This is a genomic window from Agrobacterium cavarae (assembly GCF_004310285.1).
Classification (GTDB): domain Bacteria; phylum Pseudomonadota; class Alphaproteobacteria; order Rhizobiales; family Rhizobiaceae; genus Agrobacterium; species Agrobacterium cavarae.
This window is the reverse complement of the sequence record NZ_SISF01000027.1, coordinates 115,343-173,013: the sequence shown is the minus strand read 5'-3', so window position 1 is coordinate 173,013 and position 57,671 is coordinate 115,343. Positions and strand designations below refer to the sequence as shown.

At 58.0% G+C, this 57,671-nt stretch carries 52 protein-coding genes (2 of these 52 running past the window's edge); 24 read left to right on the top strand and 28 right to left on the bottom strand.

What is annotated here, in order from left to right; all coding sequences use genetic code 11:
- The 6 genes from EYC79_RS08455 to EYC79_RS08430 all read left to right on the top strand — a co-directional run.
- On the top strand, nucleotides 1–626 hold the 3' portion of the coding sequence (locus EYC79_RS08455) for an ABC transporter permease (protein WP_162746159.1). The gene continues 403 nt to the left of window position 1, outside the view; only the last 626 of its 1,029 coding nucleotides appear in the window; the start codon falls outside the window, past its left edge; it ends in the stop codon at nucleotides 624–626.
- Between the two features lie 6 nt (nucleotides 627–632).
- Nucleotides 633–1,577, top strand: a complete 945-nt coding sequence (gene nikC, locus EYC79_RS08450) for a nickel transporter permease (RefSeq protein ID WP_130977673.1) — start codon at nucleotides 633–635, stop codon at nucleotides 1,575–1,577.
- On the top strand, nucleotides 1,570–2,436 hold the full coding sequence (locus tag EYC79_RS08445; RefSeq protein ID WP_130977672.1) for an ABC transporter ATP-binding protein: 867 nt from the start codon (nucleotides 1,570–1,572) through the stop codon (nucleotides 2,434–2,436). Before nikC ends, EYC79_RS08445 begins: the two co-directional genes overlap by 8 nt.
- A complete protein-coding gene (locus EYC79_RS08440; RefSeq protein ID WP_113326493.1) occupies nucleotides 2,433–3,218 on the top strand; it encodes an ABC transporter ATP-binding protein in 786 nt (261 codons plus the stop codon). The genes EYC79_RS08445 and EYC79_RS08440 overlap by 4 nt, the downstream gene beginning before the upstream one ends.
- Nucleotides 3,215–4,225 carry a serine hydrolase domain-containing protein gene (locus tag EYC79_RS08435; protein WP_245495226.1) on the top strand — a complete coding sequence of 337 codons (1,011 nt, stop codon included), beginning with the start codon at nucleotides 3,215–3,217 and terminating at the stop codon, nucleotides 4,223–4,225. Before EYC79_RS08440 ends, EYC79_RS08435 begins: the two co-directional genes overlap by 4 nt.
- Nucleotides 4,226–4,315: 90 nt before the next feature.
- Nucleotides 4,316–5,680 (top strand): MmgE/PrpD family protein, encoded by a 1,365-nt coding sequence (locus EYC79_RS08430; RefSeq protein ID WP_418122275.1) that lies wholly within the window; start codon nucleotides 4,316–4,318, stop codon nucleotides 5,678–5,680.
- A gap of 3 nt (nucleotides 5,681–5,683) precedes the next feature.
- Here EYC79_RS08430 and EYC79_RS08425 read toward each other — a convergent pair whose 3' ends face one another.
- A complete protein-coding gene (locus tag EYC79_RS08425) occupies nucleotides 5,684–6,616 on the bottom strand; it encodes a LysR family transcriptional regulator (protein ID WP_130977670.1) in 933 nt (310 codons plus the stop codon).
- Between the two features lie 581 nt (nucleotides 6,617–7,197).
- Here EYC79_RS08425 and EYC79_RS08420 point away from each other — a divergent pair.
- Nucleotides 7,198–8,706 (top strand): ATPase domain-containing protein, encoded by a 1,509-nt coding sequence (locus EYC79_RS08420; RefSeq protein WP_112359891.1) that lies wholly within the window; start codon nucleotides 7,198–7,200, stop codon nucleotides 8,704–8,706.
- A complete protein-coding gene (locus EYC79_RS08415; RefSeq protein ID WP_418122239.1) occupies nucleotides 8,648–10,783 on the top strand; it encodes an ATP-binding protein in 2,136 nt (711 codons plus the stop codon). Before EYC79_RS08420 ends, EYC79_RS08415 begins: the two co-directional genes overlap by 59 nt.
- 279 nt (nucleotides 10,784–11,062) lie before the next feature.
- Here the strand turns inward: EYC79_RS08415 and EYC79_RS08410 are convergent, their stop codons facing one another.
- From EYC79_RS08410 to EYC79_RS08375, 8 genes are all read right to left on the bottom strand, one after another.
- On the bottom strand, nucleotides 11,063–11,734 hold the full coding sequence (locus EYC79_RS08410; protein WP_130977669.1) for an RraA family protein: 672 nt from the start codon (nucleotides 11,732–11,734) through the stop codon (nucleotides 11,063–11,065).
- A 26-nt stretch (nucleotides 11,735–11,760) separates the two neighbouring features.
- Nucleotides 11,761–12,717: a hydroxyacid dehydrogenase gene (locus EYC79_RS08405; protein ID WP_205654337.1), complete on the bottom strand. Its 957-nt coding sequence runs from the start codon at nucleotides 12,715–12,717 to the stop codon at nucleotides 11,761–11,763.
- A gap of 188 nt (nucleotides 12,718–12,905) precedes the next feature.
- Nucleotides 12,906–13,796: an ABC transporter permease gene (locus EYC79_RS08400; RefSeq protein WP_130977668.1), complete on the bottom strand. Its 891-nt coding sequence runs from the start codon at nucleotides 13,794–13,796 to the stop codon at nucleotides 12,906–12,908.
- Complete coding sequence (locus tag EYC79_RS08395) at nucleotides 13,789–14,610, bottom strand: ABC transporter ATP-binding protein (protein WP_130977667.1); 822 nt, start codon at nucleotides 14,608–14,610, stop codon at nucleotides 13,789–13,791. Before EYC79_RS08395 ends, EYC79_RS08400 begins: the two co-directional genes overlap by 8 nt.
- Nucleotides 14,610–15,623, bottom strand: coding sequence for an ABC transporter substrate-binding protein (locus EYC79_RS08390; RefSeq protein WP_165456983.1), 1,014 nt, complete (start codon nucleotides 15,621–15,623; stop codon nucleotides 14,610–14,612). Before EYC79_RS08390 ends, EYC79_RS08395 begins: the two co-directional genes overlap by 1 nt.
- Before the next feature lie 147 nt (nucleotides 15,624–15,770).
- Entirely contained in the window at nucleotides 15,771–16,511 is a 741-nt protein-coding gene (locus EYC79_RS08385; protein ID WP_245495225.1) for an IclR family transcriptional regulator, read from the bottom strand.
- Nucleotides 16,512–16,520: 9 nt separating this feature from the next.
- On the bottom strand, nucleotides 16,521–17,441 hold the full coding sequence (locus EYC79_RS08380) for an SMP-30/gluconolactonase/LRE family protein (RefSeq protein WP_130977665.1): 921 nt from the start codon (nucleotides 17,439–17,441) through the stop codon (nucleotides 16,521–16,523).
- Nucleotides 17,438–18,487, bottom strand: a complete 1,050-nt coding sequence (locus EYC79_RS08375) for an amidohydrolase family protein (protein ID WP_130977664.1) — start codon at nucleotides 18,485–18,487, stop codon at nucleotides 17,438–17,440. The genes EYC79_RS08380 and EYC79_RS08375 overlap by 4 nt, the downstream gene beginning before the upstream one ends.
- 126 nt (nucleotides 18,488–18,613) lie before the next feature.
- Here EYC79_RS08375 and EYC79_RS08370 point away from each other — a divergent pair, with 126 nt between their 5' ends.
- The 5 genes from EYC79_RS08370 to EYC79_RS08350 all read left to right on the top strand — a co-directional run bounded on the left by EYC79_RS08370 (nucleotide 18,614) and on the right by EYC79_RS08350 (nucleotide 24,092).
- Nucleotides 18,614–19,624: an ABC transporter substrate-binding protein gene (locus tag EYC79_RS08370; RefSeq protein ID WP_165456982.1), complete on the top strand. Its 1,011-nt coding sequence runs from the start codon at nucleotides 18,614–18,616 to the stop codon at nucleotides 19,622–19,624.
- Between the two features lie 223 nt (nucleotides 19,625–19,847).
- Nucleotides 19,848–20,810 (top strand): Bug family tripartite tricarboxylate transporter substrate binding protein, encoded by a 963-nt coding sequence (locus tag EYC79_RS08365; protein WP_062423821.1) that lies wholly within the window; start codon nucleotides 19,848–19,850, stop codon nucleotides 20,808–20,810.
- Complete coding sequence (locus EYC79_RS08360) at nucleotides 20,807–21,268, top strand: tripartite tricarboxylate transporter TctB family protein (RefSeq protein WP_130977662.1); 462 nt, start codon at nucleotides 20,807–20,809, stop codon at nucleotides 21,266–21,268. The genes EYC79_RS08365 and EYC79_RS08360 overlap by 4 nt, the downstream gene beginning before the upstream one ends.
- A 30-nt stretch (nucleotides 21,269–21,298) precedes the next feature.
- Nucleotides 21,299–22,807: a tripartite tricarboxylate transporter permease gene (locus EYC79_RS08355; protein WP_062423819.1), complete on the top strand. Its 1,509-nt coding sequence runs from the start codon at nucleotides 21,299–21,301 to the stop codon at nucleotides 22,805–22,807.
- A gap of 82 nt (nucleotides 22,808–22,889) precedes the next feature.
- Nucleotides 22,890–24,092 (top strand): alpha-hydroxy acid oxidase, encoded by a 1,203-nt coding sequence (locus tag EYC79_RS08350; protein WP_130977661.1) that lies wholly within the window; start codon nucleotides 22,890–22,892, stop codon nucleotides 24,090–24,092.
- Between the two features lie 101 nt (nucleotides 24,093–24,193).
- On the opposite strand, the gene iolB is transcribed toward EYC79_RS08350, so the two are convergent.
- The 10 genes from iolB to EYC79_RS08300 form a co-directional block, all read right to left on the bottom strand.
- Nucleotides 24,194–24,994: a 5-deoxy-glucuronate isomerase gene (gene iolB / locus EYC79_RS08345; protein ID WP_130977660.1), complete on the bottom strand. Its 801-nt coding sequence runs from the start codon at nucleotides 24,992–24,994 to the stop codon at nucleotides 24,194–24,196.
- Nucleotides 24,995–25,016: 22 nt separating this feature from the next.
- Entirely contained in the window at nucleotides 25,017–26,858 is a 1,842-nt protein-coding gene (iolD, locus tag EYC79_RS08340; RefSeq protein ID WP_130977659.1) for a 3D-(3,5/4)-trihydroxycyclohexane-1,2-dione acylhydrolase (decyclizing), read from the bottom strand.
- Between the two features lie 15 nt (nucleotides 26,859–26,873).
- The gene (locus EYC79_RS08335; protein ID WP_130977658.1) at nucleotides 26,874–28,802 is read right to left on the bottom strand and encodes a bifunctional 5-dehydro-2-deoxygluconokinase/5-dehydro-2-deoxyphosphogluconate aldolase; all 1,929 of its coding nucleotides are present in this window, start codon (nucleotides 28,800–28,802) and stop codon (nucleotides 26,874–26,876) included.
- Nucleotides 28,803–28,932: 130 nt separating this feature from the next.
- Entirely contained in the window at nucleotides 28,933–29,835 is a 903-nt protein-coding gene (locus tag EYC79_RS08330) for a sugar phosphate isomerase/epimerase family protein (protein WP_130977657.1), read from the bottom strand.
- Between the two features lie 95 nt (nucleotides 29,836–29,930).
- Nucleotides 29,931–30,851, bottom strand: coding sequence for a substrate-binding domain-containing protein (locus EYC79_RS08325; RefSeq protein WP_130977656.1), 921 nt, complete (start codon nucleotides 30,849–30,851; stop codon nucleotides 29,931–29,933).
- 12 nt (nucleotides 30,852–30,863) lie between these two features.
- Entirely contained in the window at nucleotides 30,864–31,883 is a 1,020-nt protein-coding gene (locus EYC79_RS08320) for an ABC transporter permease (protein WP_130977655.1), read from the bottom strand.
- Nucleotides 31,884–31,909: 26 nt separating this feature from the next.
- Complete coding sequence (locus EYC79_RS08315; protein WP_205654335.1) at nucleotides 31,910–33,448, bottom strand: sugar ABC transporter ATP-binding protein; 1,539 nt, start codon at nucleotides 33,446–33,448, stop codon at nucleotides 31,910–31,912.
- Between the two features lie 59 nt (nucleotides 33,449–33,507).
- Nucleotides 33,508–34,452 (bottom strand): sugar ABC transporter substrate-binding protein, encoded by a 945-nt coding sequence (locus EYC79_RS08310; protein WP_130977654.1) that lies wholly within the window; start codon nucleotides 34,450–34,452, stop codon nucleotides 33,508–33,510.
- Nucleotides 34,453–34,518: 66 nt separating this feature from the next.
- Entirely contained in the window at nucleotides 34,519–35,691 is a 1,173-nt protein-coding gene (locus EYC79_RS08305) for a Gfo/Idh/MocA family protein (protein ID WP_130977653.1), read from the bottom strand.
- 18 nt (nucleotides 35,692–35,709) lie between these two features.
- Nucleotides 35,710–36,633 carry a TIM barrel protein gene (locus EYC79_RS08300; RefSeq protein WP_130977652.1) on the bottom strand — a complete coding sequence of 308 codons (924 nt, stop codon included), beginning with the start codon at nucleotides 36,631–36,633 and terminating at the stop codon, nucleotides 35,710–35,712.
- Nucleotides 36,634–36,765: 132 nt separating this feature from the next.
- On the opposite strand from EYC79_RS08300, the gene EYC79_RS08295 reads away from it, so the two are divergent.
- Nucleotides 36,766–37,779 carry a LacI family DNA-binding transcriptional regulator gene (locus tag EYC79_RS08295; protein ID WP_130977651.1) on the top strand — a complete coding sequence of 338 codons (1,014 nt, stop codon included), beginning with the start codon at nucleotides 36,766–36,768 and terminating at the stop codon, nucleotides 37,777–37,779.
- Between the two features lie 166 nt (nucleotides 37,780–37,945).
- On the opposite strand, the gene EYC79_RS08290 is transcribed toward EYC79_RS08295, so the two are convergent.
- Entirely contained in the window at nucleotides 37,946–40,090 is a 2,145-nt protein-coding gene (locus EYC79_RS08290) for a methyl-accepting chemotaxis protein (RefSeq protein WP_130977650.1), read from the bottom strand.
- Between the two features lie 16 nt (nucleotides 40,091–40,106).
- Nucleotides 40,107–41,036, bottom strand: coding sequence for a substrate-binding domain-containing protein (locus EYC79_RS08285; RefSeq protein WP_130977649.1), 930 nt, complete (start codon nucleotides 41,034–41,036; stop codon nucleotides 40,107–40,109).
- Between the two features lie 448 nt (nucleotides 41,037–41,484).
- Here EYC79_RS08285 and EYC79_RS08280 point away from each other — a divergent pair, with 448 nt between their 5' ends.
- The 3 genes from EYC79_RS08280 (at nucleotide 41,485) to EYC79_RS08270 (ending at nucleotide 44,161) form a co-directional block, all read left to right on the top strand.
- Nucleotides 41,485–42,441 (top strand): aliphatic sulfonate ABC transporter substrate-binding protein, encoded by a 957-nt coding sequence (locus tag EYC79_RS08280; protein ID WP_130977648.1) that lies wholly within the window; start codon nucleotides 41,485–41,487, stop codon nucleotides 42,439–42,441.
- Nucleotides 42,442–42,559: 118 nt separating this feature from the next.
- Entirely contained in the window at nucleotides 42,560–43,339 is a 780-nt protein-coding gene (locus tag EYC79_RS08275; RefSeq protein ID WP_130977715.1) for an ABC transporter permease subunit, read from the top strand.
- Nucleotides 43,340–43,369: 30 nt separating this feature from the next.
- A complete protein-coding gene (locus tag EYC79_RS08270) occupies nucleotides 43,370–44,161 on the top strand; it encodes an ABC transporter ATP-binding protein (RefSeq protein WP_130977647.1) in 792 nt (263 codons plus the stop codon).
- A gap of 191 nt (nucleotides 44,162–44,352) precedes the next feature.
- Here the strand turns inward: EYC79_RS08270 and EYC79_RS08265 are convergent, their stop codons facing one another.
- The 7 genes from EYC79_RS08265 to EYC79_RS08235 form a co-directional block, all read right to left on the bottom strand.
- Nucleotides 44,353–44,946, bottom strand: coding sequence for an alpha/beta hydrolase (locus EYC79_RS08265; protein WP_130977646.1), 594 nt, complete (start codon nucleotides 44,944–44,946; stop codon nucleotides 44,353–44,355).
- Nucleotides 44,947–45,014: 68 nt separating this feature from the next.
- Entirely contained in the window at nucleotides 45,015–46,220 is a 1,206-nt protein-coding gene (gene ssuD / locus EYC79_RS08260; RefSeq protein WP_130977645.1) for an FMNH2-dependent alkanesulfonate monooxygenase, read from the bottom strand.
- Nucleotides 46,221–46,343: 123 nt separating this feature from the next.
- A complete protein-coding gene (locus EYC79_RS08255) occupies nucleotides 46,344–47,792 on the bottom strand; it encodes an FAD/NAD(P)-binding protein (protein ID WP_130977644.1) in 1,449 nt (482 codons plus the stop codon).
- Nucleotides 47,793–47,842: 50 nt separating this feature from the next.
- Nucleotides 47,843–48,034 carry a hypothetical protein gene (locus EYC79_RS08250; protein WP_130977643.1) on the bottom strand — a complete coding sequence of 64 codons (192 nt, stop codon included), beginning with the start codon at nucleotides 48,032–48,034 and terminating at the stop codon, nucleotides 47,843–47,845.
- Nucleotides 48,035–48,207: 173 nt separating this feature from the next.
- Nucleotides 48,208–48,975: an ABC transporter ATP-binding protein gene (locus EYC79_RS08245; RefSeq protein WP_130977642.1), complete on the bottom strand. Its 768-nt coding sequence runs from the start codon at nucleotides 48,973–48,975 to the stop codon at nucleotides 48,208–48,210.
- Between the two features lies 1 nt (nucleotide 48,976).
- Entirely contained in the window at nucleotides 48,977–49,762 is a 786-nt protein-coding gene (locus EYC79_RS08240) for an ABC transporter permease (protein ID WP_245495231.1), read from the bottom strand.
- Between the two features lie 62 nt (nucleotides 49,763–49,824).
- Nucleotides 49,825–50,790, bottom strand: coding sequence for an aliphatic sulfonate ABC transporter substrate-binding protein (locus EYC79_RS08235; protein WP_130977640.1), 966 nt, complete (start codon nucleotides 50,788–50,790; stop codon nucleotides 49,825–49,827).
- A gap of 445 nt (nucleotides 50,791–51,235) precedes the next feature.
- Between EYC79_RS08235 and EYC79_RS08230 the strand changes: the two genes are divergently transcribed.
- The 7 genes from EYC79_RS08230 to EYC79_RS08200 form a co-directional block, all read left to right on the top strand.
- Nucleotides 51,236–52,318: an LLM class flavin-dependent oxidoreductase gene (locus tag EYC79_RS08230; protein WP_130977639.1), complete on the top strand. Its 1,083-nt coding sequence runs from the start codon at nucleotides 51,236–51,238 to the stop codon at nucleotides 52,316–52,318.
- Nucleotides 52,319–52,575: 257 nt separating this feature from the next.
- A complete protein-coding gene (tauA, locus tag EYC79_RS08225; RefSeq protein WP_130977638.1) occupies nucleotides 52,576–53,589 on the top strand; it encodes a taurine ABC transporter substrate-binding protein in 1,014 nt (337 codons plus the stop codon).
- Between the two features lie 66 nt (nucleotides 53,590–53,655).
- A complete protein-coding gene (locus tag EYC79_RS08220) occupies nucleotides 53,656–54,459 on the top strand; it encodes a taurine ABC transporter ATP-binding protein (RefSeq protein WP_130977637.1) in 804 nt (267 codons plus the stop codon).
- The gene (locus tag EYC79_RS08215) at nucleotides 54,456–55,313 is read left to right on the top strand and encodes an ABC transporter permease subunit (protein ID WP_082546299.1); all 858 of its coding nucleotides are present in this window, start codon (nucleotides 54,456–54,458) and stop codon (nucleotides 55,311–55,313) included. The genes EYC79_RS08220 and EYC79_RS08215 overlap by 4 nt, the downstream gene beginning before the upstream one ends.
- A gap of 384 nt (nucleotides 55,314–55,697) precedes the next feature.
- Nucleotides 55,698–56,762: a ketopantoate reductase family protein gene (locus EYC79_RS08210; protein ID WP_130977636.1), complete on the top strand. Its 1,065-nt coding sequence runs from the start codon at nucleotides 55,698–55,700 to the stop codon at nucleotides 56,760–56,762.
- Between the two features lie 9 nt (nucleotides 56,763–56,771).
- The gene (locus EYC79_RS08205; protein ID WP_062423801.1) at nucleotides 56,772–57,356 is read left to right on the top strand and encodes a TetR/AcrR family transcriptional regulator; all 585 of its coding nucleotides are present in this window, start codon (nucleotides 56,772–56,774) and stop codon (nucleotides 57,354–57,356) included.
- On the top strand, nucleotides 57,353–57,671 hold the 5' portion of the coding sequence (locus tag EYC79_RS08200; protein ID WP_130977635.1) for a 2-hydroxychromene-2-carboxylate isomerase. It continues 284 nt past the right edge of the window; the window shows 319 of its 603 coding nt (coding positions 1–319); it begins with the start codon at nucleotides 57,353–57,355; its stop codon lies beyond the right edge, outside the window. Before EYC79_RS08205 ends, EYC79_RS08200 begins: the two co-directional genes overlap by 4 nt.

Sequence of the window (57,671 nt, the reverse complement as noted above, 5' to 3'; positions counted from 1 at the left end):
GGCTTGATAACGCTATCCGTTTCACCGGGCTGATCGGTTATTCGGCGCCAAACTTCTGGCTCGGCCTGATGGGGCTGGTGCTGTTTTACGCCACGCTCGGCTGGATCGGCGGGCCGGGACGCATCGATTTCATCTATGAATTCGATATCGAACCGATCACCGGCTTCTACCTGATCGACACGGCCATCGTCGGCAACTGGGAAGTCTTTCGCAACGTCTTTGGCCACATCATCCTCCCCGCCTCGATCCTCGGCTTCGGCGCGCTTGCCTATATCAGCCGCATGACACGCTCTTTCATGATCGAGCAGCTGTCACAGGAATATATCGTCACCGCTCGCGTAAAAGGCCTGTCCTGGGCGCGCACCGTATGGATCCACGCCTTCCGCAATGTCGCCGTGCAGGTCATGACTGTGGTGGCGCTCTCCTATGCCTTCCTTCTCGAAGGCGCTGTGCTAACCGAGACGGTGTTCGCGTGGCCCGGTTTCGGCCGTTACCTCACCAATGCCCTGCTCGTTGGTGACATGAATGCGGTTGTGGGCTGCTCGCTCCTGGTCGGCGTCATTTTCGTCACCCTCAACTTGATCTGCGATCTTCTCTATCGCGTCTTCGACCCCAGAACCCGCTGAGGCCACATGAGAGAAAAAGCCATCATCTCTCCGCCCCTTCCTGCCGCCAACGCCCGAAGCGGGCTTGGCGCGTGGCTGCGCGCGCCGGTGCCTACCTCGCCCTTCCATGCCCGCATGCAGCAATTCTGGCTGCAATGGCGACGCTTACGCGCCAACGGTTCAGCACTTTTCGGATTGTGCGTTATCGTTATACTGCTTTTGGCGGCACTTTTCGCGCCACTCCTCGCGACTCACGACATCTTCGAGCAAAACCTCGCGGCCCGTCTTCTCGCGCCGTCGACGGAGCATTGGCTGGGCACCGACGAACTCGGCCGGGACGTCTACAGCCGCCTTCTTTTCGGTGCGCGGATCACCCTTTACATAGCGCTTCTGACGACGGTCATCGTGGCGCCCATCGGCCTCATCGTCGGCACGACGGCGGGCTATCTCGGCGGCTGGGTCGATACTGTGCTGATGCGCATCGTCGACGTGTTCCTTGCCTTCCCGAACCTTATCCTGGCGCTGGCTTTCGTCGCGGCGCTCGGACCGGGCATCGAAAATGCGATCATCGCCATCTCGCTCGCCTCCTGGCCGCCGATCGCGCGGCTCTCGCGCGCCGAAACGCTGACTATTCGCAAGTCGGACTACATCGCCGCCATACGCCTGCAGGGCGCCTCGAACCTGCGCATCATCTTCGGCCACATCATGCCGATGTGTATTCCCTCCGTCGTGGTGCGCGTCACACTCAACATGGCCGCGATCATTCTCACCGCCGCCGGTCTCGGTTTTCTCGGTCTCGGCGCTCAGCCGCCCAGCCCGGAATGGGGCACGATGCTGTCTTCCGGCCGCGAGTTCGTCATGACCAGCTGGTGGATCGCCGCAATCCCCGGAATCGCTATCCTGCTCACCAGCCTCGCCTTCAACCTGCTGGGTGACGGCCTGCGCGACATACTGGATCCCCGACATGGATAAGCCGCTCATTGACGTCAAGGATCTGACAATCCGCTTCGAGACACCGCAGCGCACATTCGATGCCGTACGGGGCGTGTCATTCACCATCGGCCGGGAGAAAGTCGGCATCGTCGGAGAATCCGGTTCGGGCAAGTCGCAGACGGGCCGTGCACTCCTCAAACTGACGCCGAAAGTGGCAACGATCAGCGCGGGCCACATGCGCTTCAAAGATATCGACCTTCTCGCGGCAAGCGAAAAGGACATGCGAAAAATCCGCGGCAACCGCATCTCGATGATCCTTCAAGATCCGAAATACTCGTTGAACCCGCTGATGCGCATAGGCCAGCAGATCGTCGAGGCTTACCGCCTGCATCACAGATCGCCGAAGGCGGAGGCGCGGGTGAAGGCGCTCGCCATGCTGGAAGCGGTACAGATCCGTGATCCCGAGCGCGTCTTCAAACTGTTTCCGCACGAAGTTTCTGGGGGCATGGGGCAGCGCATCATGATCGCCATGATGCTGATCCCCGAGCCTGACCTGATCATTGCCGACGAACCAACCTCCGCCCTCGACGTGACGGTGCGCCGCCAGGTGCTGACCATTCTCGACGAACTGGTGACGCGGCGTGGCACAGGCCTGATGTTCATCAGCCACGATCTCAATCTTGTCGCCAGCTTCTGCGACCGTGTCCTGGTCATGTATGCAGGCCGGATCATGGAGGACTTGCCGGCTAGGGACCTGCGCAAGGCGCAGCATCCCTACACCCAGGCGCTGTTGCAGAGCCTGCCGCGTCTCGACGCCGAAACCGATGAACTGAAAGTGCCATTACGTGATCCGTCCTGGCTCGATGGTCCCGTCTATCGCAACGGAGTTCTGATATGAAACCGAGCCGACCCCTCATTGAGGCGATCGGCCTCTCCATCAGCTTCGGCCCGCAGTACGCCCGCAATCGCGTGGTGGACGACGTGTCGTTTCGCATCGGCAAGGGGGAAGCCTATGGCTTGATCGGGGAATCAGGTTGCGGAAAATCCACCATCCTGCGGGCGCTTTCTGGCCTAAACGTTGAGTACGACGGCGCACTGACGCTCAACGAGCGCGAACTCCCGAAGAAGCGCGACAAAGGTTTTTTCCGCCGGGCGCAGATGGTGTTTCAAGATCCCTTCGGCTCGCTCCATCCGCGCAAGATCGTCGAAAAGGTCCTCTCCGAGCCGTTGAAGATCCATGGCTTCGACCGGCAATCCGAACGCATTGCGGAGACGCTCGACGCCGTCGGCCTCGGTGCGTCCTTCCGCTACCGTTATCCGCATGAATTGTCGGGCGGCCAGCGCCAGCGCGTGGCGATCGCCCGGGCTCTGATCATCGAACCGGATATTCTGCTGCTTGACGAGCCCACCTCAGCGCTCGACGTCTCCGTCCAGGCCGAAATACTCAATCTTCTCAAACGCCTGAGGTCCGAGCGGAACCTGACCTATCTGATGGTCAGCCATGACCTCGCGGTCATCGCCCATATCTGCGAGCGGGCTGGCATGATGCACAAGGGGCGTATCATCGAGGAACTGACGGCTGGACAGATTCGCAAATCCGAAGCGAAGGAGGATTATACCCGGGAGTTCCTGCAAGCCAGCATCGAGGCCGTTGCGCGCGATGCCGAGGTGGTGGCGTGACCAAGGGCTCCTCTAACTCGCATCCGGTTCACGATCGGCAAGGGAAAGCCACTGCAACCGATGCCGCGTTTCGCGAGGAGCGGCTGAAAGCGGTACGCGCCTGCGTGGCATCGCAGGCAACCGATATGCTGCTCGTCGTCCGCCACGGCAAGGTGGTGCTGTCGATCGGTGACGCAGAAAAGAAGTTTCTCTGCCACTCCATGCGCAAGAGCTTCCTCGCGGCTTTGATCGGCTTTGAGGTCGAGGAAGGGAGGATCGACCTCTCGGCCACGCTGGAAAGTCTCAGTATCGACGACTACCAGGGGCTGAGCACCATCGAAAGGCAGGCGACCGTCTATGATCTCCTGACGGCCCGGTCGGGCATCTACCATCCGGCGGGCTACGAAACCCCGTGGATGCGGCGCATCAAGGAGAAGCGTCATTCGCACGCGCCCGGCACCTTCTGGTGCTACAACAACTGGGATTTCAATGCGCTCGGCACGATCTTCGAAAAGGTGACCGGTGAAACGGTGCATCACGCTTTTGCGCGCCACATCGCCGGGCCAATCGGCATGGAGGATTTTGCGCTTGAGGGCGAAACGCCGGATGGCTGGCACGAGAGCTTCGATATCAGCCATCACCGCGCCTATCCGTTCCGCATGTCGAGCCGGGATCTTGCCCGCTTCGGGCAACTCTTCCTGCAGCAGGGACTTTGGAACGGTGTGCCTATCTTGCCGGCGGGATGGGCGCAGGAATGCGTCATGCCCTATTCCGATGCGGGCACCCACGGCGGCTACGGTTACATGTGGTGGCTGGAACGGGACGGCGTGTTCCTGCCCGGCGCCGTAACCCCGAAGGGCAGTTACGCCGCCATGGGTGCTGGCGGGCACTACTGCATCGGCATCCCGGCGCTGGACATGGTTGTCGTCCACCGCGTTGATACAGAGATTGCCGGCCGCGAAGTCAACCGCTTCAAAATGGGAAGGCTGCTGCGCCTGCTGCTTGCCGCGCTCGATGACACGTCCTGATGGTTGATCTCATCAAACTCAGTTTTCTACGAACCGTGTCTGTCGGGACCGCCAGAAAGTGCATTGCCAAAAGCAGACAAGAGGCCTTTGATCATGACCGTCATCGAAACCATCGCCGCCTGGTGCGCCGCCCCACCCGCCCCCAGCAACACCGCTCGCCGCTTAGCGCGGGAAGCGATCACCGATACGATCGCCTGTTTTTATGCCGGCCGCAACGACAAGAGCACGGTTGCCGTGGCTCGCGCTTTAGGCTGGCAACCCACCGGAGAAGCTGCGCTCGTCACCGGTGGCCGGCAGTCTCCGTCCGTCGCCGCGTTGGTCAATGGCACAGCGGCTCACGCGCTGGACTATGACGACAATTTTCGCCCGGGGATGAGCCATGCATCGGCGGTCATCGTGCCGGCCCTGCTTGCGGTTGCCGATCGCGTCGGCGCGAGCGGGCGCGCATTGGTCGATGCCTATCTCGTGGGGCTGCAGGCGCAGGCCTTTGTCGGTAGCGGCGTCGCGGGTTCGCATTATACGGCAGGCTGGCACGGCACCTCCACCGTCGGCAGTATCGGCACGGCCGCAGGTGTGGCGAAACTGATCGGTCTCGATTCGGCGGGCATCGCCCGCGCATTGTCGCTCGGTGCCAGCATGGCGTCCGGCACCAAGGGCCAATTCGGCACGCCGGTAAAACCCTTCCACGCGGGCATGGCCGCACGCAACGCGGTAGAAGCCGCCCTACTGGCGGCCGAAGGCCTGCACGGGCGACTTGATATCTTAGAGGGCGAGCAAGGCTTTGTCGAAATGTTCGGCGGCGCACGGCCCGTAGGCTATGACGTTGCGGACATCGCGGCGACGCGCGAACATACGATCGAGACAGTCGGGGTCATGCCGAAGCTGCATCCCTGCTGCGGCTCTACCCACCTCATCGTCGATGCGGCGCTGGACCTCACGCGCGAAACGGACATCGATCCAGATGCAATTGTATCCGCGAACTGCCATGTCGGCATCGCCAACTATCGCAATCTTGCCTATCCCGAACCGAAGAACGAGATGCAGGCCCGGTTTTCCATGCAATATTGCCTCGCACTGGCGCTGCGAAATAAAACCCTGTCTCTGTCCGATTTCACCCCGGCCGCAGTCGACGTCTTCGCTGCCGATCCATTGCTCGCGAAGATTGGCATGACCCATTACAGCGCGGCCGAGGAGGCAGAAGCGAAAACCTATCAGCTGCCGCACAGGCTCAAGGTCACACTGGCTGATGGACGCGTACTGGAGACTGAGCGCCAGGCTGCGCGGGGCGGCTTGGCAAATCCATTCTCGCAGGAGGATCGCCAGGCGAAATTTGCCGATTGCCTCGACGGCGCGCCTGAAGCTGAGGCGATTTCCGCTGGCCTGAAGCGACTCGATGAAAAGGCGGATCTTCGCTTCCTCGAAGGCCTGTTCTCTCAGCCGGCGAAGGCTGCGTGAAGATCAAGCAGAAAGAGCGACGCGATCCGTGAGCGTGCCGACTTCTTCGGCGCGCTTCCAGAATCGACCGGCGCTTTTGCAGCGCAGGCGAAAGGAGCGATAAAGGCGGATTTCTACGATCATGTCGAAGCTGGGATCTGCCGCCCTAACCAGCTGCCCATTCTTCATCTCGGCCACCGCCAGGCTCTCGGGAATCCACGCGACGCCGTGTCCTGCAACTGCCATGGCCTTCAGTGCGGCAGACATTCCGTTCTCATAAACGGTGTTGAGCTGGAAGGACGCTCGGTCGAAAATCGCCTGGGGCAGCGCCTGGGCGAAGAAGGAACTGTCGCGATAACCGAGATAATTGACCGGCGCCCCATCAAGCGCGAGCTTGTGGAGGGGTTTGCCCTCACCATCCCCAGCGGAAACGGCAATCACCCGTTCGGCCCCGAGCGTCAGATAGGGGTAGTCGACAAGTTCACGGATCGCCGGAACACAATCGTGAGAATAGGTGAGAAGGAAATCGCATTCGTTGCGCAAGAGCTTGGAAACATTGGTGGCGAAAGACGAATAGGCTTCCGAGAAGCGCGTACGGAATGGCTCACCGGACGCTTCCACCCTTTCCATCCAAAGGGGAAAGAAAGTCAACACCAGAGTACTCATGGTAGCGAAGGACAGTATCTCGTCAGGTGCTGAGTGGCGCTGCAGCGTTTCCTCACGCAGCGCCGAAATAGCGTCTACCGCTTTCCTAGCGCGCGGCAGGAAGCTCTCGCCAGCAGGTGTCAGGTGCACCGGATAGGTGGAGCGATCGATAAGCGGAAGACCGGCCCATTGCTCCAGTTGCTGGATGCGCCGACTAAGTGCTGACTGTGTGATATTGCGGTCATTGGCAGCCTGCGTGAAACTCTTGTAATGGCAGAGGGACAGGAAATCCTCCAACCATTTCATTTCCATGGACGTATCTCCCAACCTGCTGACAGGGGAAGATGACATGCTGGGTCCGACCTCGCAAGCCGGAGATGCATCTGATGAATTCTCTGAAGTCACCTGACTCACCTATCAAGCCACCGACCGCGCACGTAGTCGCTGGCGTTCGAATACCGCTCGGTTTTAACCTGAGTTTCAATCTATTTCAGCACTGAGTGCTTTATCGTTCGGCAGGCCGACACGCTGTTGTGGCACACGGCGGCCGCACTAGGCCTCTGCCATTCCGGAACAAAAAAGGCGGCAGGACCAACGACAAGACCGCGCCCTATAGCATCGTGACCACCCCCGCAACCGATCATATGGAGGAGAACTGATCGACAATTTATCGAACATCAGTCCCAGAAAGCTCATCGCAGCAGGCGGCCTAGGACTTCTTGGTTCTGCCATCGGAACGGACCTATCTTTTGCCATCACCGCCGATGACATCAAGAAGCGCGATACAGCTGCGCGGGGCGGACACTGGTTGGCCGTCTGGGCCCTAGTCTCGCACCGATACCCTTGATTCTCTTAGAGTCGCACTCTACGTATTTAAAAAGTCGGGAGGAAATATGCGTCAGGTTTTAAGTCTAAAAGCAGAAACCGGCGTGAGAGGACTGGATGATGTTCTTTCCGGTGGCTTTACGCGCAGGCATGTTTTTTTGCTTGAGGGCTCTCCAGGGACAGGCAAAACCACGATTGCTTTGCAGTTTCTTATTGAAGGAGAAAAACGCGGGGAGCGCTGCCTCTACATCAGCCTGTCGGAAACGGACGAAGAATTGCGCGATTGCGCGAGATCGCATGGCATGGAGATTGGTAGCGGGATCGAGATATTTGAACTCGTTCCCCCGGAAAGCCTTCTCGATGCCGAACAACAGCAAAGCCTGCTCTACTCCTCGGATCTCGAGTTGGGGGAAACGACAAAGCTGATTTTCCAGGCCTTTGAGCGGATCAAACCCCAGCGCGTCGTGATTGATAGCCTTTCTGAAATTCGCCTTCTGGCGCAGAGTTCCCTGCGATACCGCAGACAGATCCTCGCATTGAAGCACTTCTTTGCGCGCTCCGATGCGACGGTGCTGTTGCTTGATGACATGACGTCGGAAAATTTTGACAAGACCGTCCATAGCGTGGTCCATGGTGTCATTCATCTCGAACAGTTGCTTCCGGATTACGGCTCCGAGCGCCGCCGATTGAGAGTGATTAAATATCGCGGCCAGGCGTTTCGCGGCGGCTATCATGATTTCGTCATCAAGACGGGTGGCGTTGCGGTCTTTCCGCGCCTTCGCGCGATCGAGCACAGAACCGAATTTGAACGTACCACCCTCTCGAGCGGTCTTGCCGAATTCGATGGCCTGCTCGGTGGAGGCGTGGAGCGTGGATCGAGCACTCTTCTCATCGGCCCTGCTGGAACGGGAAAGAGCCTGTTTGCCCTCCAGTTCGTCAACGCCGCAGTCGAGCGTGGCGAAAGGGCAGCGATCTTTATTTTCGATGAAGAACTTGGTCTCCTATACGCGCGCACCAGATCGATGGGTATCGACTTGGAGAAGTTGCAGGCAGAAGGACACATCCACATCGAGCAACTCGACGCCGCCGAACTATCACCGGGGGAATTTGCACAGCGTGTGCGCGACCGTGTCTCAACCTACGATGCCAAAACAGTCGTTATCGACAGCATAAATGGCTATCAGGCTTCAATGCCGGAAGAGAATGCTCTCATCTTGCACATGCATGAACTGCTACAATACCTCAACAGGCAGGGAGCCAACACGTTCCTGACGGTTGCCCAGCATGGGCTCGTCGGGGATATGAAATCGCCCGTCGATGTCACTTATCTTGCAGATAGCGTCATCCTTCTCAGATATTTCGAGGCGCTCGGAAAAGTGCGGCGCGCTGTATCGGTGATAAAGAAGCGCACGGGGCCTCACGAAGACACGATCCGTGAGTTCAAGATATCGGGTAACGGACTGACCCTCGGAGAACCGCTTTCCGGCTTCCAAGGGATTCTTCGCGGCGTTCCAAACTTTGTCGGCGATCAACACCCTCTTCTTCCTCTTAACGGGGAGGACAGCAAGAATTTCTAACAGCGACATAAGCGCACTTGTCTATGCTCCGATCGGCCGCGATGCACAAATTGCAGCGTCACTCCTGAGCGAAGCTGGTGTTTCTTCCACCCTGGTCGCCGATATTGCATCGTTTGTGGCCGGTCTGAAGGACAACGTCGCCTTCGCTGTGGTGACAGAGGAGGCTTTGCGTTCAGCGGACTTGAGGGGGATTTCCGCTTGGATCGCAGCACAGCCCAGTTGGTCTGACCTGCCCTTCATCATCCTCACAAACCGTGGCGGCGGACCTGAGCGGAACCCGACTGCGGCGAGGCTCTCTGAAGTGGTGGGAAATGTGAGTTTTGTCGAGCGACCTTTTCATGCAACGAGCTTCATAAGCGTTGCAAGGTCGGCCATGCGCGGTCGCCGCCGTCAATTCGATGCCCGGGTCCGAATGGAGGCGCTGGATGAAGGCGAGCGTCGCCTTCAAACGGCCCTCGCCGCGGGCCGCCTTGGCGCCTGGGAGCTCGATCTTGCAACCAATGAACTGACCACCTCGGCAACATTTCGATCCATTTTTGGCCGCGGTCCCGACGATGATTTTTCCTATACGGACCTTTTGGCATCGATCCACCCTGCAGATCTCGAGCGCATGCAGTTGGCCGTTCGTACAACGATCGAAACGGGCGCCGATTACTCGATAGAATACCGAACGGTCTGGACTGATGGGTCTACCCACTGGGTGGAGATTCGCGCCCAACTCTACAGCGACCGCACTGGCAGGGCCAGCAAGCTGGTTGGCGTATCTGCCGACATCACCTCACGGCTGGAAGAGGAAGAGCATCAACGGTTGTTGAATGAGGTTCTGGAAGAGCGCGTCGCTGCGCGAACGCGTGACCTGGAAAAAGCATATGCGACAGTCATGGAAGAGGTGAGCCAAAGAGAGCGCGCTGAGCAACAATTGCGCCAGTCCCAGAAAATGGAGGCGATCGGCCAACTTACCGGCGGCGTGGCCCATGATTTTAACAACCTCTTGATGGCCGTGCTTGGCAATCTTGAACTCCTGCGAAAATATGTTGGCGATGATGCGAAAGCGGTCCGGCTGATAGAGGGTGCGCAGCAGGGTGCTAAACGTGGCGCTTCCCTTACCCAGCGCCTTCTCGCTTTCGCCCGCAGGCAGGATCTGCGCATCGCTCCGGTCGATATGCGCGCGCTGGTTACCGGAATGGAAGACCTGCTGAAACGATCCGTTGGCTCCACAGTGGTCGTGAGAACTGACGTGCCGGATCATCTCCCGCTAGTTTCGGCGGACGCAAACCAGATTGAACTTGCGCTCCTCAATCTTGTTGTGAACGCCCGTGACGCCATGCCGGATGGCGGTGAAATCTCCATTGGCCTGAACCACGTCGATCAGTCCGTGCCGGACGGTGAGCTTGCGGCAGGCGATTACGTCGTCCTTTCTGTGGTTGACCAAGGTTACGGAATGGATCGTGAAACCTTGCGAAAGGCCGTAGAGCCGTTTTTCTCGACAAAGGAACTTGGAAAAGGAACAGGTCTTGGCCTTTCCATGATCCACGGCCTGGCGTCCCAGTTGAAAGGTGATCTCAAGCTGACAAGCGAGTTGGGTAGGGGCACGAAGGCGGAACTGTGGATCCCAGTCTCGACATCCGAAATCACAAACGACTCAGCACCGATTGAGGTGTCAGTAGCACCAACCGCGAGCGCTTCAGGACCGAAACGGATCCTGCTGGTGGATGACGATCCTCTCATAGCTATGAGCTCAGCCGATATGCTGATGGACCTCGGGCACGATGTCGTTGAAGCACATTCAGGGAAAGAAGCCTTGGAGTACCTGGGGGACGGAAGCTGTTTTGACCTCCTGATCACCGACTATTCGATGCCTGGCATGACCGGAGCAGATCTGGTCATTGCAGTCCGCCATATTGTTCCAAAGCTTCCGATACTCATCGCCTCAGGCTACGCAGAACTACCGCCTGGAGTTGATCTTGACGTCGCACGGCTCGGCAAGCCGTATACACAAGATCAACTGGAGCGGGAGCTTCGAAAGCTATTTAACGATCCGATCGGGACAGGGCCAGTCATCAGGAACGGGCCGTAGAACAGGACTGTCGAAAAGTGGAGCAACTGGAAAGAGTACCGATCTCGTCGAGAACTTTTATCCTTCAGGTCCGGACGTGGACAACGCATTGTCGAGCACCGGCCCGACAAGCGCTAAAAAGTCGCGGATGCTGAAAATCGATGCTTTGAACAACTTAAATGTCTTCGATGTGTAGCCAGACACACCCTGCTCTAAAGGATCGAACTGATGGTTGTGTGTTTCTATAGAAGCTGAGACGTCCCAGACTAGCCGCCGTGAAATTCACGGCGGCTAGTCGCTTCAGATATCGATGCAACCGAGTTTCGTCAGCGTCGCATTGACCCAGGCTCGATCGTTCTTGCCTGCGCGGATTGCTTCCATCTGCTTTGTCTCAGCTGTATGCTTTTTCGTCGCCGCGTCGAAAACAGTCTCCACATCGTCGATAGACACACTCAGGCAGCCGTCCGGATCGCCACATACGAGATCACCGGGGTTGATCACCATCCCGCCAATCGAGATCGGAACATTCACTTCGCCTGGCCCATCCTTGTAAGGGCCGCGATGAGTGACCCCTAGAGCAAAGACCGGGAAAGTACCGGCGGAAAGCTCGGCGCTGTCACGGATTGCGCCGTTGATAACGATTCCGCCAAGGCCGCGCTGAACCGCGTGTGCCACCATCAGTTCCCCAATTATCGCGTTAGTAAGATCACCCCCAGCATCGACAACGACGATGTCGCCGGGTTCCGCCATATCAAGCGCCTTGTGGACCATGAGATTGTCGCCAGGGCGAGCCTTCACCGTAACTGCTGGACCTACCATCATGCCGCCGGTATAGTAGGGACGAAGAGCCGCACCGCCTGCCGTCATGCGGCTCATGACATCGCTAATATTGGCAACGGGCAAAGCACGAAAGGCGTCTACCCACTTCGCCTCGACCTTGCGTTCACGCTTACAAACGCGGAATCCAATCATTCTATTTCTCCTTAATATCGGTGATTTCAGGCGGCAGATGCGAGGTTTTTGTTGGCAAGAGCCTGGCTGTCATAGCCCCTGCCCTCGAGCACGCCGATGATGTGGGTGGCACTCTGTACCGCCATGTTGCGCAGGGCCGAGCGGCTCGCGCCGCCGACATGCGGCGTAGCGATGAGATTGGGTAAAGTCCAAAGCACGCTGTCGCTGGGAGGTGGCTCCTCCTCAAAACTGTCGAGGGCTGCCCCCGCGATCGATTTCGTCTGCAACGCTTTAACAAGCGCGGCTTGATCCACCACCGCCCCACGGGCGGTGTTGATCAGAAAGGCATCCTGTTTCATCAGTGACAGGCGCTCGGCGTTAATGAGATGGTGTGTCTGCGGCATCAGCGGGCAGTGCAGGCTGACAACATCAGCAGCTCTCAATATCTCGCTGAGGTCTCGACTGACCGCGATCTCTAACGTGTCCGCCGCAAAGGGGTCATAGGCGATAACCTTCATCCCAAGGCCACGCGCAAGCGCAGCGGCGCGCTGGCCGATCTCCCCGAAACCGACAACGCCGAATACAGCACCGGCAAGGTCGCGTCCCACATATTTCGTTTTCGGCCAACCGCCGGCCTTCACCTGGCTATCCAGCGAAAGAACATCCTTCATCAGACTTACCGTCAGGCTGATCGCAAGTTCCGCTACCGACTGCGCATTGGCGGCCAGCGCCCTGAGAACCGGGACGCCCACTTCGGTCGCTGCAGCAAGGTCGATGTTGTCGACGCCACTGCCATGTTTGGCGATGACCTTCAGTCGCGGCGATGCCGCGATCACCGATCGGTCGATCGACCCTTGTCGCACAAGTATGGCATCGACCTCATGATCCCGCGCCATCGCGGCAAGATCATCTGGCGTCGAATAGGCGGGTGCAAAAATCGGCTCAAGCCGATGGTCTGCCAAGAGCTGCATGGCTTCGGAGACCAGTTGGGCTCCCGTGACCATGACTCGGCCTCTAACCTGCGTGGACGTCATTTCAGTCGCATTCATGTGTGCGCCTCGCTTTTACAAATCGGTAGTGATTGGGAAAGAGCACCCGTCTTCGGCCGAGGCTAAAGGGCATCGCGATCTCTCTGAGACTGGCAGCCGGCACCAATCTGTTTTTGCACCGGCTAGCCTCTGCTGTGTTGTCGTTAGCCGTTTTGGGTGCCCCATTTGCGAACCGTCAAAAGCTCGATCGTACGGAAGACAAGTCCTTCAACCACGAGGCCGATGACGATGACGGTCAGCAGGCCGGCAAACACGCCGGAGGTTTCGAGTGCGTTCCGCGCCTCGAAAATGTACCAGCCGAGGCCAGCGGCATTTCCTGAAACACCGAAGACAAGTTCGGCGGCGATCAGCGTGCGCCAAGCGAAAGCCCAGCCAATCTTCAAACCCGACAGGATCGACGGGAAGGCTGCCGGAATGAGGATGAAAAACACCATTCGCAGGCCACCAAGACCGTAGTTGCGGCCAGCCATTTTCTGGGTCTGGCTGACGGAAAGAAAGCCCGTGAACGTGTTGAGCGATACGGCCCAAAGCACGGAGTGGACGATCACGAAGACAATGCTACTGGTACCTAGGCCAAACCACAGAAGCGCGAGCGGAAGAACGGCGATGGCTGGCAGCGGGTTAAACATTGCCGTCAGCGTTGCCAGCAGATCGGTCCCGAAACGGGTGGAAATCGCAAGCGTTGTCATCACCGCGGCAAGAGCGATGGCGGTCGCGTAACCGGTCAGAAGAACCTGGAGGGAGGTTATTGCCGCGGACGGTAGCCGTCCGGAAACGATGTCGGCCCAGAGTGTCGTGATTGTATCGCTGAAAGACGGAAACATCAGCGGATTGCCAAGGTAACGAGCGTAAGCTTCCCAGATAAGGCAAAGCCCGATCAGCACCAGCGCACGACGAAATCCGGTGATGTTAAAGAGGCCTTCCCAAAAGCCGACATCCTGCTTGATGCTGCCGATCTGCGAGATATCGAGGGTCTGGTATTCCAGATCTGGTCTTGCCGGCAGGCTCGCCGGCGCGGTCAGAACCTTAGTCATGAGCAACCTCCTGATCGCCGAAAAGCATCTGGTTGATCTTTCGATTGAAGGCCATGAAATCCGCATCGCCCTGATGCTGATGCCCGTAGGCGGTCGCGTCCAGTTCAGCGCGAACCTGGCCGGGATGCGGAGAGAGCACAAGAATGCGCGAGCCGACGATGATTGCCTCTTCGATCGAGTGCGTCACGAAAAGCAGTGTGAAACGTACGTCGTCCCAAAGCTCCAGAAGCTCCTCCTGCATACGCCGGCGCGTCAGAGCATCGAGCGCTGCGAAAGGCTCGTCCATCAGAAGCATCGCCGGCTCCATCGCGAGGGCGCGTGCAATCGCCACGCGCTGCTTCATGCCGCCGGATAGCATGTGTGGATAGGAATTTTCGAATTTCGAAAGCCCTACCTTGTCAATCACCCGCCTCGCCCGGTCTCGAACCTCGCTTTTCGGGAAGCGTCCTGAACGGCGTATCGGGAACATGACGTTGTCGATCACCGTCATCCACGGCATCAGCTGATCGAATTCCTGAAACACCATCATGCGATCGGGTCCCGGTCCTTTAACCGGCTTGCCTGCAAGCTTGATGTCGCCTTCGACCGGCGCCAGGAATCCGGCAACGCTTTTCAACAGCGTCGACTTTCCGCAACCAGATGGGCCGAGCAGAATGAAGCGGTCGTCCTTTTGGACGTTGAAGCTGACTTTGTAGGTCGCCGTAAGAATGGCTGCACCGGTCTTGTACTGGAGCGTAACGCCGTTGACCGAGAGCAACGGGGAGATTGTGTCGATGCCGGGCGTGCGATTTGCAAACTGGTTGTTCATGTCCATCAGCTTCCATCCCCCTGACTGACAGGCTCGAAGAACATGTCGCGCCAGCTCGCAGGCGCCTGCTTGATAGCGCCGGTCCCTGCCAGGAAGTTCGCAAAAGTTTGCATCCCTCGCGGTTCGATGGTGAAAACCTGACCACGAATGGCGTCTTCGACCTGCACTGCTGAAAGGCTCGTCTTTTCGGCAGCCCTATAGATTTCGCCAGCTTTACCGGGATCTTTCTGGATCAGGTCCATCGCTTCCTTCAGTGCACCAACGAATGCTGCCAGCACTTTCGGGTTGGCCTCAGCGAATTTTTGGGTCGAAGCATAGAGCGCGCCGGAGTAAGGCCCTCCGATAATGTCGCGACCATCGGTGACTTTGAAGCACTTCTTCGATGCCTCAAGCGTGCTGATGAACGGCGGCGAGGCGAAGTAGAGGGTCACTCCGTTCCCGGATATCAGTGCGGTTGTTGCGTCCGGGTGCGGCAACTGGACCATCTGCTTATCAAAGCGTTTGGCCTCTCCTTTGCCGAATTCTTTCTCCGCCGCCATTTGCAACATGATGGCCTGCGGCGACGTCGTGCCAGTGACCGCGATACGGTCCGTGGGCTTGATGTCCTTGATCGACTTGATCGAGGGATCGTTGGTATACAAGGTCAAAACCGCTTCATTGCATGCCGCGATCCCCTTGAGGTCATAGGAGCCCCTGGTCTTGGCCCAGGCGGCAATCAGGGCAGTCGAGCCATAGGCTCCAATATCAAGGCTGCCGCTGAAGATGCCGTCATTAATGACGGACGAACCACTGACACGCTGTATCTGAAATTCAGTTCCGGCAAGACCATTGCTCTCGGCATGTTTTTGGAAGAGCGAAAGCTTTTCCGCGACGGTGGTCGCCAGATGGCTCGTACCGTACTGTGTGGCAACCTTGATCGTCTTCTTCTCTTGCGACCGGGCCACCAGAGGCGCTCCGGACGCTGCGAGAAGACCAATCCCGGCAAAGGCCAGAGACTGACGTCTTGTGAAATTGGTCATAAACTCCTCCACGAGTTTCGCCTGGCGAAAATGAGCTCTCGGAGGGTTCACGACAATCATGAGCGCGCACCCATCCTCCCGATGAGCAGCACCTTTTTAGCATTTTGAAACGGCGTTGCAAATAATAAATGCAACGGCGTTGCATTTTTAAAATTCACCGCCCAGGGAGTTCGTCAGGCCCTCAGCGAAGTTGCGCAACTGCTGAGCAACCTGCGCAGCCTTATCAGCGGTCAGCCGCGATGCGGGACCGGTGATGGCGAGCGCGCCCAAGAGGCGCTGACCGGCTCCGAACACGGGAGCGGCCATCGAAGCAACGTGTGGATCCGTCACCCCGTTGGAATAGATGGGTAGATCGATATCTTTAGAGCTGTCTGTATCGCCCGCCTCAAACATGCGCAGAACCTGGGCAATCGAAGACGCATCCATGGGTCTGAGATCTCCGGGTCGAACATGCATGCGCAGCGGCGAAGGCGAGTCGTGGCGGAACAGGCAAAGACGCTGATCGCCGCGCCGGATATAGAATGAAGCGGTCTCTCCCGAGATCGCGACAAGCCGCTCCAGAACCGGCATCACTTCGGATTCAAGCGCATATGATTGAAGGTATACGGAGCCAAGTCTGGCAATTTCCGTGCCCAGACGATACCGGCCGTCCCGCATCCGCTCAATGAAACCGAAACTTTGAAGCGAAACACACAGGCGCATGATCGTGCTTTTGACGAGGCCTGTCCGTTCCGCGAGTTGTGTCAGTTCCAGAGCATCGTCGCCCCTACGAAACGCGGACAGCACGGTGAGAAGCCGATCAGCGGAGGCCACGCCTTTGACCCGAGGTAAACCTTGCTCGTACTCGTCGTCCATGTTCACCATCTTCTTCATAGCTTCGTTCAGCATATCGTTAGCCTACCCCCTGGCCATGCACAATTCCTCACCTTGGACAGGCAGCCGCGCACGCAAGATACTCCCCGTCTGAGATTCTGTGATGTAGATGACGTGCCGGTCCCTCGGATCGAAGGCAATGTTCGTTGTCGAAATGCCAGCACAGGACCGGATGCGGTGCAGAGGTTCCGCCACGCGCGACACATGCCATATCGAGCCAAAGCCCGTATGGGCAACGAATAGTTCGCCATCCTCGGACAGCGCCAGACCATCAGGCCCGCCCAAGCCTCCGTGCAACTGGAGGAAGACCCCCACCTTCGTTGCGGTCCCCTCGTGGAGCGGCGCCCGCCAGATTTGTTGCGCACGTGTCACTGCAACAAGAAGATAACTCATGTCCTTGGCAATGACGATTCCGTTGGGGCTAGGGATGTCGGACATGACACATTCTAGTTTTCCTGCCACAGACAAACGAAACACCCGGCCGGTCGGCGAATGAAGTCCGCTTTGCCCCTGGTCGGTGAAATAGAGATCACCATTGGCCGCAAAGACGAGGTCGTTGACCCCCTTGAAGCCTTCGGAGAAGTATTCTTCGATCACCGGTGAAACCGCCCCGGTAGCCACGTTAAGCTGCAGGATCCCGCGTTTGTAATCGGTGATGTAGATTTTGCCTTCGCTGTGGAACTTCATTCCATTCGGCCAGCCGTCATATTCGCTGACAAGCTCCCACTCTCCGCCGGGTGTAATTCGGAATATACGCCCAAATGGAATGTCGGTAACATAGAGGTTGCCGTGACCGTCGAAACAAGGGCCTTCGAGGAACGAATCGATCGCCATACCGGAGCGGTTCACGTCCGCCCAGCGGGTTTTACGGGGGTTCCGGAAGCGGTCCGGCATGCGGGAAAAGATTTCCGTCTCTATCGTCGGCGGCGGTGCGAAAAACATCAGAATTCTCCTTCCGGCTCAATGCCGAGCTTGTAGATCCGCGCTGCTGTCGAGAAGAAAAGGTCCTGCTTTTCCGCAGCGCTGGCGCCTTGGGTCAGCCGTTTAAAGGCGTTCCATAACGCTCGGTAGGACACCATGCCCTTATCGACGGGGAAATTGCTCTCGAACATGCAGCGTTTCGTGCCGAAGCGTTCGATCGCGAACGAGGTGTACGGCTTCCACGCCGCTGCGAGCTCTTCAGACGATGGCGGCTGATGGGCCAGATGAAAATCGAACCCGCCTGCCCCCATTGCCAGACCACCAAGCTTGACGGAGACATTCGGCAGATGAGCGATCCTCGCCATGGATCTCTGCCACATGGCCAGCACCTCGTCGCGCCTGCCTCGATAGGGGCCAGCGCCAAGCGGGCCACCAAGGTGGTCGAGAATGATCGTGGTATCCGGGCAAGCGCGCGCGAGATCTTCGAACTCGGCGAGTTGCGTGTGATAGGCCCAGACATCGAGCGTTAGCCCACGCGCGCCCAGTCGGCGCACACCTTCGCGGAACGCGGCCTCTAAAAGCAGCCCTTTGACCGGAGGAACAGGATTGGTAGCAATCGCGGGATCCTGATGCCAGGCGGTCTGGTTACGGATGCCGCGAAAGCGCCGTCCGCCTGCGGAAGTCATGCGATCAAGCACTGGCTCGATACGGCCACCCGCCGTCAGATCGCAGGAACCGACAATTGCAGCGCACGCTCTGAAAGAGCCATACAGCCCGGAGGCGGAGCGCGCTGCAACGCCGTTTGCAAACTCCACCTCACCCACAGGTCTGTGTAGTTCGTCCGGCTCATCGACGCTGTACATGGACCTGCTCTGCACGAAGACCGTCGCCTGGACGCGATGGCCCTGTCGGGCGTCAGTAAGAAGGTCTTCGAACAGGTAGCGAGAACCCGGGCGGTCCCACAGATGATGATGCGAATCCACGATTGGCATCTCAGGAAAAAGAGCATCCTCCTGTTCCAAAGCAAGCCAGTCCTCACGCACGGCGATATGGGGCGAATGTCCAGCCATCGATCCTCCTCGACTCCTCAGCGACGGCAGCAATAAACAACGATCTTCACAAAAGCGGTTGACAGCGCAGCCGAGATGACATCATTATTTTGCAACGCCGTTTCAAAAAGCACTTCGGGAGGAAGTATGCAACAGAAACTTCGCCGGCGCGCCGCCCTTGCCGCGATTGCCGCACTGTCGATTTTGACAGTTTCGCCCACCGTTTCTAGAGCCGCAGAAGAAAAGCCGATCTCGATCGCTATCCAATATGGCTATGCTTATCTGCCCGTTGTCGTCGCGGAGCAGAAGGGCTTCTTCTCCAAGCAACTCGCCGCAAAAGGCATCAACACGACCGTTGAAATCAAAAAGATCAGCGGCGCGCCCGCCATCAACGACGCTTTGATCAGCGGTACGGTCGACATCGGCGCCTATGGCCTTCCCGGCATGCTGATCGCTGCGGAAAAGACGAAGAACTCGATCAAGATTCGCGGACTTGCGGCGCTGGTCGCAGGCGACAATGGTTTCTACACCAACAAGGCGGAGATCAAGGATCTCAAGGATCTAGGATCCAATGATCGGATTGCCGTCACATCGACGACCCGCCAACAGGGTTTGCTGGTGCGAATGGCCGCAAAGAAAGCCTTCGGCGACGCAAAGCACTTCGACACGATGATGGTGCAACTGCCACATCCCGACGCCACAAGTGGCCTTCTCGCAGGGGGTACCATCAGCGCCTATGTTGCGCCCCATCCCTACAGCGATGTCCTAGAGACGGACCCAAAGGTCCACAAGCTTTTCAACTTTTCAGACTATCTGGGACAGCAGGTCACAAGCGGATTGCTGGCAACGACGGGCAAGTTTATCGAAGATCGTAAGGACGCATCGCTCGCTGTCGTCGCAGCGATCGAGGAGGCCGATAACTTCATTCGCGACAATCCAAAAGAAGCGGCTGAAATCTTTTTAGCCTCGGAGAAATCGTCTCTCAATGCCGACCAAATCGAGAAAATGCTGGAGACCGTCAAAGACGAGTGGGGCGTTCAGCCCAAAGGTGTGATGGTCTTCGCAGACTTCATGTTTGAAGCAGGCCTGCTGAAGTCGAAATTGACCAAATGGCAGGACGTGTTTTTTGAGCCTGTCGCAACTGCCCAAGGCACCTGAGATCATTTCACCCAAACCATGATGCGCGCACAGCTTAGCTGATCAACGCGCGAGCGACTGAAAAACTCACAACACATCTCTGCGTCGGATGACGTGCTTACGCGCACGGCGCCATTTCTTCGTTCACAATTACTATAGCAGCACTCTACCGGTCGCCAGGCGTCTGCTCTGGCAGTTACGTCTTTGCACCAGTTGACGGCCACCATCCAAAGGAGGATTGGATTTGAAAAGAAACGTTTTCGCTCTCTCACTCGCGGTCGCGGCTCTCACCGCATCCGCCCAATTTGCTCATGCCGAGTGGCCCAAGGATCGTCCGATCCAGATGATCGTTGCTTTTGCACCTGGTGGCAGCACCGATGTCATGGCACGCGCAATGCAGCCCTTTCTCGAAAAGGAACTCGGCGCCGACATCGTGATCGAAAACCGCCCAGGCGCCTCCGGTGAAATCGCCTACACGGCGCTGGCAAAGGCAAAGCCTGACGGATACACCTTCTCTTTCATCAATACGCCTGGCTTTCTCTCCATGCAGGTGCAGAGGAAGCTCGGATACGATCCGAAGACGATAAAGCCGGTGGCACGCATCGTTGACGATCCAGCCGCAATCGTTGTGCCCGCGAACTCCGAAATCAAAACGCTTGCTGATTTCGTGGCCGCTGCGAAGGCAAAGCCCGGTGCCGTATCCTTTGGTTCCTCGGGTATCGGCACTGATGACCATCTGGCGATCATCATTCTCGGCGCCGAGTCCGGTACCACGATCACACACATTCCGTTCAATGGCGCGGGCGAAACGCGCACAGCGATCCTCGGCTCTCAGGTAAACGGCGGCGGCCTCAACGTGAGTGAATTTGCCGGCAACGACACATCGGGTCTCAGAATGATCAACACGTTTGGCAAAGAGCGGTCGCCGCAGCTCCCAGATGTACCCACTGCCATCGAGTCTGGCTTCAACGTGGAAATGACTTCGGAGCGCGGTATTGCCGCACCCCGCGAAGTGCCTGCCGAGATTGCCGATCGCTTTGCAGCAGCCGTCAAGGCGACGCTCGACAACCCCGACTTCCAGAAGCAGGCCAAGCAAATGGCGTTGCCATTGGCGTATCTCAGTGGTCCCGACTGGGAGAAGGAGATGCCCAACCGCCTCGCTCGCTTCCAGGAAATCTGGAACAAGACACCGTGGGTGCAGCAATGAGCATAAAGTCTGCAACCAAGGGCCGGGACTTTCCTGATATTCTTGCTGGTTGTGTCATGATCTTTCTGGGAGCGCTCGGCCTTTGGGCCGGGCGTGACCTGTCATTCGGCACGCCGGCGATGATGGGGCCGGGCTTCTTGCCAAGGTCGCTTTGCGTCATCATTGCTTTGATCGGGGCCGTTGTGCTGATCAAGGCTCTGACCAAGCCCCACGAAGCCCTTGATGCCGTCAATCCCAAGCCGCTGATCATCCTCGTGGTTGGTATCGCGGGATTTGCTTTCGCCGCAGAAAGCCTTGGCTTCGTTATTGCGACAACCTGGCTTCTTGTCGTTGGAAGTCTTGCTGATCCGGAATCGAGGTGGCGAGAAATCTTCATCTCCACCGCGGTCCTGACCACGCTCGGCGCGCTTCTCTTTATCTACGGACTCGGCGTCCAGATGCCCATTTGGCCTCTGTGATCGCCATCCTGACCTGATCGGATTACTTCGATGGCATTTCTCGACGTCTTGATGCTTGGCTTCTCCGAAGCATTGACACCGACGAATTTGATGTTTTGCTTTATCGGGGCGCTTCTTGGCACCTTGATCGGCGTTTTGCCTGGCATTGGCCCGACCGCAACCGTTGCAATTCTCTTACCCGTCACATTCTTCCTGCCGCCACTTGGCGCGCTGATCATGCTGGCCGGCATTTTCTATGGCGCGCAATATGGTGGCTCCACAACGGCGATCCTTGTGAACCTTCCTGGTGAGGCTTCGGCAGTCGTCACGGCGATCGACGGATACCAGATGGCTCGAAAAGGTCGGGCCGGTGCGGCACTGGCAATTGCTGCGTTAGGTTCGTTCTTTGCTGGAACAGTCTCAACGATTGCCCTCGCCGTCGCCGGGCCAACGCTTTCGTCTTTCGCCTTGTCCTTCGGGCCTGCGGAATATGTCGCACTGTGTATCTTCGGTCTGCTTGCGGCGACCATTCTCGCGCATGGCTCTGTCGTCAAGGCGATTGGCATGGTCTGCCTTGGCCTTGTGCTCGGCATGGTTGGCATCGACGTCAACAGCGGTTCGGCCCGCATGACCTTTGGATCAACGGATCTTTATGACGGCATCGAATTTGTCGTCATCGCTGTTGGTCTCTTCGGTATTGCGGAGATCGCAACCAATCTCGAGTCGAAGGAGGTCCGCGGCGTTCTGCAAAGCAAGATCGGTCGCTTATGGCCGACGCGTGAAGAATTCAAGGAAAGCTGGGGCGCCGTGCTTCGCGGTACAGGTGTAGGCACTATCCTGGGCGTGTTGCCAGGCGGCGGTGCAACGCTCAGTGCATTCAGTGCCTATTCGGTTGAAAAGCGCATGTCCAAGACACCGGAAAAGTTCGGTCATGGCGCTATCGCCGGTGTGGCTGGGCCCGAAGCCGCAAACAATGCCGGGGCGCAGTCCTCTTTCATTCCTCTTCTGACCCTCGGCATTCCGTCCAACTCCATCATGGCCATGATGCTTGGTGCAATGACGATCCACGGCATCACGCCCGGACCTTCCGTCATCCAGAACCAGCCCGGCCTGTTCTGGGGATTGGTGGCGTCGATGTGGATTGGTAACGCGATGCTTCTCGTCATCAACCTTCCTTTGATCGGGCTCTGGGTGAAGTTGCTGCAAATCCCTTACCGCATCATGTACCCGGCCATCCTGTTGTTCTGCTGCGTAGGTGTCTACAGCGTCAGCAACCGTGGTTTCGATGTCGCTCTGGTCATCCTGTTTGGTGTTCTGGGTTACGTTCTGCGTAAGGCGAAATGTGAACCAGGCCCGCTCCTTCTCGGGTTTGTTCTCGGTCCACTGCTGGAGACGAACCTGCGACGCGCGATGCTGCTTTCGCAGGGCGACTGGCTGGTGTTTTTCGAGCGACCGATAAGCGCGGGACTTCTGGCGCTGACGGCGCTCATGTTGCTGACTTTGATTTTGCCGACCATCCGCAAAAACAGGAAAGCTGCTTTCGAGGCGAGCGAAGACTAAAACTTGGGCGCCACGGGGCGCCCTTATCCTTTCGGCAGTGTTCCGGGCGCCTCTTGGTCCGTTAATAGCTTGGATATGGCAGATGACATTCCCCATCTTCGCGACAAAATTTGCAAGCCGTTTGGACAGCGTCCTATCGCTTCATGATTTTGAAGCGCTTGCGAAGCGCCACCTCCCCGCGCCTTTGTTCGGCTATATCGCGGGCGGAAGTGAAACGAACGCTTCACGTCGGATGAATGAGGAGGCATTCGAGGCGATAAGCTTTGTGCCGCGCGTTCTAAGAAACGTCTCTGCCCGTACCACGGTGGCTAACCTGCTTGGGGAAGAGTGGAGAGCGCCTTTCGGTATCGCGCCGATGGGCATCAGCGCCCTGATGGCCTACCGTGGTGATCTCGTCCTAGCCGAGGCGGCGCAGGCATCGGGCATCCCGATGATCATGAGCGGGTCATCGTTGATCCGGCTTGAGGACGTTGCCACGGTCGCGCCCCGCTCCTGGTTTCAGGCCTATTTGCCGGGTGAGCCTGAGAAAATCGATGCTCTCATCGACCGCGTCGCGAAAGCGGGCTTCAAGACATTGGTTCTCACAGTCGATACGGCAGTGCTGGCGAACCGCGAAAACAACGTGCGAGCGGGCTTCTCGACCCCGTTGCGCCCCAGCTTACGTCTCGCCTGGCAAGGGCTCAGTCACCCTAGGTGGACGGTCAGAACCTTCATGCGGACAATCATCAATCACGGTATACCGCATTTTGAGAACTCCTTTGCCACACGCGGCGCTCCTATCATCGCCTCGAACGTGATGCGCGATTTCGGAAAGAAGGATCACCTAGACTGGAGCCACGTCGCTAGAATTCGTGAAAGGTGGACCGGCAACCTCGTTATCAAAGGTATTCTTCACTCCGACGACGCCAAGATCGCAGTAAATAGCGGTGTCGATGGTATCATCGTTTCGAACCACGGCGGACGTCAACTCGACGGAGCAATAGCTCCAATGACCGCATTGCCCGATATTGTCTCGAGTATCGGCGACGCCGTTCCCGTCATGTTGGATGGTGGCATTAGGCGAGGCACGGACATCGTAAAGGCCCTGGCCTTGGGCGCACAGTTTGTTTTCGTCGGGAGGCCGTTCCTTTATGCTGCCACTGTCGGTGGTATGGCGGGCGTGGCGAGAGCGGCCGAAATCTTGCATGATGAACTTCACCGCAACATTGGCTTGCTTGGGGTGGCATCAATCAAAGAAATTGCTGATGAACGACCTGTGAGACATCGTATCCCGGCGGTCGGCTAATTGCTTCCTGTCATCTGCTCTTGATGAGAATCGAACCGGGGACGCCTGTGTCAAGGGTTTAAGGGTTCGCTACTCAGATAGCTTTATAGTGACGCCAGATGTCAGCGGTTCATCAACCACTGATGATCCGGATCGGCTTGGAAGCGCCATGCGCGACGGGGGCCGGCCATCACGTTGAGATAATACATCTCGTAGCCGTGGACCGCACCACACGGGTGGTGACCGCGGGGAACAAGGACCACGTCGTGGTTCTTAACTGACATCGTCTCATCAAGAGTTCCGTCTTCCGTGTAGACACGTTGAATACCGAAGCCCTGCGGCGGATTGAGGCGGTGGTAGTAAGTCTCCTCAAGGTAGGTAATACGCGGAAAGTCGTCCTCGTCGTGCCGGTGGCTGGGATAAGATGACCAGTGGCCGGCGGGGGTGAACACTTCCGTCACTAGCAGGCTGTCGCAGTAATCCTCAGGCTCCATGGCGATATTGTTGATGTAGCGCGCGTTCGATCCCTCACCCCGCTGGGCGAGGCTTATGCCATCCGGGCCGATGCGGCGGGCGGCGTGGCCGCCTTTGCCCGGAGCCAGGCATACCGCAAGCGTGCAATCGGTGGTCGCCGTCGCTTCCCACTGCGCGCCGTTCGGTACGTAGAGGCAATGGGGAGGCGTCTTCTCGAATACGTTCATGCGCTCGCCAAGCTCTCCCCAGTCCTTGCCTCCGGCGGTAAAAGTTGCCTTTCCCTCCACCATCATGAGGACTGCTTCCATCGCCCCGGTGGCTTCGGCAGGGCTCTCCCCTGCCCTGAGGCGATAAAGCGAAAATCCGACATAGCGCCACCCGGCGTTCACCGGGGTGATCTCATGAATTTTGCCATGATCGCCAAAGGGCTTGCGAATCAGATCTCCGATGGGCCCATCTCCTCCAGTCGCGTCAGTTGATCAGGCGCTGAAGCTCGCGATTGGCGTTGTAATGTGCGCGAGCTTCCTGGAGCCGTTCCGGCCCGCCCGTCTGCGGTACCACTACATCCCACCAATGTCCGCCCGCTCCGGTGCCGCTGACGGCCTCGGTGTCGATAACGATGACCGTCGGTTTGTTGCGCCCCCGAGCGGCGACGATGCGCGCCTCCAGGTCGGCAATGCTGGCAGCCTTTTCGGCATATGCGCCCATAGACGCAGCGTGTGCCACGAAATCGATTTCCGGCTGCTCCTCGATGTTGGAGTCCTTGTACATATTGTTGAACTCGGCGCCACCGCATTCCAACTGCAACCGGTTGATGCAGCCGTAACCGCGGTTATCCGTCAGGACGACAGTGAAAGGCACACGCATCATGACGGCGGTGGCGAGTTCGGAATTCGCCATCATGTAACTGCCATCGCCGACAAAGCAGATCACTTCCTTCGACCGGTCCGCTAAACGAATTCCCATGGAGCCAGCCACTTCATAGCCCATGCAGCTATAGCCATATTCCATATGGTAGCCATCGCGGGCGGATTGCCATAGGACCTGCAGCGCGCCGGGCATGGTGCCGGCGGCGCACATTGCCACGGTATCGTCGGTTGCGACCCGCTGTACCGCGCCGATGACTTGCGCATCGCTCGGCAGCATGTTCGCCTGATCGTCCACGGGGGCGGCCGTCACGGATTTGACCGTCTCAAGCCAAGCCAGACGGCTGGCTTTGTCCGGGGCCGGGGCGCGATAGTCCCCGAGCCCGAGCGATATTCTCTCAAGGGTCGACTTGGCGTCGCCAACGACACCGACAGCTCCATGTTTGGAAGCATCGTAGCCGTGGAGGTTGATGCTGAGAAGGCGGCAGGCGTCGTTGTCGAACAGCGTCCACGATCCCGTGGTGAAATCTTGGAAACGCGTTCCAACACCGATGACGAGATCCGCCTTGCCGCACAAACGGTTGGCGCAGTCTGAACCGGTGACCCCTGGAGAACCGAAGTTCAGGTCATCTCTTGCCGGGTTTGCACCCTTTCCAGCCTGCGTTTCCACAAAGGCGATGTCATGCTTACGGGCGAAATCGGCGAGGACCTGTTCGGCTCCGGAGTACAGCACACCGCCGCCGGAGATGATCGCGGGTGCCTTGGCCTCCCGTATCATGCGGATCGCTTCCTCGACTTCGGCAGCATCGGCTTCCGGCCGGCGAATGCGCCAAACCTTGGGTTCGAAGAAGGCGACCGGCCAGTCCCACGCTTCTGATTGAACATCCTGGCAGAAGGCCAAGGTGGCTGGGCCGCAATTGGCCGGATCAGTCAAAACGCGCAGGGCTCGCGGCAAAGCGGTCAGCAGGTGCTCGGGACGCATGATCCGGTCGAAGTAACGGCTGACCGGGCGGAAGCAGTCATTGGCGCTGACCGTGCCGTCGTCGAAATCCTCAATCTGCTGAAGGACGGGATCGGGACGGCGGTTGGCGAAGATATCGCCTGGAATGAGCAGCACTGGCAGGCGGTTGACATGCGCGAGAGCAGCAGCTGTCACCATATTGGTCGCGCCGGGGCCGATTGAAGAGGTGACAGCCATGGCTTTGCGACGGCGCCTCTGCTTGGCATAGGCAATGGCCGCATGCGCCATCGTCTGTTCATTCTGGCCGCGCCAGGTCGGCAGCTTATCTCCGATACCGTGCAAAGCCTCTCCGATGCCTGCGACGTTACCGTGGCCGAAAATCGCCCATACGCCTTCAATGAAGCGCTCCCCGTCCTCATTCATTTGAACCGAAAGCCATCGGACCATGGCCTGAGCTGCCGTCAGGCGAATAGTATGTGTCGTCATGTTTGTAGTCTCCTCTCAGGCGCTGCGGCTTCTGCTTGGGGCAATTCCGCTCGAGTGCCGCGCTTCATCCCATATCTCGCAAAGACGTCGGTACCGCCTCTCCATATCCATCACCGCTGCGCCGTCGTCGATTTTACCGGCGAACCAATGGCGTGCCACCTCGCCGAAGATCGTCCGGCCAACCGCAAACCCTTTGACGAGATCGTATCCAGCAGCCACGCGGAAGCTTTCCGCGAGCAAGTCTTCCGGCGCATCAAGACCCAACACCCCGATCCCGCGGACATGCGGGTCATGATCCTGGATCGCCTGGCACGTCTGGCTCCACGCTTCACGCGTTGCCATCGGCTCCAGCTTCCACCAGTCGGGATAGATGCCGATCTCGTAAAATCGGCGGATCAACACCGCTGTGGTCGTGTCATCCACTGGACCGACCTTCGATGGAATGATTTCCAGCAAGAACTCAAGCCTGTTGCGCCGGGCTGTGTGGAACAGCCTTCCGATGACCGTCTCCTGCTTTTCGCGCATCTCCGCGGTGTCGGTGGGGTGGCAGAAGCAAAGAACCTTCACCACGTTTTCGAGCGGCCATTCCGACAGCCCACCATAGTCGGGGCCGATTTCCGGTTCCAGCGTCAATGGGCGTGATGCGGGCCACTCGACCGGGCGTCCGATCCAGAGACCCGTTCCGGACGCTGCGTGCAGGGCATCGCGACCGAGACGGTTATCGCAGAGGATGCCGTAGCCCGGCTTGCCACCCTGCACGTTCAACGCCGCCTTCAGGCACAGCGTTTTGAACGCCCCTATGCGTTCAGGCGTCGCGCCTTCGATGGCTTCTAGTTGTATGCGGTGATCGAAGGCGAATACCCGCATCACCGGCCATTCACCCCGGCGGTTGGTTGACCAATGCGTCTGTTCTAGAACCTTGTCATGGCGCAACGCCTTTTCCACCACGCCGCGATTGAGGAAGAACGTCAGTTCCTCCAACGAGGGATAGGCTGGCGTACAACCATGGCGGCTGACGGCGAAAGCGCCACAGGCATTGGCGTATTCGAGCGCGGTCGTCCACGTCTCGCCATCGAGCCAGCCCTTGAGCAGGCCGGCCATGAAGCCGTCGCCGGCGCCCAGAACATTGAATACCTCGATCGGGAAGCCGCGACCGCTGATGGCGTCATCAAGCGAGTTCGGAACGGCACCGGTTATTGCAACGGCACCTGCGGCACCGCGCTTGCAGATCAGGATGGCGGGCGTCCGTTTGCGGACGGCACGCAGGGCTTCGATCGTGTTCGTCGAACCGCCCGCGATATGAAACTCCTCTTCCGTTCCGACGATGAGGTCGAACAACGGCAAGTGGCTTTGCAGCTTGGCCGTCACCGCAGCACTCTCGATGAACCGGCTCTCGCCCTCTCCATGCCCGGCTAGACCCCATAGATTGGGTCGATAGTCGATGTCGAGCGCTGTTTGGGCACCATGCATGCGAGCAAGGCCGAGCGCTTTCAGCACGGCCGCTTCCGTGCTGGGATGACTTAGATGGGTTCCTGTCGCAACCACCGCACGGCTGTCGGCAATCAAGTCTTCATCGATGTCACCTTCCGACAGGGCCATATCCGCACAGTTTTCACGGTAGAAGATCAGCGGAAAACGGTCCTTGTCGCGAATGCCGAGCAACACCAAAGCCGTCAGACGTTCAGGGTCGGTGACCACGCCTCTCGTATCCACGCCTTCGCGCTCAAGCTCCTCGCGAATGAAACGCCCCATGTGCTCGTTGCCGACGCGCGTGATCAGTGCGGATTTGAGACCGAGACGGGCAGCGCCCGCCGCAATATTCGTCGGCGATCCACCAATATATTTCTGGAAGGACGCCATATCCTCAAGCCGACCGCCAACCTGGGCTCCATAAAGATCAACCGAGGAGCGGCCGATTGTGATGAGATCGAGAGACTTTTTCATTTGGTTCTCCATAACGCCATGCGGCGGTCGCGGGCCACACATCCCATAGCTTCGCCATCTGGCGCGGTATCGCGCCGCCCGGCTGTCTCGCATTGGTTTCGTCAGGGATGCACTGGAAGCGCGTCCGGCACTATTTTGGCCAATACTTGTCGATGTAGCGGTTCATCTCCGAGAGCATGAACTTGCCCGAGCGATCGGCCTTGTCCTCCCAGGCGAAAACGCAAGCGGTCATGATGCCATCGAAACCGATCTCCGCCAGCGTGCCGAAGAAGTCGTCCCATGGAACCTCGCCCTGCCCGATGTTGAGGTGCTGATGCACGCGCGCTTGTGTGCCGGGCGGGTTGAGAATGTAGCGCAGGCCGGAGCTAGCCTTGTGATTGAACGTATCGCCAACATGGGCGTGAGCGAGAACATCTTTTGCCTCGCGCAGCATCGCCTTGGTGTCATCGCCAAAGTAGAACGTGTGCGGTGCGCAATAGAGGAACTTCACGTTTTTCGAATTGACCGTGCGGATGATGTCGAGGGCCGGCTGCAATGTCTCGCACCAATCCTCAGGATGTGGCTCGATATTGAGCTGGATGTTCTCGCGCTCGAAGACCGGGACCAGTTCCTCCATCGAGCGCCACCAGGCATCCTCGCAGGCTTCGATCATCGATCCCGTGTGGCAGCAGTAGCAGCTTCCCTTGTCGGGATGCGGGCCACGGCCGAACTCGGAATTCATCGTGTCGATTTCCATTTCGACAGCAATTTCGATGGCACGCTTCCAGTGCTTGACCGCTGCCTTGCGCTCCGTCTCGTCATTCGAGGCCCAACGATACATTGGCAGAAGCGAAGCGATCTTGACGTTCTCCGCGGCGAGCGCCTTCTTGAACTCCTTCATGCGCTGCGGGAAGACCCGCGGCGCCTTGAACCATTCGAGAAAATCGGCGCGCGGGCTCATCTCGATCCAATCATAGCCAAGCTCGCGCACCTTGCGCGGCAGCTCCTCAAGGCTCAGGTGACGGTGCATGAACGGGTCTATCGCGATACGCATTTCTGCCTCCGGGCGATTATGTGTTGAGCTTGCGCTGAATGGCGCGTGGTTTGGGGTTGCGGGCCAGGGAGGGATGGCCCGCAACCAGAGGCCGTTTACTTTGCGTAAGCGGCCATGTTCTGAGGGGTTACGAGTTCGAAAGGAACCCAGAGCGTTTTATCGACAGGCTTGCCAGCGGAAAGGTCGAGCGCCGCCTGCACTGCGACTTCGCCCTGTCGCGTTGCGTTCTGGAACACGGTAACGTCCAGATCGCCCGCCTTCATGGCAGCAAGTCCGTCAGGGGTCGCGTCGATCCCGGCGACCACCACATCCTTCATGTTGGTACCCGCTGCCTTGAGAGCCTGGATCGCGCCGATGGCCATCTCGTCATTATTGGCAACCACCGCATCAAAGGTGATGCCGGCCGTCATCCAGGAAGAGACCAGATCCTGTGCCTGTGTTCTGTTCCAGTTAGCTGTCTGCTTTTCGACAATATCGATCTTGCAGTCGGGACGGGAGAAAACGGTCTCGACGTCCTTCGTGCGCACCAGGGCCGCATGGTTCTCCAGTGGTCCCATCAGCACCACGACCTTGCCCTTGCCGGCGAGCAGCTTGCAAACCGCTTCGGCTTCCATCGTACCGGAATCAAGCTCGTTCGATCCGACGAAGGCTGTCTTTTCAGGCATTCCGGTGTCGAGTTCGGCAGGCGGGTGGTTCACATAGATCAACGGAATGTTGGCATCTGCCGCAGCGCGGGTGATAGCCGCGGTGGAGTCCCCGTCAACAGGATTGACGATGATGGCATCGACGCCGTTGGCGACGAAATTCTGCACCTGATTGAGCTGCTTTGCTGGGTCGAGCTGGGCATCCTCGGCAATCAGATCGATGTTTTTCTTCTTCGCATCCTCTCGCATGCCATTCAGCAAGATGGTGAGAAAGGGATTGTCGAAGGATGTCATGGTCACGGCGATGCGCGATTGGGCGAATGCCGGGACGGCAAGCAGGCTAAAGACTGTGGCAAGCAGTAGTTTCTTCATCTGGGTTCCTCCTCAAGCCTTCTTGACGCGCTTCTTTTGGCGGTAAACGTCCGCGACGACAGCGGCCACGATGATCAGGCCCTTGAGCATTTCCTGGTAGTAGGCATCGAGCCGCAGAAAGGTGAAGCCAGAAATGATCACGCCGAAGATCACCATGCCGATGCAGGTGCCAAGCACCGAGCCACGCCCACCCGAGAGCGACACGCCGCCGATCACAGCCATGGCGATGGCGTCCAGTTCGTACATCTGGCCCATGCCTGCCTGGGCCGTCAGGCCACGTGCGGCAACCACGATCCCCGCCAGCGCGGACAACAGTCCGGCAATGGCATAGATCTTTACGGTGTGACGCTCGACATCGATCCCGGTGACGCGGGCCGCCTGGGCATTGGCACCGATCGCGTAGGTGAACTTTCCATAACGGGTATATCGCAGCACGACATGCATCACGACGGCGACGGCCAGGAAGATCAGAACCGGTGTCATGCCCTTGCCGAGAGCGGCAAAGCTGTCGGTCGGGAAGCTGATCGGCTGGCCCTTCGTGTACCATTTCGCAAAGCCGCGGGCCGTCACCATCATACCGAGCGTAGCGATGAAGGGCGGAATACGGGTGTAGGAAATCAGGGCTCCGTTGATACCGCCACAAATGGCGCCGACGATCAAGCCGATGGCTACGGGAACGACGACCGGGAGATCCGTCAAGCCCGGATAAAGGGCCCGGTCGAAGGTGCCGATTTGCGCAAAGCTCATCGCGATCATGGCCGTTGCACCGACGATCGATCCCGAGCTGAGGTCGATACCGCCAGAGATAATGACCTGCGTAACGCCGATCGCGATGATGCCGATCACCGAAACCTGCAGGATCATGATCGATAGGCGCTGCGGATTGAGCAGAAAGGACTGCCCCTGCAGTATCCAGCCCAGAAGCTCGAAGGTCAGCGAAATGCCAATAAGAACAAGCAGGATATTGAGCTCCGACGGCAACTTCCGTTTCGTCGACAGCGTGGCCGGAGCCTGTTGCGAAATCGTGTTCATGTGTTCTCCTCCTCTTCGGCGCCGCTTCAGCGCGCCGCGAGATTCATAATCTTGATCTGGTCGGCATCGGCGCGATCTAGGAAACCGGAGACGCGCCCCTCATGCATGACCATGATCCTGTCACTCATCCCGAGGACCTCCGGAAGCTCAGACGAGATCATCAGGACTGCGACACCTTCGGCGGCGAGCCCCGTGATCAGCCGGTGGATTTCCGACTTGGCACCGACGTCGATACCGCGTGTCGGCTCATCGAGAATTAGAATGCGCGGCTTTGTCAGCAGCCAGCGGGCGATGAGAAGCTTCTGCTGGTTGCCGCCGGAAAGATTTTCAACGATCTCATGAAGGTTGGGCGTCTTGACCCTAAGCTTGACGGCCATCTCCTCTGCCAACTTAGTTACCGTCTTCTGATCGACGAAGCCCACCTTCACATGCGATCGCGTGATGAGAGCCGACTGGATGTTTTCCAGGCAATCGAGGGTGAGAAAGCACCCTGTCTCTTTGCGGTCTTCGGTGAGAAAGGCCATGCCATACGCCATCGCCTCATTTGGGCTATTGATCGTAACAGGATTGTTATCGATCAATATCTCCCCGCTTTGAGCCGGATGCACGCCAAAGAGAGCCTCGGCAACATTTGAGCGTTTTGAACCGACGAGGCCTGCCAGACCCAATATCTCGCCGCGCCGCAAGGAGAACGATATGTCATGGAAAACGCCAGGAATCGTAAGGTTCCTGACCTCCAGAATAACGTCGCCGATCGGGCAGTCGATCTTCGGGAACATATTGCTGATTTCACGCCCGACCATCATGCGAATGATGTCGTCACGCGTGACATCATTGGATGCGTGGGTGCCGATATATTTGCCGTCGCGGAAGACGGTGAACTCGTCGGCAATCTCGAAGAGTTCGTTCATCTTATGCGTGATGTAGATGATTCCGATGTCGCGAGCTTTCAGGTCGCGAATGATGGCGAAGAGATGCTCAACCTCACGCTCGGTCAGGGCAGACGTCGGCTCATCCATGATCAAGATGCGCGATTCATAGCTGACAGCGCGCGCAATCTCGACCATCTGTTTCTGGGCGACGGTGAGTTCGGATACCTGGGTGTTGGGATCAAGCGAGAGGTTCAGGCGCGCGAACAGTTCTCGGGTCATCTCCGCCATCTTGCCGTGGTCGATCAACCCCAAGCGATTGCGCGGCTCACGCCGAATCCAGATGTTTTCAGCAATCGTCATCCAGTTCATCAACTGGAGTTCCTGATGGATCATGGCGATGCCTTGCTCTAGGGCATCCAGCGGCGACTTGAGTGTTACGGGTTCGCCCCGCAAGCGGATTTCGCCCGCATCCGGCTGATAGACGCCGGCGATGATCTTCATCAGAGTGGATTTACCGGCACCATTCTCGCCCATGAGCGCGTGAACGCTTCCCTGGCGGATGCGGAGCTGGACGTTGTCGAGCGCGAGGACGCCGGGAAACTCCTTCCGGATTCCCTCAAGCGCGAGAAGCCCATCGGTCTCCGTCTTGTCCAGCACATCCTTGATTGCTGCCGCAGTGGTTTGGCTCACCATTGAAATTCTCCATCGCAATGCCCGCAAAGGCGCCAAAGCGCCTTTGCGGGGCGTCATGCTCAGTTCTTCTTCTGGTAGTTCTTGAGGTTGGCTGGCGTCACAAGCTCGAATGGCACGTAGACCTTTTTTTCGACGCTTTCGCCCTTCGCCAGCTTCAGAGCGGCATCGACAGCGCCTTTGCCTTGACCAGCAGCATTCTGGAAGACGGTTACGTCCAGGTCCCCAGCGGCCATAGCCGCCAAGGCATCCTGCGTGGCGTCGATACCTCCGACAACAACCTGATCCATCGGGACGTTCGCTGCCTTGAGCGCCTGAATAGCGCCGATGGCCATCTCGTCGTTGTTGGCGAGAACCGCATCAAACTTCACACCAGCCGACAGCCAGTTGGTAACAAGATCAGAACCCTGCGTGCGCGACCAGTTGCCAACCTGCTCTTCAGCAATAGACATGAAGTTGCAGTCCGGTGTTGCAATCACGTCCTTGATGGCCTGTGTGCGCATACGTGAGGCCTGGTTGGACAGTTCGCCCATGAGAACAACGACTTTTGCTTCCTTTTTGCCAGCGGCTTTTAGCAGTCGGCACGCTTCCTTTGTTTCAAGGGTGCCGGCGTCGATTTCCTTGGAAGCAACGAATGCCTGCTTCTCTGGAAGCTGATCCACATTTGCAGGTTCGCGGTTGACATAGACCAGCGGAATACCTGCAGCAGCGGCAGCCTGCGTCATGGCGGCAGTCGCATCTGTGTCGACCGGGTTGACGATGATCGCGTCGACACCCGAGGCCACGAAGTTCTGGATCTGGTTGAGTTGCTTGCCGACGTCGTTCTGCGCGTCTTCGATCTGAAGGTTCACACCTTTCAGTTCCTTGGAATAATCGATCATACCGTTACGCAAGACGGTCAGAAAGTTGTCGTCGAACAAGGCCATGGATACGCCGATATTCTCAGCGTGGGCCGTTCCGGCCATCAGACCAGCCAAAAGGGCTGTCATAACCAATTTGGATTTCATGCTGCTCTCCTCCCTAATTAAGAGCTCCACTTGAGGGAGGGTACGACCACCGTACCCTCTACCCAATTACTGATAGTCTACCCAGACCCCGCCGAGGTCCGCGGAACGGACGCAGTTTTCTACCCAGCGAACGCCTTCCACTCCGGCATCGATTCCAGGATAACGAATGCCGGCGAGGCGTTCTGCATCGTTGTCGTTGCGCGCTTCCATGGCGGTCGCAAAGCGGTCGTAAAGGTTTGCCCAGGCCTCGAAGAGGCCTTCGGGATGACCGGCACCGATACGATCGTCAGCTAGGGCCTTCGCGTGCAGATAACCCATGCCGCGTTCCAAGATGCGAACTGGCTCGCCTTGAACTTCGAAACGAAGCTGGTTCGGCTGCTCGTCCCACCATTCGATCGAGGCTTTCGACCCGACGACGCGCACCTTCTGTCCATGCATGGAGCCGGCATTGATGGCGCTCGACCAGACGGTGCCGAATGCGCCATTGTCGTACTCCATCAATGTCACGGCGTTGTCTTCAAGCGGCGCGCGGGTTTTCACGAAGCTCTGACGGGCGCACAGAAGCCGCTTGATGTGCAGGTCTGGCAGGATAACCTCGGAGATATAAAGCGGATGCGTGCCGATGTCGCCGAGCACATAGCTCGGACCGGCGAATTTCGGGTCCACACGCCAGCGGGTGGCCGGATTTTGAAGCTCGACAGCCTCATTATGGAAACCATGGGCGAATTGCAGATTGACCAGACGGATGTCACCCAACTCGCCGGCCGCCACGAGTTCGCGGGCATGCTCGATGACCTGATGGCCACTATAACCATAGGTCACACCGACAATACGACCACGCTCTGCAGCAAGACGCTGAAGCTCCTCGGCCTCGGCCACCGTGAAGCACAGTGGCTTTTCACACACCACATGCAACCCGCTTTCAAGCGCAGCCTTCGTGATCTCGTAGTGGGTGTTGTTAGGCGTCGCGATCGACACCACTTCTATGCCGTCCGGACGCTTCGCCTCTTCCGCGAAGAGGATACGCCAATCATCGTAGCACCGCGACGCATCGAGCCCGAGTTCAACCCCGAACGCACGACCGCGCTCCGGATTAATGTCGAAAGCACCGGCGACCAGATCAAAATAGCGATCGCGAAGTGCAGCACTGCGGTGAATATAGCCGATCTGGCTACCCCGACCGCCGCCCACCATGGCCCAGCGAAGAGGTCGTTTTGTCTGACGAGTTCCGTAAATCATGACATCTGTTCCAGGAGATTAGAAGCCGGCTGACTTAAGATAGTCGCGGCTGAGTTTTACATCTGCGAGGCTGCCCCCGGCGTTTCGAGGATCGCGCTCCTGCTCAACGGTGATGAAGCCTTCATAGCCAAGCTCATCAAGCAGGGTGCGGATCGCTGAATAATCGATGCAACCATTGCCGATCGGGCACATGACGCCCTGCCCGCAAGCTTCGAAGAAGCGGATATGTTCGCCCATGATCCGCTCGAAGACGGCCTTGTCGATGTCCTTGAAGTGAATGTAGTCGAGGCGGTTGGCATACTTGCGCAGCGTTTCGACAGGATCCATGCCGGCATACCAGGTGTGACCGGTGTCGAGGCATAAGCCTGCAACCTCCTGGGGGATGTCGTCTGCAAGACGAGCGATCTCGTCCTCGAATTCGATATAGCCGCCCGCATGGGGATGGATCGTGGCACGCACACCGTATTTCTCGCGGGCAAGATCGGATATCGCCCTGATATTATCCATCATGCCGGCCCATGCCCGATCATCGAGTCTTGGGGCTCTGTCGGAATGACCCGCCGCATAATCGCGTTCGTCATGTCCCCAATCCATTACCGTCAGATAAGGTGCAGGAAATCTCTGGCCGGCTGCCTTCGGCGGCTTGGGCAAACGCGTGATCAGCGCGCAAATTTCGTCCGTCTGACGCAACAGGTTTTGCCGGTTGTCGGGTGCGACAAGATCATTGAAGATTGTCCCGGCGACGATGTAGAGCCCCCGGCGTGTTAGGGCTTCAGACACCAGATCGATGTCCAGAGGTACGTAACCATAGGGGCCGAGCTCCATGCCGCCATATCCGGCCGCTTTGACCTCGTCGAATACCAACTCCCATGGTGGCAGGTTCGGATTGCGCACGTCATCGACGCCCCAGCAGCACGGTGCTGTGGTGACTGTAATACTCATAATGGTCTGGTCCTTCCCTAGCGTCGCTCACGTGGTGGCGACCCTCCTTGGCGCAAAGACTTAGCGGCAGATATGCAGTTTACAAAGTTGGATTTTGATGGGATTCAATCAGAATGCGGGGAGGAGATGCAAATGATTGCACGGAAAGTAAGCATAACGGACGTTGCGAAGGCAGCTGGCGTATCGACTGCGACGGTGGACCGCGTGCTGAACAATCGTGGTGGCGTGCGAACAGACAAGGAAGACCGCGTTCTGGCAGCTGCACGCACACTCGGAATAGACCGGGCGCTTGATCGCACCCCCTCGCGCGCGCTCCGGGTCGCGGTCCTCATCCAACCACCGATCAACCCATTTCACGCTTCTCTTCGCGAAGGCATCGATCTCGCATCGCGAATGTACGCGACGCTGAACGTCCAGTTCTTCATCAACCACATCGACCCTCGCAAGCCTTCAGCCATCGCCGCCGCGATCCGCGAGTGCCGCTCCTATGACGGCATTATCATCACGAGCCCGGACGATATTAGAGTGAGGGAAGCAATTGCGGTGCTGTCGAAAAATATACCGGTGGTGACGCTGGCAACCGACCTCAGTGAATGCGGACGTGTCGCTTACGTTGGGCCGGACGACCGACAAGCCGGCCGCGTGGCCGGTGACTTGATGGGGCTTTTCCTCGGGCCGACAGGCGGACGCGTCGTTGTTGTGGCCGGCTCGCGCGATATCACGGGTCACCGAGAGAGAGAGGCCGGATTTCGTGCCATCATGATCGAGCATCACCCTGAGTGCAGTCTCGCCGCGGTGTTGGAAACCGGAGAAAATCAAGAGGAAGCCGGCCGCGTTGTCGAGATCGCGTTTCGCGATGACCCCGGATTGCGTGGCATATATCATCTGTCAGCCGGAGCCATGCCGATTGTCAGCACGCTCCAGCGCCTTGGACGGATAGACGATACGGTCGTCATTACCCACGAGCTCACCCCCAATCGACGAATGCTTCTAAAATCTAGAAAGATCAATGCGGTCATCGACCAGAGACCCCTGCTGGAAGCGCGGCTGGCAGTTGAAACCATTGCAAAAGTCCTGGGTCGACTGCCTGGAGAAGCAGTCTCTATTTCAACCGATATCCAGATCTTTCTCGCCGAGAATGCCTAGGCAAGTATTCTCCTTGGGCTGCAGATGCAGAAAGCCATCTTATTGCCTTGCGACGTACGCTGCATGGTGGTGCCGTTCGTCGCTGGTCGATTTGTTCTCAGATCTGGCGGCCCAGATTCCTCCGCGCCGCTCTCAGTTAAATGATCCATCCGGATGCCTGCACGGGCTATGAGGCCATCTGGTAGTATCGGGGTTCCGCGCCGCGGGATTTGCCAGTCCGGAACTGGTTCAGCAGTCCCGCAAGGGCTTCGGTTTCCTGAGTAAGACTTTGCGCGGCGGCTGTGGTCTGCTCTACCATCGCTGCATTTTGCTGAGTCACTTTGTCCATCTGGTCCCCAGCCGCCGATACCTCGCGCAAGCTTGTGGCTTGCTCACGGGCAGCAACCGCGATCTCGCTCACGGTCGCATTCATCGCGGTTACCTGCTCTACGATTTGTTCGAGGGAGACGCCGGATTCGCCCACTAGCTCGACGCCGGTCTTGACCTGCACCGTAGAGGTAGAGATCAATTCCTTGATCTCCCTTGCCGCAGTAGCCGAACGCTGAGCGAGTTCCCGCACTTCTTGAGCAACGACGGCAAAACCCTTGCCGGCTTCGCCAGCACGTGCGGCTTCCACTCCAGCATTGAGTGCCAGCAGGTTGGTCTGGAAGGCGATCTCATCGATGACGCTGATGATATTGCCGATCTTCGAGGAAGAATGCTGAATTTCCGTCATGGCTGCGATGGCACGGGAGACGATCTCGCCGCCCCTTGCGGCATTGCTGCGAGCTGTTTCCACTGCAGCCTGGGCGCGACTGGCACCTTCTGCAGTTCCGTTAACCCCGCGAGTGACATCGCCGAGCGCCGCAACCGTCTCTTCTAGTGAAGCAGCCTGCTGTTCCGTGCGGCGAGCTAGGTCATTAGAAGCGGTGGAGATTTCGGCAAGGCCTGACAAAATAGTTGTGACCGCGTGAATAACGGCGTCGACAGCTTCTTCTAGGCTCGCAACCGAGTTGTTGAAGTGATCACGGATCCTGGCGTAACGATGGTCGACTTCGCCGACGCGGATCGAGAGATCGCCCTTCGAGAGTGCATCCAGGCCGACCGAAATCTGCTGGAAAGCATGTTCCATCACCTGCGCGTCGCTAAGGCGCTCCGCCTCCTGGCGCAGCCGCTCTTCTTCCGCCGCGAGGCGCGCGCGTTCGGCATTGGCCTCTGCGATCAGCTTAGCGCGGCCGGTCTCCTGGAAGACCTTCAGCGAGCGCGCCATGGCGCCGAGCTCGTGACGATGCCCGATGCCCGTGATCGCGATGGTGTCGTCGCCGCGGGCAAGCCGCTCCATGGATTGAGCCATGCCGCGCACTGCCGATGAAATCAGACGGCCGACGACATAGGAAAGCAGCAGGCCGATGACGATCAGCAGCCCGCTGATGAACAGCGTCGTGCTGGTCGCGGCAGTAACCGTTGCTTCGACCGAACCGTCCAGATCCTTCTGCGCGCCGGTCACTGCTTTCTGCAGATCCTTGAACGCACCCGATATCTTCGGCGCGAGTACGTTAAGCTGAACCCGACGGATATCGCCTGATGCTTGCAAAACATCCTTCATATCCCCGAGACGGGCAGTGTAATTCTGCATGAGCTGACTGGCACCCATTAGACGCTTCTTCTGCAACTCGTTCTTGGCGGCCCTGGCTGCGGCATCATTGAGCGCTACCGCTTCGGCGAGCGCTGCCTGCGCCGCATCATAGGCGGAAAAATCGTTCGAATGCACGAAGCGCTCGGAGAAATATAGGCTCCGGTTCAAGGCTTCCAGCGTCTCAGCCGTCATGTGCAGCAGAGCCACGTCGTTCTGGCGCCAGGCGCTGCGCATCACATCATTGAGCGCGATGCTGGTCCAGGGGCCGAACTCGGTGACCTTCGAGATCAGCAAGTCGCGGCGAGCCTGAAGGGAGACGATCTGTTCGAACGCCTTGCTGTAGGCGGCAATGTCCTGGCGAATTGCCGCAAGGCCGGACTGCAGCTCCTTATTGCCGGCGAAACGCGGATCGTCCGCCTCGAAAGCTTTGACACCAGCGCGGAAGCGGTCCACGACGCCTTGCGTCGGCGTGGAGCGGAAGGCCTCGGCCGACATCTGGATCTCGTGCAGCTGGTCGCTGTAGTCCGAGATCGCCAGGCTCTGGCCCGCTGTGGAACGATAGGAAGTGAAGATGCCGGCAAGCCCGCTCATGCCGGAGATAGCGCTGACGGTGAGAAGGCTCATCAGCAGGATCAGCGGCACGAAGCCCAAGGTGATCTGCGCGCGAATGCCGAATTTATTCCAGAAATGCAACATGGTAGGCCTCTTATGCTCACTGGCTCTTCGACCGATATTTGGCGATATTTTCAGGAGTCACGAGTTCGAAGGGAACGTTGTTTTCCCTGGGCACCTTCTCCTTGTTGGCGAGCTTTATGGCAGCGTCGACTGCGGTAGCCCCCTGCCCGGCGGCGCTCTGGAGAATGGTGACGTCAAGGTCGCCGGCCTCCATGGCGGCGAGGGCGTCATCCGTTGCGTCCACGCCGGCGACAATCACGGTCTTCATCGGCATTCCGGCTTTCTTCATCGCATGGATTGCTCCAAGCGCCATCTCGTCATTGTTGGCGATAACGGCGTCAAACTTGACGCCGGCGGCCAGCCACTCCTGCATCTGCTGGTCCGCATAATCGTGCGACCAATAGGCGGCCTGCCGCTCGACGATTTCAAGGCCCTTGCATTCCGGCGTGGCGATGACATCAGATATATCCTGCGTGCGGGCGCGGGCCGCCGCATGGAAGGTTTCGCCCATCAGCACGACGATGCGGCCCTTGCCCTTAAGGAGGGCGCAAACCTGCTTAGTCTCCAGCGTTCCCGAATCCTTTTCGTTTGAAGCGACCACCACCTGATTTTCCGGCAGGTCGAGCAAATTGGAGGGAACATTGTTGATGTAAACGAGCGGAATGCCAGCATCCGCTGCCATCTTCGTCATCTGCGGACCAAGGTCGCCATCGGAGACGGCAAGGATGATCGCGTCGACCTTGTCGGCAATGAGCTTCTGAACCTGCTTCTTTTGCAATTCATTGTCGCCCTTGGCGTTTTCTGTGACGAGCTTCAGTCCTGATATGGACTGCCCGTGGCTGACGACGCCGTTCAGCAGGAGCGTCCTGAATTTGTCAAGATCAGACATCGAGACGCCGATCGTCTGGGCATTTGCAGCAGAGATCGACATAGCCAAAGCTATAGATGCGAGCGTAGCAGTCTTCACAAATTCCTCCGTTCATTTGCTTAGACTTTAATCATCGCATATCTTGGTAAATATTTACCCCTCAGAAGAATCCGCAGGGACCGGGAAATCATTTTGAGTAAAAGCAACGATAAATTTGCTCTTGATGTTATCAAAACGAACGACCCGCTCCTAAAAAACCAACTGCATGGGATGATTGATTATCTTCGTCAGCAATTATCTCGGCATCTAGTTGGGAACATATCTTAGCCGGGGTGGTGAGGGCGCAATCGGCACAGCCAACGTACCTTTGGGCGTTCGTCGTATCGATCGCGATGAGCATCGATCGCTTCAATCCCTCTATGTTGCAAACTGGCAAAAAATTTTTCTCTTCTGCAGCTCCAATCGGAAAAAAAGACGGCTCGCTTAGGGAGTTGCTTCGCTAGGATCAGAGCATTGGTACAGGACCACCACCGTTGGAGAGACCTTAATGTCCGCTGTCATAAGACGCGTATTCGGAGCGGGCATAGCCATGCTCTTCATGCTTTCATTGTCACCTGCCTCCGCTGAAGATTTAAAGGAACTCAGGATTGGCTTTCAGAAGACCAATCTGCCGGTGATTGCCCAGCAGCAGAAGGTGATAGAGAAGGCTCTCGAGCCGAAGGGAACGACCGTCAAGTGGGTGGAGTTCAACGCGGGGCCACCGATTATCGAAGCGCTCAATGTGGGCTCGATCGATCTGGGGTGGACGGGCGATGCTCCGCCTATTTTCGGGCAAGCCGCAGGCTCTGCGATTACCTATGTTGCAGCCCTTCCTTCCAATGGCGCCGGCGAGGCGATTTTTGTTAAGCCTCAGTCCGACGTCAAGACTGTTGCCGACCTGAAGGGCAAGAAGGTCGGCGTCGGCAAGGGAACGAGCGCGCACAATCTTCTGGTTGCGGCACTGGAAAAGGCGGGCGTGGCGTTTTCGGACATCACTCCTGTCTATCTTAGCCCGCCGGACGCGGCTGCCGCCTTCGCCAGCGACAAGATCGATGCCTGGGCCGTCTGGGACCCCTACTTCGCAATCGCTGAAACGCGATACAAGCCGCGCGTGCTGACGACATCTGCTGAGACGCTGAAGGTGAACACCTACTTCTTGGCCAACAGCAAGTTCGCAGCCGCTCATCCAGACGCTGTCACGACAACGATCGAGGCCCTCAAGGTTGCGGCAACATGGGCTGCCGCCAATCGCGACAAGGTCGCACAGGCTCTACACGACGTGACCAACGTGCCGCTTGAGGCGCAAACGCTGGCTGCAAACCGTGCCGAATTCGGTATCGGACCTGTCACGCCGGAGATCGCCAAGAGCCAGCAGGAAACGGCTGATAGGTTCTTCAAGCTTGGCCTCATTCCAAAGCAAATCAATGTGGCTGACGCAGTCTGGAAAGCACAGGGAACGAATTAGGCGTGCAGAACTGACCTCATTCACGCTGATCGGCGCGCTCACCAGGGCGCGCCCATGTCTATTTCAACATGACCGTCCGGTGACGAGCCAGGCGTTAGGCACCAGGGAAGCAGTCTCGATGTTTCGCATCAACCGCATTGTCTCAGGCAAGATATCCGGCTGGATACTTCCAGCCCTCTTGATCATTCTGTGGGAAATAGCGAGCCGCGCAGGCTGGATTTCAGCCAGTACAATGGCGCCTCCATCTGCGGTGGCAGAGGCTTTCTGGCGGTTGCTGCTATCCGGTGAACTACTGCACAATATCGCCATCAGCACAGTACGCGCGCTGTCCGGCTTCATGATCGGTGGGACGATCGGCCTCGTTTTTGGGTTGATGAACGGTCTGTCGGCATTGTCGCGCAATCTCACCGACACGACACTGCAGATGATCCGTAACATCCCTCACCTCGCGCTGATACCACTCGTCATCCTTTGGTTCGGGATTGACGAGGAGGCCAAGCTATTCCTGGTGGCACTCGGTGTTTTCTTCCCGATCTATGTCAACACGTTGCTCGGCATACAGAGCGTCGATCGCCAGCTTGTTGAAATGGGCAGCACATACGGCATGTCGTCTTCGGCGCTTTTCTTTCAGGTCATCCTGCCGGGCGCCCTGCCGGCAATGTTCGTCGGGCTACGTTATGCGCTCGGCATCATGTGGCTTACGCTCATCGTCGCGGAGACCATCGCTGCCTCTTCAGGCCTCGGCTACATGGCAATGCAAGCCAGGGAATTCCTGCTGATCGACGTCGTGTTGTTGTCCATTATTATCTACGCCTTGCTCGGAAAGCTTGCTGACTCGCTTGCGCGTCTGCTGGAACGGCTGACCCTGCAATGGCATCCTGCTTTTCAATCCGCCTGAAGCCTTCAGAGACGTGGAGAATTTAGACTAATGTCCGTTGTCAACATCCCAACCGTGTCGAAAGCGTCTTTCGCCGAACCAGCTGCAGTTCCGGCTTCCACGCGATTGCCGACTGCGGTGTCGTTTCAAGGCGTTACGCGCGACTTTGGCAACAAGCAGGTTTTGAAGGGCATCGACCTCAATATCCCTGCCGGCCAATTCCTCGCAGTGATTGGCAAAAGCGGCTGCGGCAAGAGCACCTTGCTTAGGCTCTTGGCCGGGCTCGACAAGCCAAGTTCCGGCTCCGTCACTGTCAAATCGCAGGATGGAAGCGCACGCACACGCATCATGTTCCAGGAACCCCGTCTATTACCCTGGGCGAGTGTCGCAAAGAATGTGGGCGTCGGCTTGACCGGTATCTCCAAGGGTGCGGAGGCACGTGAGCGATCTCTCTCGATCCTGCGCGACGTCGGCCTGGATGACCGCGCGGACGAGTGGCCGTCTGTTCTTTCCGGTGGGCAGCGGCAACGCGTGGCACTTGCCCGGGCCCTTGTCGCCAGACCGCAGGTTCTGGCACTGGACGAGCCGCTCGGAGCGCTCGACGCGCTTACCCGGATCGAGATGCAGCGGTTGTTGGAAGAAATTTGGCAACAGCAGAAATTCACAGCCGTCCTCGTTACCCATGACGTCACCGAGGCCGTGGCGCTTGCCGACCGCATTATCGTCATCGATGCCGGTCGGATTGCACTTGACATCGAGGTCTCCTTTGCGCGGCCACGCCGTCACGGTGCGCCGGAACTGGCCGCGCTTGAAGGAAAGATTTTGAGTGCGTTGTTCAAATGACGAGCGGATCGATATGATCGCTAGAGACATCCGACGAGATGGATCATCTTCTGTGCTCCGTCTGAAGTACTAAAGCATGTCGCGCAAGAGTGTGAAGCGGCTTTGCTATGCCAACATGCGCCAAACCAATGAACTGAAGCGCAAGGAGCGAATCTGAAAGATCGCGACATGCCTTAGAAAGACAACGGAGTCTACGCTACCCGCTCGGCCCCTTCTAAAACTAGGTGAGCGGGTTGCTCCGTTGTTAAATCTCCAGATCGGATAAGCGTCTCAAAAAGTTCGTAACCCCGCGGCCATCGTCCAAAACCGCTGGCGATATTGATGTGGCCCACGGGGCCGAGATTGATGAGATCACTGCCCCAAAGGCGGGCGGTCTGCGTCACCTCTTCACCCTTCATGTAAGGGTCGGTAGTGCTACCGACCACGAGGCTCGAAAAGGGAAGAGGCGACGTTGGAAACTTGCCGAACCGGACGATGCAAGGATGCAGTGCCTCGACTTCCTCCAGCGACGCAGGCGCAACGAGGAGTGCGGCCTTGATTTTGTCGGCCAGCGGCCGCTCGGCCATATTTGCAATCAACACGCAGCCGAGGCTGTGCGCCACGACATAGGCTTGGTCCACATCGGCCAGCGCGGCCTCGAACCGCGCCAACCAGTCCTGCAGCACTGGACACTGCCAGTCATCCTGATCGACCAGCTTGGCCGAAGGATCGTCGCGGAGCCAATGGTCCTGCCAGTGACCAGGAGGTGAGCCATTCAGTCCAGGAACAATCAGGGTCGTACACATGCATCATCCATAAGTGCAAAGCCCGCTGCCTCGAAGCAAGGGACGTCGTTCCTGAACGGCTGCAGCTATCAGCCTTGTGACGCGGCCGCCACCTTCGTAGGCGAAGGTCCAGGAGCGGAAGCAGTTTTTACATTGCCACCATGTCCGCCACCGCCGAAGACCTGCTGCTCGCCGAAGGACGAACGGATTTGCCCTCTGGCACCAGGGAGGCCAATCTCCGGGAAAAGCAGTTCGGAAACGCGATAGGCTTCCTCCAGATGGGGGTATCCCGAGGCTATAACGGTGTCGATGCCCAGTTCCTGATACTCACGCAAGCGAGCCGCGACCGTCTGCGGTGAACCGACGAGCGCCGTACCGGCACCCGATCGGACGAGGCCTATGCCCGCCCACAGGTTCGGCGAAACCTCCAGCTTGTCGCGCCGACCCTGGTGAAGAGACACCATGCGCGCCTGACCAACGGAATCCGAATTCTTGGCGAAGACTTCCTGCGCCGCGGCAATCGTCTCGTCAGACAGTTTGGAGATCAGTCTGTCGGCCGCTGCCCAGGCCTCCTCATCCGTCTCACGGACGATGAAGTGCAAACGAATACCGAACGTGACTTTCTTCCCATGCGCCTCAGCAGCTTTCCTCACCTTGACGATCTTTTCCGCAACCTGCTGCGGCGGCTCGCCCCAAGTCAGGTACTTGTCGGTGATGCCAGCGGAGAAGTCGATCGCGGCATCGGAGGATCCGCCAAAATAGATTGGCGGATGGGGTTGCTGAACAGGCGGCAGACCAAGGCGCGCATCGATCGCCTTTATGTAGCGGCCATCAAGATGGGCGTGACCGTTGGCAATAAGTGAGTTGAAGACCTGGAAGAACTCGTCCGCGTGATCGTACCGCTCGTCATGAGGAAGGAATATCCCATCGCCAGCAAGCTCCTGCGCGCTCCCGCCCACGACGATGTTGAGAAGCAGACGGCCGTTCGAAACACGGTCAAGCGTAGACGCCATTCGCGCATAGTAGGCAGGCGACGCGACACCCGGGCGGATCGCGACGAGGAACTTCAGTCTCTCCGTATGTGCTGCAAGATCAGCGGCAAGAATAAAAGACTCCTCACAGGCAGCGCCCGTCGGGATCAGCACGCCCGAATAGCCCAGCCGATCCGCAGCCTTGGCGATCTCGCGAAAGTAACCGGGATCGGAAGGCCTGCTCAGGTCGTCGGAACCAAGATAGGCGCCGTCTCCCGAGCTAGGGATAAACCAGAGAAAATCGAGTGGCTTGGCAACTGTCATGGTCGGATCCTATAGGCGCATTGAAGTGTCGCCGATCTTACAAAAGTCTACAAACTTGATAAGAAACCACATTCCAACACGCGTGCCGCCAGCGGAACAAACGTCTCCTGAAACACCCGACCTTCAGCCTGCGACTGCGTAGTTCGCATGGGGCGAGATCTTGCTCCTACACATCAGATCGCGAACACCCGCCGCGACAAAGATCGCATGCTCCGTTACCTGGGGCAGCCCCATCAATTCTCCAAACGCCCCTCGCGCAAGCGGACCGGCGATGAAGAGCGAAGTGGTGCTCTCGCCAAAGGTCGATATGGGATGAGATTGCGCGTCGACCAGGATACCAAGCCCGGTCGGGCAAGCCTGCAAGACTCCGGCCTCTTCAAGTTGTCGAAACAGTGGCTGACTTTGGAGAATGCCGCCATGTGCCGGCCCCGTGGTGACGACGATGGCATCGACATCAAGCGCCTCGACCTCCCCACTTAGGCGAGGCCTCAGCACGACCCGATAGCCTGCGGCGTTTTTCGTAATGGAAGAAAGCGAGGCTGCACGAACATCCATTTGGCCGCTTGCGATTGCCTGCTCCACAGCAGCTTCAACCTGGGGGGCGACCCGAAAGCGATGGACATCCCAGAACGGTCGCACGTGCCGGGCGATGCGTCTGCGCGCGGCGACGGGTAAGTTTTTCCAAATCTCCTGCCCCTGCCCCCTCACCGCGTCAACGACGCAGTGCCAGGTCATGCCCTGAGCCTCTGCCTCCCTTAGACGTTGACGGATGGCATGAAGAAGGGCGCTGGCAGACTGTTGTCGCTCGGACAGAAAATCGCCGAAAGGGTCCTGCCCGGCTGGTCCGTGGCCGCGCGATCTCAGCCCTCTGCGAGATACAGAGGTGATGTGGCCGGTATGTCCACGTCTTTTGAGCGACGCGACCACATCGGCAGCGGTCAGGCCATTGCCTATAATGAGAACGCGATGCGCAGCATCGATTGCGTCTATCGCATCAGGAACCGTGAAATCCGCAATCAACTTTGGGTCGTTCTGGAAAGGCACGAGCGCTCTGGGCAGCGAAGGCGGCGGGTGGCTCACCGCCAATACAACGATATCGGCAAGCAGCGCATTTCCGTCGGCCCCTATAATCTCATAACTGCCAGCTTTTTGAGATACCGCTACCGCGTCTGTTTGCCAGTGACCGATACGCCCGCTCTGCAAATAGGGGCGAAGACGTGCCGAAACATAATCGCCAAAGACAGACCGTCTGGGATAGGGAGAGCCATCGTGTCCGATAAGGTCACCATCGTGCTCGGACGGCAAATCTCTCAGATAAGTCTCGAAATCATCTGGTATGTCGGGAAAAAGCGTCATCCTCGCTGCAGGAACATTTACCCGGTGTGCTGGATCGATCGCGCTATACGCAAGACCGCGGCCCAAATCAGATCGGGGCTCCACGACGACCACGGATGCGTCGGCGGGAGTGTCTTCGCTTCCAACAAGATGCACCGCCGTCGCAGCGCCCGTAAATCCACCGCCGATAATTGCCACGCTGACGCGGTCAGATGACGCAGGAGAGAAAGACTTCATAGTTTTACGTCAATCCTGAAGCAAGGCTGACAACGCTGCACCGTCCCGCCCTAAACAATGGGGTAGCAGGCGAGACCCCAGAAGGCGATTTCCGCTTCTTGCTCACGATCGCGATTTTTGCTTTCGTCGTCACGACCGAGAGAATGCAGCGGCATTTCCTCAGGGGTAAATTCCGCCTTGGGAGCGCTTGGTTTAAATATCTTGAACATGTCGAGCGAAAACAGATTGAAACCAGTCGGCATTTCACCTTCTCCCTTTGTGAGACTTATAGTTTCGCCAGCTAAGGGGTGCGGGTCAAGATTCTCTACAAGATCACTATTCTATTTTTCGTGCGTTTCCGACAACGCTCTACCCTGTCCGGGCCTGCCGTTGAAAACATCCAAACTGCGTGCAAGAGTGGGGGGAGCAGCTGCACTCAAGCAGCATTCACTGCCGCACCATGATCAGCGCGCACCGCTAAGGAGCGTTCCAGCAACTCCGACAGGTGGCTTTTCAAAGCAGTGAACGCAGTAGAGTTTCGATCCCGTTTGCGCGCGAGATCGACACTGACCGTTTCGAATATCCGTCCAGGCGATGGCTGCATAACGACGATCCTGTCGGCGAGCACGACAGCCTCTTCGATATCATGCGTAACAAGCAGCATGGTCGTGCGCTGTTCGAGCCATAGATCCGAGAGATGATCTTGCAGAGATGTCCTCGTCATCGCATCAAGCGCCGAAAACGGTTCGTCCAGCAACAGAACCGCCGGCTCAACCACCAGAGCGCGAGCCAGCGAGACGCGCTGTGCCTGACCGCCGGACAGCTCGCGCACCCACCGGTCTCCATAGGCCGACAGACCCAGACGGTCCAACGCCTGCAAAACACGAAGGTGACGATCTTCGCGAGAGAGGTGCTTCAGCCCGAAGCCGATATTGTCCGCGACACTCAACCACGGAAAGAGCCTTGGTTCCTGGAAAACAAGGTTCACACGTTCATCGGGTTCGGTAAGCGTCTTATCCTGGAGGATGATGCGGCCGCGCGTCGCGCTCTCAAGACCCGACACAAGCCGCAGCAGCGTGCTTTTGCCACATCCAGAGCCACCAATGATAGCGAGCACCTCTCCCGGCTTGATCTCAAGACTGAAGCCACTGATCGCTTGCGTGCCATTGGGAAAGGTCTTCGATAGTGCATCTATGATTAACATCTTATCTCTTCCGGCCGTGGTGATCATGCCACCGAACAAAAGGCGCGCTACCGACAATCAGCAGCGTGTCCGTCAACTTTCCGAAGACAGCGAAAATGAGGATCGCAGCCAGAATCTGGTCGGGCTTGCCCAGTTGCTGCCCATCCACGAGAAGATAGCCAAGCCCGTTCGAAGCACCCATGAACTCCGCAGCCACCACGAACATCCAGCCAAGCCCGAGACCGGCCCGAAGTGCCAGCACATAGTCCGGCAAGACGGAAGGCAGAAGAATACGCCGCACAAGTCGGAAATCAGACAGACGAAATATTCGACCGACTTCCACCACCTTACGATCGACACCACGAACGGCGCCGTAAACGCCGAGATAGACTGGAAAGAAGACACCGACGGCAATCAGCGCGACCTTGGATGCTTCGAATATCCCAAACCACAGTATAAACAACGGGACCCAGGCAATGGATGGAATGGCGCGAAGCGCTTGCAGCGTTGGGTCGAGTAGACGGCTCAAACGCTGTGAATATCCGGTGACGGCACCGATGACTGTGCCAAAAGCAGCGCCTGCCAAAAAACCGACCGCGACACGCCAGAGCGTAATGCCAATGTGACCTGCCAGTTCGCCCGAAGATGCAAGTTCGCCGATGGTCTGGAAGACGCGCGACGGCGGCGGCATCAACCGTCCCTCGATAAGTCCGGAACGGACCAGACCCTCCCATAGGAGGAGGAGAATGCATGGAAATATCAGGCCGAAAACTGGATTGTCGAGAACCGGGACGCGTATCGCACGCATCCCGGTTTCTTTCTTCTGACTGTCCGCCCGCCACAAATCGGCCAACGCCATTGAACAACTCCCTATTGGCCGAGCGCGCTACCATAGGTTGGATCGATCAAGTCGCTTGTCACTTTCTTTACATCAACATCCGTCTTGATCACGCCCGCCTGTTGCAGGGCGATGCCTGCCGCCTCGATGGTCTCCCGTTGCTCGTCACCGATCCTGGAATGGCTGAGATCGGTACGCTCAAGCTGCTTTGCGATGACGCTATCCGGCAGTTTCGTTGCAGTCACCAGCGCAGCCTTCAGAACACCGGGCTCGGCGATCGCTTTCTTACGCGCGACCTCATAGGCAGCAATCACGCGGGAAACGACTTCGGGATGTTCCTTCGCAAACGCTTCACGAACATTCAAAATGCCCCAACTGTTGTTCTCTGGCTTGCGATAAAACAGGACATCGCCGTTCTCCACCTCAGCCGAGGCCATAATCGGATCGAGACCGGCCCAGGCATCAACATCCCCACGCTGCAACGCCAGCTTGCCATCCGCGTGCTGCAGAAGCACAAGTTTGACATCCTTCTCGGAAAGGCCAGCTTCCGCCAAAGCGCGGACCAGAAAAATATGCGGATCAGTTCCGCGTGTCACAGCAATGGATTTACCCTTCAGATCCGCCACCTTGGCAATGCCGGTGTCTTTCCGGGTCACAAGCGCCGTCCATTCAGGACGGGAATAAACATAGACCGATTTGATGGGATTACCGTTGACGCGCCCTATGAGAGCGGCAGCACCTGCGGTCGAGCCGAAATCCAGCGATGAGGCATTAAGGAACTCCAGCGCCTTGTTGGAGCCCGCGGACTGCACCCAGGTCACCTTGATGCCGTCCTTGCTGAACTCCTTCTCCAACAGACCGTCATTCTTCAGCACCAGACTGACAGGATTATAGGTCGCCCAATCGATGCGTATCTCAGAAAGCTCGGCCGCCAGCGCCTGACCAAAGGTCGTCACGGATGCCAAAAGACCAAGCGCCAATCCCAAAACAACCTTCATCGTCTGCTCCCTTTAAAACAATGAAGTCAATCTATGATTTTAATCAACTTCTGAAAGGTGCCCCTTTCTAAAGTTTGTACGGGCTTTAGAATAAAGCAGTCGCAAAGCGGTCTCAGAGATATTTTGCCGTTATCGGAAGATCGACTTTCGAAAAGCGCATGCGTCGATCTATTAGTGGACCCTCGCACGACGCTCTGACGGCTGCTCAGGTGCACGGGCAGCGGGCAATCGTCGCAACTTGACGCCGACGTCGAAGCGATTGCCACCAAACCATATAAAATCGGTAGAATTTACTGCGAAGGCTCTGACAAAGCAAATTACTTTCCTCTCACCTTCACCAATTTGGATTGCCCTGCTTGGTTGCTCTGCCTGTCGTCTGGAATGCTTTCAATGTGAGGCAACTCACCTCACGAAATTCACAGATAATGACATTCGGGATGACGGCATGGGCGGCGCGAGCGAATTTCTCTGGTACATTCCAAACGACACGAAAGCTGGCCACCGGGGAGACATTGCATCAGCCGATCATAACAGCCTCGCCACCCTGACCTCCCACGCCAAGGCGTTGGAACAAAACGGCTGGAAAGGCGCGCTGATCGGAACTGGTTGGGGCCGGCCGGACACATTTACGGTTGCCACAGCGCTCGCAGCGCAAACCTCAACCTTCGAACCACTGGCTGCCATTCGCCCAGGCTATTGGCAGCCAGCGCACTTTGCCTCCGCGGGAGCAACTCTTGATGAACTGTCGGGCGGACGCCTTCGCATCAACATCGTCTCAGGTCGAGATGATCTCGCCGCCTATGGAGACAGTGAAGGCGATCAGGCACAACGTTACGCCCGCACGAAGGAATTCATGCGGCTGGTACGACGGCTCTGGACCGAGCAAAGTGTGAATTTCCACGGGAAGCACTTTCAGCTTTCCAACTCAACTGCTCAGCCCCGGATCACTAAGAGGGAAGGTCGCCCGCATCCGAAGCTCTACTTTGGCGGTGCCTCGGATGCTGCGGAACAGGTCGCGGCAACGGAAGCGGATGTTCAGCTTTTCTGGGGCGAACCACTGCAATCCATAAAGGACCGTATCGAGCGACTGAAGGACCTCAGCAAACGGCTGGACCGCGATTTGCCGCCACTGGAATTTGGCCTGCGTATCACCACTGTCGTTCGAAGCACGACCGCGGAAGCCTGGCGTGATGCGGAAGACAGGGTCGCCGAAATGGCAAAAGGGAGCGGTGCACGCTGGAACGATCATCTCCAGTCCGTCGCGGTGGGCCAGCAGCGATTATACGATCTGCAACAACAAGGTGATGTGCTCGACGATAACCTTTATACAGCCCCGGGACGCGTCGGCGGCGGTGGAGCCGCAACCACCTGGCTCGTCGGGTCGGCGGTGAATGTCGCTGCTTCCCTCAATAAGTACCGAGACCTCGGCATCACGAAATTCATATTATCGGATACGCCTTATCTGAGAGAGATTGAGCGGCAGGGAAAAGAGCTTCTCCCGCTACTCGAAACTCACCAGCAGGAATGAGGATTGATCTCCAACAGGTTGATAACGCCTCGGGATTATTCGCTACGGCGCACTCCATCCGATCCCGCTACCCATCATCGGGGCATGCGCGCCAAAGTATTGCCACCGAGTGCGGTGTTGCAAAATTTCTCCTGCAGATCCCCGAGAATTTAGAATGTTACGCCCAAAGATAAAGCGATAAGCGGTCGCTCATATCTCTATAAAATGAATAGATTTCATAAATTGAATGTCATGAGATATCACATGGAGAACCGCTCATGACAAAGCTTTCCCGCCGCGCTTTCGCCGCTCTTATCGCAGCCTCTGCCGTCAGCACTTCCTTCCTCGCCACGCCCGCGTGGAGTGCCGAGACGACCATCAATATCGGCTACCAGCCGATCGTCGAGCCATCCCGTGTGCCACAGGCGGACGGCACTTACGAAAAAGCGACGAAAGCCAAGATCAACTGGCAGAAGTTCGATGGTGGCGCGGATGTAATCGCCGCGATTGCATCCGGTTCGATCGATATTGGTTACGTCGGCTCCTCACCGCTGGCAGCTGCCGCAAGCCGCCAATTGCCGATTGAAACGATTGCTCTCGTCGGTCTCATCAGTGAGGCGGAAGCGCTTGCCGTTCGAGGAGTTACCAAGCCGGAAGATCTAGCAGGAAAAAAGATTGCGACGCCCTTCGTATCGACGGCCCATTACAGCCTGCTGACGGCCTTGAAGCACTGGAACATCGATCCGAAGACGGTGAACATCCTCAACCTCCGCCCGCCGGAAATTGCCGCAGCCTGGGCGCGCGGTGATATCGATGGTGCTTATGTCTGGGACCCGGTACTTTCCGAGATAAAGAAAACCGGCACGGTACTTGCCACATCCGCCGATGTCGCCAACTGGGGCGGGCCGACCTTCGACGCATGGATTGTCAGCAAGAGCTTTGCCGACGCGCATCCTGATCTTGTCAAAGCCTTCGTCAAGGTGACGGGTGATGCGACTGCCGCTTACCGCGCCAACCCTGAAGCCTGGAATGCGACATCGCCGGAAGCTGCGAAGATCGCCCGCCTTACCGGCGCCAAACAGGAAGAGGTTGCCGCACTCCTGAAAGGCTATATCTTCCCCACACTTCAAGAGCAGGCTGGCGCCGACTTGCTGGGCGGCGGAACGGTCAAGGCTGTTGCGGCGACCTCGGCTTTCCTCAAGGAGCAAGGAAAGATCCCCGCGACACTTGACGACTATAGCGCGTACGTCTCTCCGCACTGGGTTCAGGACGCAGCAAAGCTGTCCTTCTGATCTGTTGAGCCTACCTGAGAACCGGCATGCCGTGCCGGTTCTTCCAGTTGTAATGCGAGGAAATCCATGCCCAGTCGCCTCACCTTTGACACCGTCAGCCTGACCTACCCCGGCCGGAGCAAAGCAGCACCCGATGTTCACGTTCTGGAGCGTATCAATCTCTCGATCACCAGCGGTGAATTTGTTGTGGTCATCGGCCGGTCGGGTTCCGGTAAGACGAGCCTCCTCAATCTGGCAGCCGGTTTCCAAGCTCCGACATCGGGTACTATTTTGCTCGACGGAAGGCCGATATCCGGCCCAGGAGTAGAGAGAGCTGTCGTCTTTCAAGACGACGCACTTTATCCGTGGCTGAATGCCCGGGATAACATCGCCTTCCCCTTATCGCTCAAGAACGTGCCGCCTGCGGAGCGCCGCAAGATCGCCAATGATCTCCTGATCCGCGTTGGCCTTGACGGTGCTGGCGACCGGCGCATATGGGAACTGTCGGGTGGGATGCGCCAACGCGTCGGCATTGCCCGGGCGCTTGCTGCCGAACCAAGCTTCCTGCTGCTCGACGAGCCGCTTGGCGCACTGGATGCCCTGACACGTACAAAACTGCAACTGTTCCTTCTCGACATTTGGAAGACGAGCCAGTCCGGCGCTCTGCTGATCACGCACAGCATCGAAGAGGCTTTGCTGCTGGCGACCCGCATTGTCGTGCTACAGCCAAATCCCGGCCGGATCGGCACCATCCTCGAAAGCGGCTTCGCCGAGGAAATCCTGTCCGGTGTCGATCCGCGCAAAGTTCGTCAGTCTCCGCTGTTCCGCAGCATGCATGACGGGTTGACGGCGCTCATTCACGATACGGCAGATGAGGAACTCGCAGCATGACGCTCCTTGCCGACACCGCAAAGATCAAAGCAGAAAGCCATTCCGTGACCGGACAGCCCAAAGCCTGGCAATCGCGCCTGCGCGTTCCAACCCTCGCCATTTCGATTCTCACTGGCCTCACGCTTCTGGGAGCGTGGTGGATAGCGTCTGCCCTCAACGTCGTCTCCCCAGTCTTTCTGCCTTCTCCGCCAGTTGTCGCGGCCTCCTTCGGTACGCTCTTCACAACGGGATTTGTAGACTCCACTTTGCTGGAGCACCTTGCTGCAAGTCTCGGGCGCGTGCTTGGCGCCTTGGCTGTCTCCCTGTCCCTCGGTATTCCCGTCGGCCTGCTGATTGCTCTCAGTCGCGTCGGTCGAGGCGTTCTCGACCCGATCGTCGAGTTCCTCAGGCCTCTACCGCCGTTGGCCTACCTTCCGCTGATCATCATCTGGGTCGGCATCGGTGAAGCCTCGAAGGTGACGGTGATTGCCCTTTCCATGCTGCCACCGATCATCCTGTCGACGAGTGCAGGTGTCAAAGCCGTGCCAAAGGATTTCGTCAATGCCGCCCGTGCCTTCGGCGCCACCCGCACCCAGGTCCTGACACGCGTTTTGCTGCCTGCATCCGTGCCGTCGATCCTGACCGGCATCCGCATTGCGCTTGGGACTGGCTGGTCGACACTTGTGGCAGCCGAACTGGTAGCAGCCACCCGCGGCCTCGGCTTCATGATCCAATCGGCTGCGCAGTTCCTGGTCACCGATATTGTCATAGCGGGAATTGTAGTGATCGCCATCATTGCCTTCGCACTCGAATGGCTTGCTCGACTTATAGAGCGGCGCTTCGTGCCATGGGCCGATCCATTACGCAGGCGCTGATGAAACAGGGCGCTATCAGGTTTGTGAGTGGTCGCCGCCTTGGATTGGCTCACGTCCCAAGGCGTTGTAACTCTCCTGGAGACGACGTTCCCGGACAGTTCAACCTGAGCGCTATCTTGCCCACCGCGCCTGCAAGATGTGAGTGCCTTGGTCCTCTCTCGAATAGTCTCCGCGAGGGAGGCGGAGTCCGCGTGCATATCCGACAAGAGCAAACGCACAGACAAGTCTTGGCGACAAAACTCGTGCCCTAAGAGAAAAATCGGTTCGGGAAATAATATTCTACAGGATTAATAGAAAAAAGGAATGACCGGTCTTCCTACCTGGGCAGTGCGGTCGTAGACATTGTCTTATCCAACCGACCGCCCATGAGGGAGAAGGCCGAAAATGTCACGCTATATCATCATCGGGGCTGGCGCAGTCGGCGCAAGCCTCGCTGCCCAGTTCGCCTTGTCCGACATCGACTACGTTCTCGTCGGGCGGGGTGCTCAGATCAGGCATATAAAGCAGCATGGTCTGACATTTCGCAGGCCCGACGGTGTGCGCCAAATCGACCTTTCCGCATTTGATCTAGAAGAGCCGCCAGAGCTGCGAAAGGATGACATTCTCCTTCTCACGGTCAAGTCCCAGGATGCAGCCAGCGCGCTCGCCTTCTGGTCATGGCGCGACGTCGCCGGTTCACGCCTGCCGGCGTCATTGTCCTTGCCGATCGTCACATTCCAGAACGGTCTTGCAACAGAAGCCGCAGCTCTTCGAACATTTGCCAATGTTTACGGGGCGAGCATTCTGACCCCAGCCCTCTTTACGCGAACTGGCACGGTCGCTGTCGCGGGAGACCCGCAGCTTGGTATTGCCACGGTCGGGCGGTTTCCGGTGGGGCACGATGCGCTGAGCGACCAGATCGCAGAGGATCTGACCAAAGCAGGATATCTTGCCGAAGCCACCAGCGATATCCGTCGATGGAAGGCAGCAAAGCTCCTTCACAATGTCCGGAACGCTCTTGAGCTGTTTGACGGCAAGCCGGATCTCCGCGAAGATATCGGCACCGCACTTGTCAATGAGGCAACGCAGGCGCTTCAGGCTGGAGGCTATTCCCTCGCCTCGCCGTCAGAACGCCGCATAGACATTTCCAACTGGCGCGTTGCGCCGGGCAGCGGCGTCTCCCCTGGCCAGCAATCCACGTGGCAGAGTTTTACGCGCGGCGCATCGAGTGAAGTCGATTTTCTCAATGGCGAGATCGTGCTTCTTGGCCGGCTTCACGGCGTTGCGACGCCGTACAACGAGGCAGTTCAACGCTTGGCAGGTCAACTTGCCGAGAAGGCGCAATTTACAGAGCCCCTGGCGCTGGAGGCGATTATTGCACTACTCAATCAAGACTCAGACACGTTGCCCGTAGGACTGAGAACACAGCAGGAGCCCACCGTTTCCCGTAATTTCAATCCAGCAGCGTGACGCAATACAATGAGAGAAGCCATATCGGACCAAATCATCGCCGCAGCGGGCGGTCTCTTCTATCGCGAGGGCATCAGGGCCGTCGGTATCGATCGCATCATCGAAGAGGCGAACGTTGCCAAAGCAACGCTTTATCGGCACTTTCCTTCCAAGGATCACCTTGTTGCCGCCTATCTATCGGCGCGTCATGACCGGGTCATCCAGTCGTTGAATGAGGTGGTTTCCTCCGCCTTGCCACCCAGAGCACAGATCGTTTCAATCTTCGAGCGGCTCCATGAAAAAGCAGACAGCCCGGATTTTCGAGGATGCGCCTTTGCTCTGGCCGTAGCCGAGCACGGCGAATCCGACAAGGTCTGTTCGGTCGCGCGGCACCACAAAGCCGTGGTTCGCGGCATTTTCTCCACGATCCTGAGCAAAGCGGGGATCGCAGACGAACTGACAGCCGCCCACCTTGCGCTTCTCTACGAGGGAGCGCTGGCAACGGTTGCCGTCGGACGAGATCCGCAGCCAGTCTTGCTTGCTCGCGACTGCGCTCTTTCCGTTTTCGATACAGCCTCTCCCCCCTCTCCCTCGATTGAAAGCAGCTCTTTATGACGAAGACGATCGACTACTTCTTTAGCATCGGCTCGCCTTGGGCGTTTATTGGACTCGAGCCATTTGCCGCGCTCGCGGCTCAATACGACGTCAACATACGACCCCATGTTATTCCACTGATCGAAGAAAATGGAGGGATCTACTCCCGCAATCGGCCCGAAGTTCGCCGTGCTTATTGGACGAAGGATCTCAAGCGCTGGGCGGCTTTGCGTGGAAAGGTACTGAGCTTCGACAATCGTGCAGGTCTTTCCGATCCCGCACCCGCGGGCGCCCTTGTCGTGGCCGCGTTTGAAGCCGGCGAGGACTGGCTCGCCT

Coding starts and splice junctions, on each gene's coding strand:
- nikC (WP_130977673.1), top strand. CDS start 633: ATGAGAGAAAAAGCCATCATCTCTCCGCCCCTTCCTGCCGCCAACGCC.
- EYC79_RS08445 (WP_130977672.1), top strand. CDS start 1,570: ATGGATAAGCCGCTCATTGACGTCAAGGATCTGACAATCCGCTTCGAG.
- EYC79_RS08440 (WP_113326493.1), top strand. CDS start 2,433: ATGAAACCGAGCCGACCCCTCATTGAGGCGATCGGCCTCTCCATCAGC.
- EYC79_RS08425 (WP_130977670.1), bottom strand. CDS start 6,616: ATGGAAATGAAATGGTTGGAGGATTTCCTGTCCCTCTGCCATTACAAG.
- EYC79_RS08420 (WP_112359891.1), top strand. CDS start 7,198: ATGCGTCAGGTTTTAAGTCTAAAAGCAGAAACCGGCGTGAGAGGACTG.
- EYC79_RS08410 (WP_130977669.1), bottom strand. CDS start 11,734: ATGATTGGATTCCGCGTTTGTAAGCGTGAACGCAAGGTCGAGGCGAAG.
- EYC79_RS08405 (WP_205654337.1), bottom strand. CDS start 12,717: ATGGTCACGGGAGCCCAACTGGTCTCCGAAGCCATGCAGCTCTTGGCA.
- EYC79_RS08400 (WP_130977668.1), bottom strand. CDS start 13,796: ATGACTAAGGTTCTGACCGCGCCGGCGAGCCTGCCGGCAAGACCAGAT.
- EYC79_RS08395 (WP_130977667.1), bottom strand. CDS start 14,610: ATGGACATGAACAACCAGTTTGCAAATCGCACGCCCGGCATCGACACA.
- EYC79_RS08390 (WP_165456983.1), bottom strand. CDS start 15,623: ATGACCAATTTCACAAGACGTCAGTCTCTGGCCTTTGCCGGGATTGGT.
- EYC79_RS08385 (WP_245495225.1), bottom strand. CDS start 16,511: ATGCTGAACGAAGCTATGAAGAAGATGGTGAACATGGACGACGAGTAC.
- EYC79_RS08375 (WP_130977664.1), bottom strand. CDS start 18,487: ATGGCTGGACATTCGCCCCATATCGCCGTGCGTGAGGACTGGCTTGCT.
- EYC79_RS08370 (WP_165456982.1), top strand. CDS start 18,614: ATGCAACAGAAACTTCGCCGGCGCGCCGCCCTTGCCGCGATTGCCGCA.
- EYC79_RS08360 (WP_130977662.1), top strand. CDS start 20,807: ATGAGCATAAAGTCTGCAACCAAGGGCCGGGACTTTCCTGATATTCTT.
- EYC79_RS08355 (WP_062423819.1), top strand. CDS start 21,299: ATGGCATTTCTCGACGTCTTGATGCTTGGCTTCTCCGAAGCATTGACA.
- EYC79_RS08350 (WP_130977661.1), top strand. CDS start 22,890: ATGACATTCCCCATCTTCGCGACAAAATTTGCAAGCCGTTTGGACAGC.
- iolD (WP_130977659.1), bottom strand. CDS start 26,858: ATGACGACACATACTATTCGCCTGACGGCAGCTCAGGCCATGGTCCGA.
- EYC79_RS08335 (WP_130977658.1), bottom strand. CDS start 28,802: ATGAAAAAGTCTCTCGATCTCATCACAATCGGCCGCTCCTCGGTTGAT.
- EYC79_RS08330 (WP_130977657.1), bottom strand. CDS start 29,835: ATGCGTATCGCGATAGACCCGTTCATGCACCGTCACCTGAGCCTTGAG.
- EYC79_RS08325 (WP_130977656.1), bottom strand. CDS start 30,851: ATGAAGAAACTACTGCTTGCCACAGTCTTTAGCCTGCTTGCCGTCCCG.
- EYC79_RS08320 (WP_130977655.1), bottom strand. CDS start 31,883: ATGAACACGATTTCGCAACAGGCTCCGGCCACGCTGTCGACGAAACGG.
- EYC79_RS08315 (WP_205654335.1), bottom strand. CDS start 33,448: ATGGTGAGCCAAACCACTGCGGCAGCAATCAAGGATGTGCTGGACAAG.
- EYC79_RS08310 (WP_130977654.1), bottom strand. CDS start 34,452: ATGAAATCCAAATTGGTTATGACAGCCCTTTTGGCTGGTCTGATGGCC.
- EYC79_RS08305 (WP_130977653.1), bottom strand. CDS start 35,691: ATGATTTACGGAACTCGTCAGACAAAACGACCTCTTCGCTGGGCCATG.
- EYC79_RS08300 (WP_130977652.1), bottom strand. CDS start 36,633: ATGAGTATTACAGTCACCACAGCACCGTGCTGCTGGGGCGTCGATGAC.
- EYC79_RS08295 (WP_130977651.1), top strand. CDS start 36,766: ATGATTGCACGGAAAGTAAGCATAACGGACGTTGCGAAGGCAGCTGGC.
- EYC79_RS08290 (WP_130977650.1), bottom strand. CDS start 40,090: ATGTTGCATTTCTGGAATAAATTCGGCATTCGCGCGCAGATCACCTTG.
- EYC79_RS08280 (WP_130977648.1), top strand. CDS start 41,485: ATGTCCGCTGTCATAAGACGCGTATTCGGAGCGGGCATAGCCATGCTC.
- EYC79_RS08275 (WP_130977715.1), top strand. CDS start 42,560: ATGTTTCGCATCAACCGCATTGTCTCAGGCAAGATATCCGGCTGGATA.
- EYC79_RS08270 (WP_130977647.1), top strand. CDS start 43,370: ATGTCCGTTGTCAACATCCCAACCGTGTCGAAAGCGTCTTTCGCCGAA.
- EYC79_RS08265 (WP_130977646.1), bottom strand. CDS start 44,946: ATGTGTACGACCCTGATTGTTCCTGGACTGAATGGCTCACCTCCTGGT.
- ssuD (WP_130977645.1), bottom strand. CDS start 46,220: ATGACAGTTGCCAAGCCACTCGATTTTCTCTGGTTTATCCCTAGCTCG.
- EYC79_RS08255 (WP_130977644.1), bottom strand. CDS start 47,792: ATGAAGTCTTTCTCTCCTGCGTCATCTGACCGCGTCAGCGTGGCAATT.
- EYC79_RS08250 (WP_130977643.1), bottom strand. CDS start 48,034: ATGCCGACTGGTTTCAATCTGTTTTCGCTCGACATGTTCAAGATATTT.
- EYC79_RS08245 (WP_130977642.1), bottom strand. CDS start 48,975: ATGTTAATCATAGATGCACTATCGAAGACCTTTCCCAATGGCACGCAA.
- EYC79_RS08240 (WP_245495231.1), bottom strand. CDS start 49,762: ATGCGTGCGATACGCGTCCCGGTTCTCGACAATCCAGTTTTCGGCCTG.
- EYC79_RS08235 (WP_130977640.1), bottom strand. CDS start 50,790: ATGAAGGTTGTTTTGGGATTGGCGCTTGGTCTTTTGGCATCCGTGACG.
- EYC79_RS08230 (WP_130977639.1), top strand. CDS start 51,236: ATGGGCGGCGCGAGCGAATTTCTCTGGTACATTCCAAACGACACGAAA.
- tauA (WP_130977638.1), top strand. CDS start 52,576: ATGACAAAGCTTTCCCGCCGCGCTTTCGCCGCTCTTATCGCAGCCTCT.
- EYC79_RS08220 (WP_130977637.1), top strand. CDS start 53,656: ATGCCCAGTCGCCTCACCTTTGACACCGTCAGCCTGACCTACCCCGGC.
- EYC79_RS08215 (WP_082546299.1), top strand. CDS start 54,456: ATGACGCTCCTTGCCGACACCGCAAAGATCAAAGCAGAAAGCCATTCC.
- EYC79_RS08210 (WP_130977636.1), top strand. CDS start 55,698: ATGTCACGCTATATCATCATCGGGGCTGGCGCAGTCGGCGCAAGCCTC.
- EYC79_RS08205 (WP_062423801.1), top strand. CDS start 56,772: ATGAGAGAAGCCATATCGGACCAAATCATCGCCGCAGCGGGCGGTCTC.